Annotated in this window: 53 protein-coding genes, 1 tRNA gene and 1 pseudogene (1 of these 55 cut by a window edge); 39 read left to right on the top strand and 16 right to left on the bottom strand. The window is 75.3% G+C overall.

Annotated elements, in window-relative coordinates; all coding sequences use genetic code 11:
- The 7 genes in view from BMZ33_RS03445 to BMZ33_RS03415 are tightly spaced (at most 32 nt apart) and all read left to right on the top strand, a layout consistent with a single transcriptional unit that may run on beyond the window.
- Nucleotides 1-320 carry the 3' end of a copper transporter gene (locus BMZ33_RS03445; protein WP_091107720.1) on the top strand. 634 nt of this gene lie to the left of the window's left edge, so 320 of the gene's 954 nt are visible here — the last part of the coding sequence; its start codon lies off the left edge, out of view; the stop codon is at nucleotides 318-320.
- Nucleotides 321-352: 32 nt separating this feature from the next.
- On the top strand, nucleotides 353-1,171 hold the full coding sequence (locus BMZ33_RS03440; protein WP_091107718.1) for a hypothetical protein: 819 nt from the start codon (nucleotides 353-355) through the stop codon (nucleotides 1,169-1,171).
- 32 nt (nucleotides 1,172-1,203) lie between these two features.
- A complete protein-coding gene (gene murJ / locus BMZ33_RS03435; RefSeq protein WP_169063834.1) occupies nucleotides 1,204-2,817 on the top strand; it encodes a murein biosynthesis integral membrane protein MurJ in 1,614 nt (537 codons plus the stop codon).
- On the top strand, nucleotides 2,810-3,967 hold the full coding sequence (locus BMZ33_RS03430) for a glycosyltransferase family 4 protein (RefSeq protein ID WP_091107715.1): 1,158 nt from the start codon (nucleotides 2,810-2,812) through the stop codon (nucleotides 3,965-3,967). Before murJ ends, BMZ33_RS03430 begins: the two co-directional genes overlap by 8 nt.
- Entirely contained in the window at nucleotides 3,964-6,354 is a 2,391-nt protein-coding gene (locus BMZ33_RS03425) for a hypothetical protein (protein WP_091107713.1), read from the top strand. The genes BMZ33_RS03430 and BMZ33_RS03425 overlap by 4 nt, the downstream gene beginning before the upstream one ends.
- Nucleotides 6,332-8,065 carry a CTP synthase gene (locus tag BMZ33_RS03420; protein WP_091107711.1) on the top strand — a complete coding sequence of 578 codons (1,734 nt, stop codon included), beginning with the start codon at nucleotides 6,332-6,334 and terminating at the stop codon, nucleotides 8,063-8,065. The genes BMZ33_RS03425 and BMZ33_RS03420 overlap by 23 nt, the downstream gene beginning before the upstream one ends.
- Before the next feature lies 1 nt (nucleotide 8,066).
- Complete coding sequence (locus tag BMZ33_RS03415) at nucleotides 8,067-8,666, top strand: NUDIX domain-containing protein (protein ID WP_091107708.1); 600 nt, start codon at nucleotides 8,067-8,069, stop codon at nucleotides 8,664-8,666.
- A 97-nt stretch (nucleotides 8,667-8,763) separates the two neighbouring features.
- Here BMZ33_RS03415 and BMZ33_RS03410 read toward each other — a convergent pair whose 3' ends face one another.
- The gene (locus BMZ33_RS03410) at nucleotides 8,764-9,456 is read right to left on the bottom strand and encodes a fibronectin type III domain-containing protein (RefSeq protein WP_136697184.1); all 693 of its coding nucleotides are present in this window, start codon (nucleotides 9,454-9,456) and stop codon (nucleotides 8,764-8,766) included.
- 48 nt (nucleotides 9,457-9,504) lie between these two features.
- Complete coding sequence (locus tag BMZ33_RS03405; RefSeq protein ID WP_091107704.1) at nucleotides 9,505-10,146, bottom strand: hypothetical protein; 642 nt, start codon at nucleotides 10,144-10,146, stop codon at nucleotides 9,505-9,507.
- 88 nt (nucleotides 10,147-10,234) lie between these two features.
- On the opposite strand from BMZ33_RS03405, the gene ald reads away from it, so the two are divergent.
- The 7 genes from ald to BMZ33_RS03370 all read left to right on the top strand — a co-directional run bounded on the left by ald (nucleotide 10,235) and on the right by BMZ33_RS03370 (nucleotide 16,760).
- A complete protein-coding gene (gene ald, locus BMZ33_RS03400; RefSeq protein WP_169063833.1) occupies nucleotides 10,235-11,431 on the top strand; it encodes an alanine dehydrogenase in 1,197 nt (398 codons plus the stop codon).
- Complete coding sequence (locus BMZ33_RS03395; RefSeq protein ID WP_169063832.1) at nucleotides 11,410-12,393, top strand: site-specific tyrosine recombinase XerD; 984 nt, start codon at nucleotides 11,410-11,412, stop codon at nucleotides 12,391-12,393. Before ald ends, BMZ33_RS03395 begins: the two co-directional genes overlap by 22 nt.
- 199 nt (nucleotides 12,394-12,592) lie before the next feature.
- A complete protein-coding gene (locus BMZ33_RS03390) occupies nucleotides 12,593-13,501 on the top strand; it encodes a ParA family protein (RefSeq protein WP_091107702.1) in 909 nt (302 codons plus the stop codon).
- 73 nt (nucleotides 13,502-13,574) lie between these two features.
- Nucleotides 13,575-14,087: a hypothetical protein gene (locus BMZ33_RS03385; RefSeq protein WP_091107700.1), complete on the top strand. Its 513-nt coding sequence runs from the start codon at nucleotides 13,575-13,577 to the stop codon at nucleotides 14,085-14,087.
- Nucleotides 14,088-14,170: 83 nt separating this feature from the next.
- Entirely contained in the window at nucleotides 14,171-15,037 is an 867-nt protein-coding gene (locus BMZ33_RS03380; RefSeq protein WP_091107698.1) for a segregation and condensation protein A, read from the top strand.
- A complete protein-coding gene (gene scpB, locus BMZ33_RS03375) occupies nucleotides 15,034-15,855 on the top strand; it encodes an SMC-Scp complex subunit ScpB (protein ID WP_091107696.1) in 822 nt (273 codons plus the stop codon). The genes BMZ33_RS03380 and scpB overlap by 4 nt, the downstream gene beginning before the upstream one ends.
- Nucleotides 15,856-15,911: 56 nt before the next feature.
- Entirely contained in the window at nucleotides 15,912-16,760 is an 849-nt protein-coding gene (locus tag BMZ33_RS03370) for a pseudouridine synthase (protein WP_091107694.1), read from the top strand.
- A gap of 18 nt (nucleotides 16,761-16,778) precedes the next feature.
- On the opposite strand, the gene BMZ33_RS03365 is transcribed toward BMZ33_RS03370, so the two are convergent.
- The 4 genes from BMZ33_RS03365 to BMZ33_RS03350 form a co-directional block, all read right to left on the bottom strand.
- On the bottom strand, nucleotides 16,779-17,885 hold the full coding sequence (locus BMZ33_RS03365) for a LacI family DNA-binding transcriptional regulator (protein ID WP_169063831.1): 1,107 nt from the start codon (nucleotides 17,883-17,885) through the stop codon (nucleotides 16,779-16,781).
- A gap of 97 nt (nucleotides 17,886-17,982) precedes the next feature.
- Nucleotides 17,983-18,819 carry a carbohydrate ABC transporter permease gene (locus BMZ33_RS03360; protein ID WP_091107691.1) on the bottom strand — a complete coding sequence of 279 codons (837 nt, stop codon included), beginning with the start codon at nucleotides 18,817-18,819 and terminating at the stop codon, nucleotides 17,983-17,985.
- Between the two features lie 37 nt (nucleotides 18,820-18,856).
- A complete protein-coding gene (locus BMZ33_RS03355) occupies nucleotides 18,857-19,705 on the bottom strand; it encodes a carbohydrate ABC transporter permease (RefSeq protein ID WP_169063830.1) in 849 nt (282 codons plus the stop codon).
- 157 nt (nucleotides 19,706-19,862) lie between these two features.
- Complete coding sequence (locus tag BMZ33_RS03350; protein ID WP_169063829.1) at nucleotides 19,863-21,125, bottom strand: extracellular solute-binding protein; 1,263 nt, start codon at nucleotides 21,123-21,125, stop codon at nucleotides 19,863-19,865.
- Nucleotides 21,126-21,260: 135 nt separating this feature from the next.
- On the opposite strand from BMZ33_RS03350, the gene BMZ33_RS03345 reads away from it, so the two are divergent.
- From BMZ33_RS03345 to der, 10 genes are all read left to right on the top strand, one after another.
- On the top strand, nucleotides 21,261-22,532 hold the full coding sequence (locus BMZ33_RS03345; RefSeq protein ID WP_091107679.1) for an endo-1,4-beta-xylanase: 1,272 nt from the start codon (nucleotides 21,261-21,263) through the stop codon (nucleotides 22,530-22,532).
- 106 nt (nucleotides 22,533-22,638) lie between these two features.
- On the top strand, nucleotides 22,639-24,990 hold the full coding sequence (locus BMZ33_RS03340; protein WP_091107677.1) for a beta-xylosidase/alpha-l-arabinosidase: 2,352 nt from the start codon (nucleotides 22,639-22,641) through the stop codon (nucleotides 24,988-24,990).
- Nucleotides 24,990-25,976 (top strand): acetylxylan esterase, encoded by a 987-nt coding sequence (locus BMZ33_RS03335; RefSeq protein WP_091107675.1) that lies wholly within the window; start codon nucleotides 24,990-24,992, stop codon nucleotides 25,974-25,976. The genes BMZ33_RS03340 and BMZ33_RS03335 overlap by 1 nt, the downstream gene beginning before the upstream one ends.
- Nucleotides 25,976-27,478 (top strand): arabinosylfuranosidase ArfA, encoded by a 1,503-nt coding sequence (arfA, locus tag BMZ33_RS03330; protein WP_091107673.1) that lies wholly within the window; start codon nucleotides 25,976-25,978, stop codon nucleotides 27,476-27,478. The genes BMZ33_RS03335 and arfA overlap by 1 nt, the downstream gene beginning before the upstream one ends.
- 50 nt (nucleotides 27,479-27,528) lie before the next feature.
- Complete coding sequence (gene xylA, locus BMZ33_RS03325; protein WP_091107671.1) at nucleotides 27,529-28,719, top strand: xylose isomerase; 1,191 nt, start codon at nucleotides 27,529-27,531, stop codon at nucleotides 28,717-28,719.
- Between the two features lie 19 nt (nucleotides 28,720-28,738).
- On the top strand, nucleotides 28,739-30,163 hold the full coding sequence (gene xylB / locus BMZ33_RS03320; protein ID WP_091107669.1) for a xylulokinase: 1,425 nt from the start codon (nucleotides 28,739-28,741) through the stop codon (nucleotides 30,161-30,163).
- The gene (locus BMZ33_RS03315; RefSeq protein ID WP_091107666.1) at nucleotides 30,160-31,074 is read left to right on the top strand and encodes an aldose 1-epimerase family protein; all 915 of its coding nucleotides are present in this window, start codon (nucleotides 30,160-30,162) and stop codon (nucleotides 31,072-31,074) included. The genes xylB and BMZ33_RS03315 overlap by 4 nt, the downstream gene beginning before the upstream one ends.
- 136 nt (nucleotides 31,075-31,210) lie before the next feature.
- A complete protein-coding gene (gene aroH / locus BMZ33_RS03310; protein ID WP_091107664.1) occupies nucleotides 31,211-31,573 on the top strand; it encodes a chorismate mutase in 363 nt (120 codons plus the stop codon).
- A 44-nt stretch (nucleotides 31,574-31,617) separates the two neighbouring features.
- Nucleotides 31,618-32,310, top strand: coding sequence for a (d)CMP kinase (cmk, locus tag BMZ33_RS03305; protein WP_091107662.1), 693 nt, complete (start codon nucleotides 31,618-31,620; stop codon nucleotides 32,308-32,310).
- On the top strand, nucleotides 32,307-33,650 hold the full coding sequence (der, locus tag BMZ33_RS03300) for a ribosome biogenesis GTPase Der (protein ID WP_091107659.1): 1,344 nt from the start codon (nucleotides 32,307-32,309) through the stop codon (nucleotides 33,648-33,650). The genes cmk and der overlap by 4 nt, the downstream gene beginning before the upstream one ends.
- A gap of 19 nt (nucleotides 33,651-33,669) precedes the next feature.
- Here the strand turns inward: der and BMZ33_RS23035 are convergent, their stop codons facing one another.
- Nucleotides 33,670-33,846: a hypothetical protein gene (locus tag BMZ33_RS23035; protein WP_169063827.1), complete on the bottom strand. Its 177-nt coding sequence runs from the start codon at nucleotides 33,844-33,846 to the stop codon at nucleotides 33,670-33,672.
- A gap of 164 nt (nucleotides 33,847-34,010) precedes the next feature.
- Between BMZ33_RS23035 and BMZ33_RS03295 the strand changes: the two genes are divergently transcribed.
- From BMZ33_RS03295 to BMZ33_RS03260, 8 genes are all read left to right on the top strand, one after another.
- On the top strand, nucleotides 34,011-35,435 hold the full coding sequence (locus BMZ33_RS03295) for a cytochrome ubiquinol oxidase subunit I (protein WP_091107657.1): 1,425 nt from the start codon (nucleotides 34,011-34,013) through the stop codon (nucleotides 35,433-35,435).
- Nucleotides 35,436-35,437: 2 nt separating this feature from the next.
- Nucleotides 35,438-36,472, top strand: a complete 1,035-nt coding sequence (gene cydB, locus BMZ33_RS03290; protein WP_091107655.1) for a cytochrome d ubiquinol oxidase subunit II — start codon at nucleotides 35,438-35,440, stop codon at nucleotides 36,470-36,472.
- Nucleotides 36,472-38,127: a thiol reductant ABC exporter subunit CydD gene (cydD, locus tag BMZ33_RS03285; protein ID WP_091107653.1), complete on the top strand. Its 1,656-nt coding sequence runs from the start codon at nucleotides 36,472-36,474 to the stop codon at nucleotides 38,125-38,127. Before cydB ends, cydD begins: the two co-directional genes overlap by 1 nt.
- Nucleotides 38,124-39,773, top strand: coding sequence for a thiol reductant ABC exporter subunit CydC (cydC, locus tag BMZ33_RS03280; RefSeq protein ID WP_091107651.1), 1,650 nt, complete (start codon nucleotides 38,124-38,126; stop codon nucleotides 39,771-39,773). The genes cydD and cydC overlap by 4 nt, the downstream gene beginning before the upstream one ends.
- Nucleotides 39,770-40,654 (top strand): alpha/beta fold hydrolase, encoded by an 885-nt coding sequence (locus tag BMZ33_RS03275; RefSeq protein WP_091107649.1) that lies wholly within the window; start codon nucleotides 39,770-39,772, stop codon nucleotides 40,652-40,654. Before cydC ends, BMZ33_RS03275 begins: the two co-directional genes overlap by 4 nt.
- A 75-nt stretch (nucleotides 40,655-40,729) precedes the next feature.
- Nucleotides 40,730-40,803 (top strand) — tRNA-Pro (locus BMZ33_RS03270).
- Nucleotides 40,804-40,994: 191 nt separating this feature from the next.
- Nucleotides 40,995-41,942, top strand: coding sequence for an SDR family NAD(P)-dependent oxidoreductase (locus BMZ33_RS03265; protein WP_169063826.1), 948 nt, complete (start codon nucleotides 40,995-40,997; stop codon nucleotides 41,940-41,942).
- 519 nt (nucleotides 41,943-42,461) lie between these two features.
- A complete protein-coding gene (locus tag BMZ33_RS03260) occupies nucleotides 42,462-42,983 on the top strand; it encodes a hypothetical protein (RefSeq protein WP_091107646.1) in 522 nt (173 codons plus the stop codon).
- Nucleotides 42,984-43,272: 289 nt separating this feature from the next.
- Here the strand turns inward: BMZ33_RS03260 and BMZ33_RS03250 are convergent, their stop codons facing one another.
- Complete coding sequence (locus tag BMZ33_RS03250; RefSeq protein WP_091107642.1) at nucleotides 43,273-44,745, bottom strand: amino acid permease; 1,473 nt, start codon at nucleotides 44,743-44,745, stop codon at nucleotides 43,273-43,275.
- A gap of 626 nt (nucleotides 44,746-45,371) precedes the next feature.
- On the opposite strand from BMZ33_RS03250, the gene BMZ33_RS03245 reads away from it, so the two are divergent.
- Nucleotides 45,372-45,887 (top strand): anthrone oxygenase family protein, encoded by a 516-nt coding sequence (locus BMZ33_RS03245; RefSeq protein WP_136697182.1) that lies wholly within the window; start codon nucleotides 45,372-45,374, stop codon nucleotides 45,885-45,887.
- Entirely contained in the window at nucleotides 45,884-46,420 is a 537-nt protein-coding gene (locus BMZ33_RS23030) for a GNAT family N-acetyltransferase (RefSeq protein ID WP_169063825.1), read from the top strand. Before BMZ33_RS03245 ends, BMZ33_RS23030 begins: the two co-directional genes overlap by 4 nt.
- Nucleotides 46,421-46,578: 158 nt before the next feature.
- Here the strand turns inward: BMZ33_RS23030 and BMZ33_RS24625 are convergent.
- The 4 genes and pseudogenes from BMZ33_RS24625 to BMZ33_RS23025 all read right to left on the bottom strand — a co-directional run.
- Nucleotides 46,579-47,034: pseudogene (locus tag BMZ33_RS24625) on the bottom strand (alpha/beta fold hydrolase); the annotation flags it as partial.
- 59 nt (nucleotides 47,035-47,093) lie between these two features.
- A complete protein-coding gene (locus BMZ33_RS03230; RefSeq protein ID WP_091107638.1) occupies nucleotides 47,094-47,546 on the bottom strand; it encodes a DUF3291 domain-containing protein in 453 nt (150 codons plus the stop codon).
- A 520-nt stretch (nucleotides 47,547-48,066) separates the two neighbouring features.
- Nucleotides 48,067-48,567: a cupin domain-containing protein gene (locus BMZ33_RS03225; RefSeq protein ID WP_091107636.1), complete on the bottom strand. Its 501-nt coding sequence runs from the start codon at nucleotides 48,565-48,567 to the stop codon at nucleotides 48,067-48,069.
- Between the two features lie 157 nt (nucleotides 48,568-48,724).
- A complete protein-coding gene (locus tag BMZ33_RS23025) occupies nucleotides 48,725-49,177 on the bottom strand; it encodes an ROK family protein (RefSeq protein ID WP_169063824.1) in 453 nt (150 codons plus the stop codon).
- A 343-nt stretch (nucleotides 49,178-49,520) separates the two neighbouring features.
- Between BMZ33_RS23025 and BMZ33_RS03215 the strand changes: the two genes are divergently transcribed.
- From BMZ33_RS03215 to BMZ33_RS03205, 3 genes are all read left to right on the top strand, one after another.
- Entirely contained in the window at nucleotides 49,521-50,885 is a 1,365-nt protein-coding gene (locus tag BMZ33_RS03215; protein ID WP_169063823.1) for an MFS transporter, read from the top strand.
- Between the two features lie 13 nt (nucleotides 50,886-50,898).
- Entirely contained in the window at nucleotides 50,899-52,800 is a 1,902-nt protein-coding gene (locus tag BMZ33_RS03210; RefSeq protein ID WP_091107955.1) for an acyl CoA:acetate/3-ketoacid CoA transferase, read from the top strand.
- 184 nt (nucleotides 52,801-52,984) lie between these two features.
- Nucleotides 52,985-53,551 carry a dihydrofolate reductase family protein gene (locus BMZ33_RS03205; protein WP_091107634.1) on the top strand — a complete coding sequence of 189 codons (567 nt, stop codon included), beginning with the start codon at nucleotides 52,985-52,987 and terminating at the stop codon, nucleotides 53,549-53,551.
- Nucleotides 53,552-53,615: 64 nt separating this feature from the next.
- Here the strand turns inward: BMZ33_RS03205 and BMZ33_RS03200 are convergent, their stop codons facing one another.
- Nucleotides 53,616-54,548, bottom strand: a complete 933-nt coding sequence (locus tag BMZ33_RS03200; RefSeq protein ID WP_091107632.1) for a quinone oxidoreductase family protein — start codon at nucleotides 54,546-54,548, stop codon at nucleotides 53,616-53,618.
- A 103-nt stretch (nucleotides 54,549-54,651) separates the two neighbouring features.
- Entirely contained in the window at nucleotides 54,652-54,915 is a 264-nt protein-coding gene (locus BMZ33_RS03195; RefSeq protein ID WP_091107630.1) for a hypothetical protein, read from the bottom strand.
- A 505-nt stretch (nucleotides 54,916-55,420) separates the two neighbouring features.
- On the opposite strand from BMZ33_RS03195, the gene BMZ33_RS03190 reads away from it, so the two are divergent.
- On the top strand, nucleotides 55,421-55,735 hold the full coding sequence (locus tag BMZ33_RS03190) for an ATP-binding protein (protein WP_169063822.1): 315 nt from the start codon (nucleotides 55,421-55,423) through the stop codon (nucleotides 55,733-55,735).
- A gap of 43 nt (nucleotides 55,736-55,778) precedes the next feature.
- Here BMZ33_RS03190 and BMZ33_RS03185 read toward each other — a convergent pair whose 3' ends face one another.
- Nucleotides 55,779-55,997, bottom strand: a complete 219-nt coding sequence (locus tag BMZ33_RS03185) for a hypothetical protein (RefSeq protein WP_169063821.1) — start codon at nucleotides 55,995-55,997, stop codon at nucleotides 55,779-55,781.
- Between the two features lie 171 nt (nucleotides 55,998-56,168).
- Here BMZ33_RS03185 and BMZ33_RS03180 point away from each other — a divergent pair, with 171 nt between their 5' ends.
- Entirely contained in the window at nucleotides 56,169-56,942 is a 774-nt protein-coding gene (locus BMZ33_RS03180; protein WP_091107624.1) for an enoyl-CoA hydratase/isomerase family protein, read from the top strand.
- Between the two features lie 52 nt (nucleotides 56,943-56,994).
- Here BMZ33_RS03180 and BMZ33_RS03175 read toward each other — a convergent pair whose 3' ends face one another.
- Nucleotides 56,995-57,300: a hypothetical protein gene (locus tag BMZ33_RS03175; RefSeq protein WP_091107622.1), complete on the bottom strand. Its 306-nt coding sequence runs from the start codon at nucleotides 57,298-57,300 to the stop codon at nucleotides 56,995-56,997.
- Between the last annotated feature and the right edge of the window lie 85 nt (nucleotides 57,301-57,385).

The raw sequence follows: 57,385 nt of genomic DNA, 5'->3' as shown, positions 1-57,385 counted from the left end.
CCGCGGGCGCGCTGGACGGCGAGGACGCCGCCGACCGCAACGACACCCTGCTCGACCTGGTCACCGCCCTCGACGCCGCCGGCTCCGGCGCGGTCGTCGCCGGCGACGCCGCGTCGGCCGGCGAGAACGGCCTCGTCGGCGCCATCCGCGCCGACCCCGAGGTGTCGGCGGCGGTCTCCACCGTGGACAACGTGGGCAGCCCGGCCGGCCAGATCAGCACCGTGCTGGCCCTGGGCCGCGAGGGCGAGGGCACCTCCGGCAAGTACGGCTCCGGGGAGGACACCCAGCCGGTGCCGCCGGTGCCCGCCGCCACCCCGTGACGGCGCACCCCGCGAGCGGGCGCCCCGTTCCCGTGCACTCGGCGCTGCTCGCGCTGGCCGGGGCGGCTGCCGCCCGCGCCGGCCTGGCCGCGGCGGCCGCGCTCGACGCCCGCCCGGCCGGCGCGCCGTGGCGGCGGACCAACTACGCCGGCCGGCCGGTCACCCTGCTCGGCGGTCCCGCGCTGGCCGTCGCCGCCACGGCCGCCTCCGCGCTCGGCGCCCCCGCCGGCACCCGGGCCGCGGCCGCGGTCGCCGGGACGGTGTCGGGGCTGGTCGGCGGCTACGACGACCTCGTCGGCGCCCGGCCCGAGCAGGCCCGCGACAAGGGCCTGGCCGGGCACCTGGCGGCCCTGCGCGCCGGGCGGGTCTCGGCCGGGGCGGTCAAGGTCGCCGGCATCGGGGCCGCCGCCGCGGTCGCCGCCCTCCTCACCCGGCGGGATCGGGGGCTCGCCGACGCCGTGCTCACCACCGGGCTGGTCGCCGGCACCGCCAACCTGGTCAACCTGGTCGACCTGCGCCCCGGCCGCGCCGCCAAGGCCGGTGCGCTGGCCGCCGCGCTCACCGCGCGGGGCCCCGCCGGCGGCCTGGTCGCCGGGCCGCTGGGCGCCGCGCTGGCGGTCCTGCCCGACGACCTGGGCGAGCGGGTCATGCTCGGCGACGCCGGCGCCAACGCCCTCGGTGCGCTGCTGGGGCTGCGGCTGGCCGCCGTCCCCTCGCGCCCGGCCCGGACGGGGCTGCTGGCGGCGGTCACCGCGCTCACCCTGGCCAGCGAGCGGGTCAGCTTCACCCGCGTCATCGAGGCCACCCCGGGCCTGCGCGAGCTCGACCGGCTCGGCCGCCGCCCGGCGTGACCTCCGCGGGGCCGACCGTGTCGGGACGCCGGGTGGCCCAGGGGGTGGCCGGCGCCGCGGCGCTGATCGCCGTGCTCACCGTGCTGGCCCGCCTCGCCGGGTTCGGCCGCACCCTGGTGTTCACCAACGCCGTCGGCGCCGACAGCACCGGCGACACCTACACCGCGGCCAACACGGTGCCCAACATCGTCTTCGAGGTGGTAGCCGGCGGGGCGCTGGCCTCGCTGGTGGTGCCGATGCTGGCCGGGGGCATCGCGGCCGGTGACCGCGAGCAGGTGCGCCGGACGGCGTCGGCGCTGCTGGGCTGGACGCTGCTGCTGCTGGTGCCGCTCGCGGCGCTGGTCGCCGTCCTCGCCGGACCGATCGCGCGGCTGCTGCTGGGCGGCGGCCGCGAGGCCGAGGTCGAGCTCGCCGCCCGCTTCCTGGTCGTCTTCGCGCCGCAGGTGGTGCTCTACGGGGTCGGCATCGTGCTCACCGGCATCCTGCAGGCGCACCGCCGCTTCGCCGGGCCCGCGATCGCGCCGCTGCTGTCCAGCCTCGTCGTGGCCGGGGCCTACGCGGCCTTCGCACTCCTCGGCGGCGCCCGCTCGGCGGAGGACCTCTCGACGCCGGCCGAGCTGGTCCTCGGGGTGGGGACGACGCTCGGGGTGGCGGCGCTGAGCCTGTCGCTGCTGGTGCCGCTGCGCCGGCTGCGGCTGGGCCTGCGCCCTTCGCTGCGCTTCCCGGTGGGCGCCGCTCCGCGGGTGCGCCGCCTCGCGCTCGCCGGGGTGCTCACCCTGGCCGGGCAGCAGCTGGTGGCCGCCGTGGCGATCCGGCTGGCCAACTCCGGCGGCGCGCCCGACGGCACCCAGGTCGTCTACACCGCCGCGCTGACGCTGTTCCTCGTGCCGTGGGCCGCGCTCGCCGTGCCGCTGGCCACCTCGGCCTACCCGCTGCTCACCGAGCGCGCGGCCACCGGCGACGAGGCCGGCTACCGGCGGGCGCTGGCGCCGGTCACCGTGCTCGTCGTCGTCGCGAGCCTCGGGGCGGCCGCGGTGCTGGCCGCCGTCGCCGGGCCGATGGCGCGGGTGTTCCTGCTCGACGGCAGCGCGGTCGACGTCGCGGCGCTGCGCGACACGATCCTCGCCTTCGCGCCCGGGCTGGCCGGCTACGGGCTGGTCGCCGTCCTCACCCGGGCGCTGTACGCGCGCGGGCTGTGGCGGGCGCCGACGGCGTGCGTGCTCGGCGGCTGGCTGCTCGCCGTCGCCGCCGACGTCGTCCTGGCGGCGCTGGCGCCCCCCGCCGACCGGGCGCTCGCGCTGGCCGCCGGGCACAGCCTCGGGGTGACCGTCGCGGGCCTGGCGCTGGTGGCGGTGACCGCCCGGGTGGCCGGCGCCGGCGGGCTGGCCGGGCTGGTGCGCTGTGGGCTGCCCGCGGTGCTCGCCGCGGTGCTCGGCGCGGCCGCCGGCCTGCTCGTGGCCCGTGCCCTCGACGCCGACCCGGTGCCCACCGGGTCGCTGCCCGTGACCGTGGGCAGCGGCCTGCTCGCCGCGGCGGCCGTGACCGCCGTGGCGGCGGCCGTCATGATGGGGACGGCGCGCCGGCCCCTGGCCGCGGCGGTGCGCGCCCTGCGCGCACCCGGCCGGACGGAGGTGGAGCGTGGCTGAGCCCCCCGCCGGGCCCGCGCCCCTAGCCGGCCGCCGGGTCGCGGAGGTGCTCGCCACCAGCACCGGCGGCGTCGGCACCCACCTGCGCTCGGTGCTGCCCGCCCTCACCGGGGCCGGCGCCGCGGTGACCGTCTGCGGCCCCGACGCCACCGACGCGCTGTTCGGGTTCTCCGCGGCCGCCGCCTTCCGCCCCGTCGAGATCTCCGCCGGTCTCGACCCGGTCGCCGACGCCCGCGCCGTGCCGGCCCTGCGCCGGGCCGCCGCCGGCGCCGACCTCGTGCACGCCCACGGCCTGCGGGCCGGCCTGGTCGCCGCCCTCGCGGTGCGCGCCACCGCCCGCCGGGCACCCCGCCGGCCGCTGGTGGTCACGCTGCACAACGCGCTGCCCGAGCGCTCCGGGCCGCTGCGCCGGCTGCTCGCCCGGGCCGAGCGGGCCACCGTCCGCGCCGCCGACGTCGTGCTGGCCGCCTCCGGCGACCTCGCCGACAACGCCCGCCGCCTCGGTGCCGGCGACGTGCGGGTGGCTCCGGTGTCGGCCCCCGCCCTGCCGCCCGCGCGGCGCGGCCGCGACGAGGTGCGCACCGGGCTCGGGCTCGCCGACGGGCGACCGCTGGTGCTGGCCGTCGGCCGGCTGCACCCGCAGAAGGGCTACGACGTGCTGCTCGACGCCGCGGCGACCTGGGCCGCCGGGCCGCGGCCGCCCCTGGTCGCCATCGCCGGTGACGGCCCGCTGGCGGCCGAGCTGGCCGCCCGCGTGCGCGACCAGCGGCTGCCGGTCACCCTCCTCGGCCGCCGCACCGACGTCGCCGACCTGCTCGCCGCCGCCGACCTCGCCGTCCTGCCCTCGCGCTGGGAGGCCCGCTCGCTCACCGCGCAGGAGGCGCTGCGCGCCGGCACGCCGCTGGTGGCCACCCGCACCGGCGGGCTGCCCGAGCTGCTCGGTGACGCCGCCGAGCTGGTGCCGCCCGGCGACGCCGCGGCGCTGGCACGGGCGGTCGACGCGCTGCTGGGCGACCCCGCCCGAGCCGTCGCCCTGGCCGCCGCCGGACGCGAGCGCGCGGCGGCCTGGCCCGACGAGGCGGCCACCGCCCGCGCGCTCGTGGCCCTCTACCGCGAGCTGCTCGGCCCGCCGGGGACCCCGGCGCCATGAGGCGGGCCGTCCTGCTGCTGGTCGCCGTCCTGGCGCTGCTGGTGACCGGCCTGCCCGGCGCCGCGGCCGCCGACGACGCGGCGGGGGAGTGGCGGGCCGACCGGGTGCTGGTCGTCGGCGTGCCGGGCCTGCTGTGGAGCGACCTCGAGCCCGGGCGCACCCCGTCGCTGTGGGACCTGGCCGAGACCTCCCCGATGGGTGCGGTGTCGGTGCGCGCCGCCCGCTCCACCACCTGCCTGCTCGACGGCTGGGCCACCCTCGGCGCGGGCAACCGCGCCCGCTTCCCGTCGCCGGACGAGGCGCTGCCGCAGGTGCCGGTGCCCACCGTCCCGCTGCCCGGCGAGGTGCCCGGCGAGGCCGAGGGGACCCCCACCCCACAAGCGGTCCCGGCCGGGCCGCCGGCCAGCCCCGAGCTGTCCTTCTGCGGGCTGCAGGAGCGGCTGGCCGAGGCCGGGCTGGCCGACCCGCTCACCGCGGTGCGCGCCGTCGCCGAGGACCGCGCCACCGCCCGCTTCGGCGCCGAGCCGGCCGTGCTCGGCGAGGCCGTCGGGTGCGCCACCGTCGTCGGCCGGGCCCCGGTGGTCGCCGTGGCCGCACCGGGCGTGGGCCTGAACCGGCAGGAGCAGCTGCCGGCCGACCCGGCCGCGGTCGCCGAGCTGCTCGAGCCGTGCCCGCTGACGCTGGTCTCCCTGGACGGCCTGGTGGACGCCGGCGTGCCCGCCGACGGCAGCGAGACCGGCACCGAGCCGCAGTCGCGGGAGGCCGCCCTCGCCGACGTCGACGCCGCGGTGGGCGCGCTGCGCGCCGCGGTCGCCGCGCTGCCCGGCGACACGCTGCTGCTCCTCCAGGGCGTCTCCGAGGTCAACGACGGCCGTCCCCAGCTGCACGTGGGCCTGGCCTCCGGTCCGGGCTTCACCGGGCCGGGCTGGCTGACGTCGGCCAGCACCGGCCGGGCGCCCTACACCCAGCTCATCGACGTCGCGCCCACCGCGCTGCGGGCGCTGGGCCTCCCGCGGCCGGCCTCGGTCAACGGCCAGCCGCTGACGGTCACCGGCGAGCACCCCGGCACCGCCGAGGCCGTGGCCACCCTCGTGCGCGCCAACACCGCCGCGGTCACCCACCACCGCAGCACCGGGACGTTCTACGCCGCGCTGGTGGCCGTCGACGCCGCCGTCGTCGCGTTCGGCCTGCTGGTCCTCGGCTCCCGCCGCGGGGCACCGGTGCGGCCCTCCCGCGGCCGGCTGCGGCCGGTGCTGCACCTCGCCGCGCTCGCCGCCGCCGCGCTGCCGGTGGCCACCTACCTGGCCGGGCTGGTGCCGTGGGAGCGCGCCGGGTCGCCCCGGTGGGCGCTGGCCGGGGCGGTGCTGCTGGCCGACGCAGCGGTGCTCGCCGTCGCGCTGCTGGGGCCCTGGCGCCGCGGCACGTCCGAGCGGCGCCGACGGCTCGGTCCGCTGCTCGCCGTCCTCGGGGTCACCGTGGCCACCCTCGCCGGCGACGTGCTCACCGGCTCCCGGCTGGAGCTCGACGGCCTGCTGGGCTACGACCCGATCGTCGCCGGCCGGTTCACCGGGTACGGCAACCTCACCGCGGGCCTGCTGGCCGGCGCCGCGCTGCCGGCCACCGCCGCGCTGGCCACCGCCGCCGGGCGGCGCGCCGGGCGGGGGAGGGACGACGGCGGACGGCGGCAGCGGCGGGTCACCGGGGCCGTCGTCCTGGCCGCGGGCGCGGTCACCGTCGTGCTGGTCGGCACGCCGGGCCTGGGCCGCGACTTCGGCGGGGTGCTCGCGCTGCTGCCCGGGTTCCTGCTGCTGGCCATGCTGCTCACCGGCGTGCGGGTGACCGTGGTGCGGATGGGCGCGGTGCTGGCGGCCGGGGTGCTCGCCGTCGGCACGCTCGCCGTCCTCGACTGGCTGCGCCCCGCCGACGAGCGCAGCCACCTGGGCCGCTTCGTCGAGCAGGTCCTCACCGGTGAGGCGTGGACGGTGGTCAGCCGCAAGGCGCAGGCCAACCTCGACATCCTGCTGGGCAGCTCGCTGTCGTGGGTGCTGCCGGTGGCCCTGGTGGCGGCCGTGTGGCTGGTCCGCCGGACGGGCCCGCGCGGCGCCGGACCCGGGCTGCTGCGCGCCGGCGGCTCGGGCCTGCGCCCCGCGGACGCCGCGGTGCTGCGCGCCGGGCTGCTGGCCGCGGCGCTGAGCCTGGCCCTGGGCGCGGCGGTCAACGACTCCGGCGTGGCGCTACCGGCGACGGCGGCCGCGCTGCTGGTGCCGCTGCTGGTGGCCCTCGCGGCCCGGGCGCCGCGGCGGGACGCCGACGTCGCCGCACGGGGTCCGGGGGAAGGGGACGACCGTGTTACGGTGGGTTCCCGTGGGTCGACCTGGAACATATGACCGCGGGCTCCTCCACAACCCCCAGCCGACGAAGTTCGTCTTCGTCACCGGTGGGGTTGTCTCCTCCCTCGGCAAGGGCCTGACGGCCAGCTCCCTCGGGGCCTTGCTGTCCAGCCGTGGCCTGCGGGTCACCATGCAGAAGCTGGACCCCTACCTCAACGTCGACCCCGGGACGATGAACCCGTTCCAGCACGGCGAGGTCTTCGTCACCGAGGACGGCGCCGAGACCGACCTCGACATCGGCCACTACGAGCGGTTCCTCGACACCGACCTGTCGGGCCGGTCGAACGTGACCACCGGCCAGGTCTACTCCGACGTGATCGCCAAGGAGCGGCGCGGGGAGTACCTCGGCGACACCGTGCAGGTCATCCCGCACATCACCAACGAGATCAAGGCCCGCATCCTGGCCGCCGCCCAGGCCGGCACGGCCGACGACGAGCCGGTCGACGTCGTCATCACCGAGATCGGCGGCACCGTCGGCGACATCGAGTCGCTGCCCTTCCTCGAGGCCGCCCGGCAGGTGCGCCACGAGATCGGCCGCGACAACGTCTTCTTCCTGCACATCTCGCTGGTGCCCTACATCGCGCCGTCGGGGGAGCTGAAGACCAAGCCGACCCAGCACTCGGTCGCCGCGCTGCGCAACATCGGCATCCAGCCCGACGCACTGGTCTGCCGCGCCGACCGCGAGATCGGCACCTCGCTCAAGCGCAAGATCAGCCTTATGTGCGACGTCGACGCCGAGGGCGTCATCTCCTGCCCCGACGCGCCGTCGATCTACGACATCCCCAAGGTGCTGCACCGCGAGGGCCTCGACGCCTACGTCGTCCGCCGGCTGGGCCTGCCCTTCCGCGACGTCGACTGGACCGTGTGGGGCGACCTGCTCGACCGCGTGCACCGCCCGAGGCAGACGGTGACCATCGCGCTGGTCGGCAAGTACGTCGACCTGCCCGACGCCTACCTGTCGGTCAGCGAGGCCCTGCGCGCCGGCGGGTTCGCCCACCGCAGCCGGGTGCAGATCCGCTGGGTGCCCTCCGACGACTGCCAGACCCCCGAGGGCGCGGCCGCCGCGCTCGGCGACGTCGACGCCGTGTGCATCCCCGGCGGGTTCGGGGTGCGCGGCATCGAGGGCAAGCTCGGCGCCATCCGCTACAGCCGCACCAACGGCATCCCGACGCTGGGCCTGTGCCTGGGCCTGCAGTGCATGGTCATCGAGTACGCGCGCAACGTCGCCGGCCTCGACGGCGCCAACTCCGCGGAGTTCGACCCCGACACCGCCGACCCGGTGATCGCCACGATGGCCACCCAGGTCGACGTCATCGCCGGCGAGCGCGGGCTGGGCGGCACCATGCGGCTGGGCAGCTACCCGGCGGCGCTGCAGAAGGGCTCGCAGGCCGCGGCGGCCTACGGCTCGACGGACGTCACCGAGCGGCACCGGCACCGCTACGAGGTGGCCAACGCCTACCGCGAGCGGCTCGGCGAGGCCGGCCTGGTGTTCAGCGGCACCTCGCCCGACGGCCTGCTGGTCGAGTTCGCCGAGCTGCCCCGTGAGGTCCACCCGTTCTTCGTGGGCACCCAGGCGCACCCGGAGCTCAAGAGCCGCCCCACCCGGCCGCACCCGTTGTTCGCCGCGTTCGTGCAGGCGGCCATCGAGCGGCAGGAGTCCGCCCGGCTGCCGGTGCCGGTCGAGGAAGCCGAGAAGGTCGGGATCTGACGTGAGCGAGCCGGCCGCCGCGGGCGACTACCGGGTGCTGGGCACCGAGACGGTCTACGACGGCCGGGTCATCACCCTGGTCCGCGACACCGTGGCCATGCCCGGCGGTGGGGACAGCGTGCGCGAGGTGGTCCGCCACCCGGGCGCGGTCGCCGTCGTGGCGGTCGACGACGACGGGAAGGTCGTCCTGCTCCAGCAGTACCGGCACCCGGTGGGCGGCTACCTGTGGGAGCTGCCCGCGGGCCTGCGCGACGCCGACGGCGAGCCGCCGCTGGAGACGGCGAAGCGGGAGCTGGCCGAGGAGGTGCGCATGGCCGCCGAGCGCTGGTCGCTGCTCACCACGACGTTCTCCACGCCCGGCTTCTGCGACGAGCTGGTGCTGGTCTACCTCGCCGAGGGCCTGTCCGACGTCGACCGGCCCGAGGGCTTCACCGTCGAGCACGAGGAGCTCGACATGACCGTGGAGCTGGTGCCGCTGGCCGACGCGGTGCAGCGGGTGTTCGACGGCGCGATCCGCAACGCCGCCGCCGTCATCGGGTTGCTCGCCGCCGCCCAGCACCGCGCCGCCGGCACCCGGCTGCGCCCCGTCGACGCGACCTGACGGACCGCCGTCCCCGCGCGGGAGGCGACCTCATCTCGGCCCTCTCGCAGGGGCCCGCCGCGAGCTCGCGAGCGGTGGGGGGCGAGAGGGTCCTTTCTCAGCCGATGACGACGGGGCTGGACCAGCCGACCTGCTCGTACTCGGTGACGCCGGTGTCGGCGTCGAGGACGAGCTCCTCGAGCCAGAAGACGTAGGGGACGCCGCCGGTCAGCCCGCCCAGGGTCGCGGTCACCTCACCGCAGTCGCCGCGCTGGCCGACGGTCACCTCCGGCGGAGGCGGCTGCGGCCCCGACACCAGCTGCTGGCTGACCGCCGTCACCCGGTAGCCCTGCACGTCCCCCCGGCCGTCGGCCTGCCAGCTCACCGTGGCCGACCCCGGTCCGGGCACCACGCCCGGGGGGACCTGCCGGAGGCCGCCGTACCCGCCGCACTGCGCCGGCGGTGGCGTGGTCTCCAGCGGCTGCCCGCGGGGCACCAGCGGCGTGGGCAGCTCGACGTCGAGCCGGCGCGGCGCGGGGAGGGCGAGCACCGGGGTGTCGACCACCGGGTCGGGCACGCCGGTGGACGCTCGCGGCGACCCGACCACCGGCGCCGGCCTCGGGCCGTCGGCGGTGCCCGCGTTGCGGAACGGCACCCAGGAGGCGGTGACCTGCGCGGCGACCTCGGTGGCCGGCCCGGAGAGCACCACCAGCCCGACCGCCGTCGCCACCAGCGCCCGCCCGGCCACGCCGCTGGCCGCCGGCCCGCGCCGGACCGGTCGCCGCGCCGTGCCGCGTCTCGTCCGTCCCATCCCCACCTCCCGCCGCGCAGCAGGACATCGGCACGGACGGCGCCCGGCTCAACCCGAGCGCGACGGCGCCGTGGCGCCCGGGCCCGGCTCGGGCAGCCGCAACCCCAGCCGGCCGGCCTCCAGCGCGGCCAGCGCGCGCACCGCCGCGGGGTCACCGGCCCGCCAGGCCGCGCCGGTGCCCGGCGGCAGCGCGGCCAGCCGCGGGAGGGGGGCGGTGGCGACGGCGCGCGCGGCCAGCAGCTCGAGGTCCGACGGGCCGCCCGACATCCGCGACACCGCCGAGGCCTCCCGCACCCAGCGCAGCCGCCACGGCAGCCACCGCGACAGCAGCCACCCGACCGGCAGCACCACCAGCACGACCGCGAGCACCGTGGCCAGCGTGCCGACGGCGTCCTGCGCGGCCTGCCCGGCGCCGCTGACCGACCCGGCGGCGTCGCCGAGGGCGTCGAACGGCGTGGACAGCTCGTCACCGACCACCGGCACGTCCTCCGCGGCCGACGCCGCCGAGCCCATGCTGTCGGCGACGGAGGTGCCCAGGTCCTCCACCGCCCGCCCCGGCTCGGCGAGCACCAGCACCGCCCCGTGCACCACCCGGGCCACCGCCACCCACAGCACGAGCCACGCCAGCGCGCCGACGTCGGCGAGGACCTGACCGAGGCGCCGGTCGGGACGGGCGGCGTACAGGCGCATGAGGTGCTTCCTCCTCCTGGGGGACGACCCGGCCATCGTCGGCGCTCCGCCGGGGTGCGGCAGCGCGGGAGCTGGCTAGGGTCCCGGTGTGGGCTCCCTCACCCGGGAGCCGGACGACCGGTGCGGCGCCGACGACCTCGGCCCGGCCGCGGAGACGGGAGCGGGATCGATGCACGTCGGGGTGCCCCGAGAGGTCAAGAACAGGGAGTACCGGGTGGCGCTGACCCCGGCCGGGGTCACGGAGCTGACCCGGGCCGGGCACACGGTGCTCGTCGAGCGGGACGCGGGGGAGGGCAGCTCCATCCCCGACGGCGACTACGTGGCCGCCGGCGCGCGGATCGTCGGGTCCGCCGACGACGTGTGGGCCGACGCCGACCTGCTGCTCAAGGTCAAGGAGCCGGTCGAGGAGGAGTACGGGCGGCTGCGCTCCGGGCAGACGCTGTTCACCTACCTGCACCTGGCCGCCTCACGGCCCTGCACCGAGGCACTGGTCGCCTCGGGCACCACCGCCATCGCCTACGAGACCGTGCAGACGGCCGGCGGGGCGCTGCCGCTGCTGGCGCCGATGAGCGAGGTCGCCGGGCGGATGGCGCCCCAGGTCGGCGCGCACAGCCTGGAGCGGGCGCACGGCGGCCGGGGGGTGCTGCTGGGCGGCGTGTCGGGCGTCTACGCGGCCAAGGTCGTCGTCATCGGCGCCGGGGTGTCGGGGATGAACGCCGCGGCCATCGCGCTGGGCATGCAGGCCGAGGTCGTCGTCCTCGACCGGGACATCGACAAGCTGCGCGCCGCCGACCGCATCTACCAGGGGCACCTGCAGACGGTGGCCTCCAACGCCTACGAGCTCGAGCGGGCGGTGCTCGATGCCGACCTGGTGATCGGCGCGGTGCTGGTGCCCGGCGCCAAGGCCCCCACGCTGGTGAGCAACGACCTGGTCAAGCGGATGAAGCCCGGCTCGGTGCTGGTGGACATCGCCGTCGACCAGGGCGGCTGCTTCGAGGACACCCGGCCCACGACACACGACGAGCCGACCTTCCGCGTGCACGAGTCGGTGTTCTACTGCGTGGCGAACATGCCCGGCGCCGTCCCGAACACCTCCACGCACGCCCTGACCAACGTGACGCTGCCCTACGTCATGGCCCTGGCCAACCAGGGGACGCGGGCCGCGGTCGCCGCCGACCCGGCCCTGGCCCACGGGGTCAACGTCGTCGGCGGGCACGTGGTGCTGCCCGAGGTGGCGGAGGCGCACGGGATGGACGCCGTGCCGTGGGAGGAGCTGCTGTCCTGACCGCCACCCTGTCCTCCGGTCCCGGGACGACCGTCGAGCGGGTCGTGACCGGCTACCTCGACCACCTCGCCGTCGAGCGCGGCCTGGCCGCCAACACCATCACCTCCTACCGCCGCGACCTGCGCCGCTACACGCGGTTCCTCGCCGACGCCGGCGTCCGGGGGCTGGCGGAGGTGGCCGAGAGCGACGTCTCGGGGTTCCTGGCCGCGCTGCGCGCCGGGGACGACGAGCACCCGCCGCTGTCGGCTCCCTCGGCGGCGCGGGCGGTGGTCGCCGTCCGCGGGCTGCACCGGTTCGCGCTGCTCGACGGGCTGGTGCCCGACGACGTCGCCGCCGAGGTCCGCCCGCCGGCGCCGGCGCGGCGGCTGCCCAAGGCGATCCCGGTCGAGCAGGTGGTCGCGCTCATCGAGGCCGCGGGGTCGCTCGAGGGCCCGCGGGGACTGCGCGACCGGGCGCTGCTGGAGGTCCTCTACGGCACCGGCGCGCGCATCTCCGAGGCCGTGGGCCTGGCCGTCGACGACCTCGACCGCGGCCAGGCGGTGGTGCGGCTGGCCGGCAAGGGCGGCAAGCAGCGGATCGTGCCGGTGGGCAGCTACGCGCTGCGCGCCGTCGAGGAGTACCTGGTGCGCGCCCGCCCCGCCCTCGCCGCGGCCGGGAGGGGCGGTGTCCGCGGCGGGCGGCTGTTCCTCAACGCCCGCGGCGGGCCGCTGTCGCGGCAGAGCGCCTGGGCGATCCTGCGGACGGCGGCGGAGCGGGCGGGTGGGGAGCCGGCAGGTGCGGTCTCCCCGCACACCCTGCGGCACTCCTTCGCCACCCACCTGCTCGACGGCGGCGCCGACGTCCGCGTGGTCCAGGAGCTGCTCGGCCACGCGTCGGTGACCACCACGCAGGTGTACACGCTGGTGACCGTGGACAAGCTGCGCGAGGTCTACGCCAGCAGCCACCCGCGCGCCCTCAGCTGACGACGGGACGCCCGTCGGACTGGCAGCTGTTGCCCATACTTACGGCGCGACCGGCCCGTCCCACGGGCAACACTCGCCAGCACCGGCGTGTCCTCCCGGCCTATCCGTCACGGTCTCCCTACCGTCGGTGCCGACCCGAGCGGACAGGACGCTGCTCGCGCCGGCACCGCCGGCAGGGGCACCGGAGGAAGGGCGACTCATGGCGATCCGAGGGGACGCGGCCGGCCAGGCCCTCGCGCTCCCGGCCGAGAGCGGCACCGAGATGGGGGCCGCCGCCTCGAAGCTGGACCCGGCCCGTGCGCGGCAGCGCCGGCTCCCGGAGCCCCCGCCCCTCGAGCGGCACGGCCCGGCGCGGGTCATCGCGATGTGCAACCAGAAGGGCGGCGTCGGCAAGACGACGTCGACGATCAACCTGGGCGCCTCGCTGGTGGAGTACGGCCGCCGCGTGCTGCTGGTCGACCTCGACCCGCAGGGAGCGCTGTCGGTCGGTCTGGGCGTCCCGGCCCAGCAGCTCGACCGCACCATCTACAACGCGCTCATGGAGCGGCGGACGACGCTGGCCGACGTCCGCGTGGGCACCGACGTGCCCGGCCTGGACCTGGTGCCCAGCAACATCGACCTGTCCGCCGCCGAGGTGCAGCTGGTGAGCGAGGTCGCCCGCGAGCAGACGCTGCTGCGCGCGCTCGCCGACGTCCGCGACGAGTACGACTACGTCCTCATCGACTGCCAGCCCTCGCTGGGCCTGCTCACCGTCAACGCGCTCACCGCGGCCGACGGCGTGGTCATCCCGCTGGAGTGCGAGTTCTTCTCGCTGCGCGGGGTGGCGCTGCTCGTCGACACGATCGACAAGGTCAAGGAGCGGCTCAACCCGTCGCTGGAGATCGACGGCATCCTCGCCACGATGTACGACTCCCGGACCGTGCACTGCCGGGAGGTGTTCAGCCGCGTGGTCGAGGCCTTCGGCGACACCGTCTTCCGGACCGTCATCCAGCGCACCGTGCGCTTCCCGGAGACCACCGTCGCCGGCCAGCCCATCACCACCTGGGCGCCGACCTCCTCGGGCGCGGCCGCCTACCGCGACCTGGCCAAGGAGGTCATGTCGCTGTGAGCGAGCTCGCGAGCTCACCGACGACGGGCGGACGCTGCGGAGCGCGTGCGACGAGTACCAGCGAGGAGGTCGCGTGACGCGCCGTCCCGTGCTCCCGGGCGCCGCCGAGCTGTTCCGGCGCACCGACGCGCCCGCCGGTGCCGAGGTCACCGAGCTGCCCGACCTGGCCGCGGCCAGCCGGTCGCCGGCGCTGCGCGGTGCGGCCCGCCGTCCGGCCGAGCCCGAGCCGGCGGAGGAGCCGCCGACCGGCACCGGCCTGACGCTGGTGCCCGGCGGCGCGTCGGCCGACCCGCTGGCGGCCTTCCGGGCGCCCGCCGTCCCCGCGCCGTCGGCCCCCGGTGCGCGCACCCGCGGCAAGGCGGCCCGTCCGGCCGGTGGTGCGCGGCAGCGGCACGACGAGAAGATCACCGTCTACGTCTCCGCCGAGGAGCTGCTCGCGCTGGAGAGCGCGCGGCTGTCGCTGCGCGCCGAACACGGCGTGGCCGCCGACCGCGGCCGCATCGTGCGCGAGGCGGTCGCCGTCCTGCTCGCCGACCTGGCCGACCACGGCGAGTCCTCGGTGCTGGTCCGCCGCCTCCGCGGCTAGGGCCCGCCGCCTCCGCGGCTAGGGCCCGCCGTCCGCGCGCGGATGCCGGGATCTGTCGGGGGTCGGACGTAGCCTTGCGGTCCGTGAGCGGTGACGGACGGGCGGTGGCGACGGCGGAGCGTGTCGCCGACGGCGCGCCGTCGGCCCGCTTCACCGTCCGGCTCACCAACTTCGAGGGCCCGTTCGACCTGCTGCTGCAGCTCATCGGCCGCCACCAGCTCGACGTCACCGAGATCGCGCTGTCAGTGGTCACCGACGAGTTCATCGCCCACCTGCGGGCGCTCGGCGACGAGCTCGACCTCGACCAGGCCAGCGAGTTCCTCGTCGTCGCCTCCACGCTGCTCGACCTCAAGGCCGCCCGGCTGCTGCCGGCCGCCGAGGTCGAGGACGAGGAGGACCTCGAGCTGCTCGAGGCCCGCGACCTGCTCTTCGCCCGGCTGCTGCAGTACCGCGCCTACAAGCAGGCCGCGGCGGTCCTGCGCGAGCGGGAGACGGTCGCCGCCGGTCGCCACCCGCGGGAGGCGCCGCTGGAGCCGCGCTTCGCCGGGCTGCTGCCCGAGGTGCTGCTGGGCGTGACGCCCGAGCGCTTCGCCGCGCTGGCGGCGCGGGCACTGGCGCCCAAGGAGCCGCCGACGGTCGGCGTCCGGCACCTGCACGCGCCGCCGGTCAGCGTCGCCGAGCAGCTGCTGACGCTGCGCGGGGCCCTCTTCGGCGCCGGCACGCTCACCTTCCGGGCGCTGACCGGCGACTGCTCCTCGACGCTGGAGGTCGTCGCCCGCTTCCTCGCGCTCCTCGAGCTCTACCGGCAGCAGCGGGTCACCTTCACCCAGGAGACGCCGCTGGGGGAGCTGCACGTGCGGTGGACCGGCCCGGCCACCGTCGCCGCCGTCGGCGACCTCGGCGGGGCGGGCACCCGGGACGGCGCCCCCGGACAGCGGGCCGCGTCGTGACCGGCTCGCAGGAGCCCGCGCCCGAGCGGGCGCCGATCAGCTGGGAGGCGCTGGCCGCCGAGCTGGCGGCCACGCGGGAGGAGTCCGCCGGCCGTGCCGACGCCGACCCGGCCGTCTGGGACGCCGTCGCCGCCGAGCTCGCCGCGCGGGTGGCCGAGCGCCCGGCCGCGGTCGAGGCCGAGCCGCCGCCGCTGCCCGACGAGCCGCCGCCCGACGAGCCGCAAGCCGCGCTCTTCCCGCTGCCCGAGCCCGAGCCGGAGGCCGACCTCGACCCGGTCGAGCTGCGCGGCGGGCTGGAGGCGCTGCTGTTCGTCGCCGACGGGCCGGTGGACGAGGCGACGCTGGCCGGCGCGCTGCGCGTGGCGCCGTCCCGGGTGCGCGCCGCGCTGGCCGACCTCGCCGCCGAGCACGACGCCCGCCGGTCGGGCGTGACGCTGCGCCGGGTGGGGGAGGGCTGGCGGCTCTACACCCGCGAGGAGTTCGCGCCGGTCGTCGAGCGGCACCTGGCCGAGGGGCAGCGCAGCCGGCTGACGCAGGCGGCGCTGGAGACCCTGGCCGTCATCGCCTACCGGCAGCCGGTGACCCGCGCGCGGGTGTCGGCGATCCGCGGGGTCGGCGTCGACGGCGTCATGCGGACCCTGCTGGCGCGCGGCCTGGTGGCCGAGGTGGGCACCGACCCCGACAGCGGCGGCGGCCTCTACGGCACCACGACGCTGTTCCTCGAGCGGCTGGGGCTGGAGAGCCTCGACGAGCTGCCCCCGCTCGCGCCGCTGCTGCCCGATGCCGCCGCCGTCGCGCGCGAGACCGCGGAGGGCTGAGCGCCCCGCCGTCGGCGCCGTCCGGTGGCCGACCGCCGGGTGGGAGACTGGAGGGGATGGACACCGCAGCGCACCCCGACGAGCTCCCCGGCACCCCCGGCGGTGAGGGCTGGTCGGAGGACATGGAGCTCGCGCCGGCCCACCCGGGCGACCGCGAGCCCACCGCCGACCCCGAGGACCGCCAGGGGGAGCGGCTGCAGAAGGTGCTCGCCCGCGCCGGCGTCGGCTCCCGCCGCGTCTGCGAGGACATGATCGACCGCGGCCGGATCAGCGTGAACGGGCGGACCGTCACGGTGCAGGGCATGCGGGTCGACCCGGCGACGGACAAGATCGCCGTCGACGGGGCACGGATCGAGCTGCGCGACGACCGCGTCACCTACGCGCTCAACAAGCCCCCGGGTGTGCTCACCGCGATGAGCGACGACCGCGACCGGCCCACGATCGGCGACATGGTCGGCGACCTCGCGCCCGGGCTGGTGCACGTGGGCCGCCTCGACCAGGACACCGAGGGCCTGCTGCTGGTCACCAACGACGGCGAGCTCGCCCACCGGCTGGCCCACCCGTCCTACGGGGTGAAGAAGACCTACCTCGCGCAGGTGTCGGGCTCGGTGTCGCGCGAGGTGCACCGGAGGCTGCGCGGGGGCATCGAGCTCGAGGACGGCCCGGTGAAGGTCGACTCGTTCCGGGTGGTCGACACCCACGCCGGGCAGTCGGTGGTCGAGGTCGTGCTGCACGAGGGCCGCAAGCACATCGTGCGCCGGCTGCTGGCCGCCGTCGGCCTGCCGGTGTCCCGGCTGACCCGCACCGCGGTCGGCCCGGTCTCCCTCCAGCGGATGCGCAGCGGCTCGATCCGGCGGCTGACCCGCCAGGAGGTCGGGGCGCTCGAGGAGCTCGTCGGGCTCTGAGGGGCGACCCCGGACCGGTCAGGACGCCTGCCCCGGAGGGGCGGTGGACGCCCGCGGGCGGAAGGAGGTCGTCAGCGTGCGGTGCCGGTGGGGGAGTTCCTCGCCGGAGATGAGGGCCAGGAGCATCTGCGCGGCCTCCCTGCCCATCTGCCGGATCGGCTGCTGCACCGTGGTCAGCGGGGGATCGGCGAGCGCGGACTCCGGGATGTCGTCGAAGCCCACGACCGAGAGCTGACGCGGCACGTCCAGGCCGAGCTCGGTCGCGACCTCCAGCGTCGCCAGCGCCGAGAGGTCGTTCGCCGCGAAGACCGCCGTCGGCGGGGACGGGTGCGAGAGCAGCTCGCGGGCCGCCTCTCGCGCGATCTCCGGGTCGAAGCCGCCGGACCGCACCAGGGCCCCGTCCACGGGCAGCCCCGCGGCGACGAGCGCCTCGCAGTAGCCCTGGTGCCGCTGCTGCGCGGACAGCAGGTCCGAGCGTCCCGTGATCATGCCGATGCGGGTGTGCCCCAGCCCGATGAGGTGCTCGACGCCGAGCCGGGCGCCCTGCAGGTTGTCGGCGGCGACCGAGGGCAGTCCCGCGGGACCGGTGTGCGGATCGACCGCGACCACCGGTCCGTCGGCCTGCACGTCGGTCACGGTCGGGGTGACGAGCACGGCGCCGTCGACCAGGCTCCCCATCAACCGGCTCAGCGAGCGGCGCTCCCAGCCCACCCGGGCCTCGACGTGCCCGCCGGCGGAGTAGGCGATCAGCTCGTAGCCGGAGCCGTGGATCCCGTCGGACACCCCCTTGAGGACCTCGGTGCTGAAGGGCTCGAAGTCCATGACGAGCACGCCGACGACGTTGGTGCGGCGGTTGCGCAGGCTCCGCGCGACGAGGCTCGCCTCGTAGCCGAGCCGCTCGATGACCCGGGTCACGTGGTCGACGGTCGCGGTGGACACGCCGTACCGCGCGTTGAGGACCTTCGACACGGTGGAGATCGAGACGCCGGCCTCCGCGGCCACCTGCTGCATCGTCACCCGGCCGCGGGGGGACGGCAGCGGGAGGTGCCCGTCGGGGGTCCCGTCGTCCGTTCCCACGACGGGGCCCGGGCCGACGACGTGGTCCCTCAGGGGATCGGGTTCCATGGGTCCTCTTCTCGGTCGGGCCCCCGGTGGTCACCCTGCCAGAGGAGGGGGCTGCGCTGTCCAGGACGCCGGCGGCTCCGGGGAGGGTGGGCCCGGTTCAGCCCTTCACCGCCCCCTGGAGCCCGCCGACGATGCGCCGCTGCATGGCGAGGAACAGCACGAGCGCCGGGATCATCGCGATGGTGGTGAACGCCAGCACCCCCGCGGTGTCGGCCGAGTGCTCGGTCGAGTAGTCGGCCACGCCCAGCGGGAGGGTGCGCATGTCCCCCTGGAGCAGCAGCAGCGGGAGCAGGTAGGCGTTCCAGGACGCGACGAAGGCGAGGACGCCGACCGTGACCAACCCGGGCATCGACAGGGGGAGCGCCATCCGCCAGAAGATGCCGATCCGGGAGGCGCCGTCGATCATGGCCGCCTCCTCGACCTCCTTCGGCAGCGCCATCAGGAAGGGCCGCAGGATCACCACCGTCGTCGGCAGCGCGAACGCCGCCTGCGGCAGGGCGATCCCCCACCAGGTGTTGCCGAGCTGCAGGTCGCGGGTCACGAGGATGAACAGCGGCACGATCGCCACGGCCGCCGGGAAGAGCAGCCCCAGGACGAACACCAGGAACAGCGGCTCCCGGAACCGGAACTGGTAGCGCGCCAGGGGGTAGGCGGCCATCACGCCCGCGAGCACCGCCACGACCGTGGTGATGAGGGCGACCACCGTCGAGTTCAGCGCGTAGCGCCAGAACTCCGGGTTGCCGAGGACGCCCCCGTAGTTCCGCAGCAGCCACGGGTCGGGGAGCCCGGCGGGGTCGCGCGCCAGCTGCTCGTTGCTGCGGAAGCCGCCGACCGCGCCGTAGAGCACCGGCCCGAGCGTGAGCGCCACCACCGCGAGCGCCACCAGGTAGACCAGCGGGCCGCCCCGCCCGTACGTCGTCGCCCGTCGCGCCATCAGCGGGCCCTCCTCTCGGGTGTCTTCTCCACCGGGTTCACGCGTCCGCCTTCGTGTCGCGCCGCAGCACCAGGAACTGGTACGCGACGGCCATGGCGAAGCCGATCAGGAACAGCACGACCGACGCGGCGCCGGCGATCCCGAAGTTGCTCCGCTGCGTGCCCTGGCTGACGAGGTAGGTCGCCATCGTGGTCGTCGCGTTCGCCGGCCCGCCGCCGGTCAGGATCCAGACCATGTCGAACAGCTGCAGCGAGCCGATCATGGACAGGAAGCACCAGGTCCGGATGGTGGGCGCGAGCAGCGGGACCGCGATGCGGCGCTGGACCTGCCACCACGATGCGCCGTCGAGCTGCGCGGCCTCGTGCAGCTCGTCGGGGACCCCCTGCAGCCCGGCGAGGAAGAGCAGCACGGCCAGGCCGAGGTACTTCCAGGTGAGCACCACGAAGACCGTGGCCAGGGCCAGGTCGGGGGTGCCGAGGAAGCCCTGCTCGGGGACCGGGAACCCCACCGACGTCAGCATGGTCTCGAGGAGGCCGGACCGGGGCTGGAGCAGCTGGAACCACACGACGCCGGCGATCACCTCGGCGAGGACGTACGGGACGAAGATGATCGTCCGCAGCAGCCCCCGCCCCCTGATGCGGCGGTTGAGCAGCAGGGCAAGCGCAAGCCCCAGCGGCAGCTGCACGAGGATCGAGGCGAAGACGATGACGAAGTTGTGCACCACGGCATCGGTGAAGACGTCGTCGGCCAGCACGCGGACGTAGTTCTGCAGGCCGACGAAGTCCACCATGGGGCCGAAGCCCTTCCAGCGGTAGAACGACATCCGGGCTGCGGAGAAGACCGGGTAGACGACGAAGAGGGCCATCAGCGTCAGGGCCGGCGCCACGAAGAAGAGGATCTCCAGGCGCTGCCGGGTCCTGTCACGACCGGGGCGGCCCGTCCCGCGAGCGGAACGGCCGGTCACCCGGCGCGCGTCCGCGCGCCGGGTGACCGCTGCCCCCGGGTCCGCCGCCGTCACGGCACCCTGGGAGGTCATCGTCGGATCACTGCTCCTGGTCGGCGGCCTGCTGGGTCTGGTCCACGATGTCCTGCGGTGTCGCCTCGCCCGCGAACTGCAGCGCGATCGCGTCGTTCATCGCACCACCGACGGACGCCCCGAACGCGGTGTCGAAGTACAGCTGGACGTACGGCGCCGCGTCGCGGACCTCGAGCAGCTGGGCGAGCGCCGGGTCGGAGACCGCGCCCGCGGCGGCGGGGTTCGTCGGCAGACCCATGTCGTTCTCGGCGAAGCCCGTCTGCACCTCGTCGGAGAGCAGGTACTTCACCAGGTCGACCGCCGCGTCGGGGGCCTCCTGCGCGACGGCCCACGCGTCGCCGCCACCGAGCTGGGCCTGGGGGTCACCCTCGCCGCCCTCGACCGCCGGGAACGGGAACCAGCCGGTCTTGGCGCCGAGACCCTGGCCGTCCTCGGTGAGGCCCTGCATGACGCCGGGCTCCCAGTGGCCGGTCAGCTCCATGGCGACCTGCCCGGTCGCCAGCAGGCCGGAGGCCGACGTGGCGCCCTCCTGCGCCGGCGTCGTCAGGAAGCCGGGGTTGAAGGGCTCGGTGTCGATCACCGTCTGGACCTCCTCACCCGCCTGGACGAAGCACGGGTCGGTGAAGTCGAGGCTGGTGACCGCGTCGGTCAGCACGTCCTCGGAGCAGGCGCGCACCGCCGCGTAGTACCAGTAGTGCGCGGCGGGCCACTTGTCGCCCGCACCCAGCGAGATCGGCGTGATGCCGGCGCCCTTCAGCGTCTCGATGGCGGCGGTCAGCTCCTCCATCGTGGCCGGCGGTGCGGTGATGCCCGCCTGCTGGAAGAGCTCGGTGTTGTACCAGAAGCCGACGACGCCGACGGAGAACGGCAGCGCGTAGGTCTGGTCCTCGACCTGCCAGCCGGCCACCGAGCCGCCGATCTTGTCGATCTCCTCCGACGCGTCCTCGGACAGGTCGCGGACGAGGCCGGCCTCCACGTGGTCGGCGAGCTCACCGCCGCCGCGCTCCATGTAGACGTCCGGCACGTCGCCGCTCTGGAAGGCGGCCTCGAGCTTGTCGACCATGTCCTCGTGCGCCATGGCGACGACCTCGACGGTCACGCCCGGGTTGGCGGCCTCGAAGTCCGCCGCCACCTGCTCGTAGTAGCCCTTGCCCGGCTCGTTGTTCGAGTTGTGCCACCAGGTGATCGTGTTGTCGTCGCCTCCCGAGGCGCTGCTGCCACCACCGCCACAGGCAGTGGCCGTCAGCAGCACCGCGCTGCTGCACAGCACCGAGAGAGCTGCTCGCCCCGTACGCCGCATGTCTGACCCCTTCGTCCTTCCGCACGCCGCGGTGGCGTGGAACACATTTGAAGAAGGTGGCAGCAAGGACTTGCGCTGTCAATCGTTGTCGATAACGATTTCGGAGTGACCTGCTCCACATCGCCCGACGCCGCCCGCCGCCTCGACGGCACGCTGACCGTGCGCTCCGCCGACGGCTCGCCCTGCGCCGACACGGACGTGCTGGTCCGGCAGGTGCGCCACGACGTCGCCTTCGGCAACATCGGCTTCGACTTCGTGGGGCTGGCCAACGGGGAGCAGGGCGGGTCCCGCGAGAACGTCTTCGGCGGCGCCGACCCCGAGGCCGCCGAGCGGCTCGAGCACCTGTGGCTCGACCTGTTCAACACCGCCACCCTCCCGTTCTACTGGGCCGGCTTCGAGCCGGTGCAGGGGCAGCCCGACACCCGGCGCCTGCAGGCCGCGGCCGCGTGGTTCCGCGACCGGGGCGTGTCCGTCAAGGGCCACCCGCTGGTCTGGCACACGCTCGCCCCCGACTGGCTGCGGGAGCACCCCGACCCCGAGGTCGAGGAGATCGTGCGGGCCCGGGTCCGGCGGGAGGTCACGTCCTTCGCGGGGCTCGTCGACACCTGGGACGCGATCAACGAGGTCGTCATCATGCCGGTCTTCGCCAACGAGGACCGGCAGAACGCGATCACCCGGCTGTGCCGCCGCACCGGTCGCATCCCGACCGTCCGCCTGGCCTTCGAGGAGGCGCGCGCGGCCGACCCCACGACGACCCTGGTCCTCAACGACTTCAACCTGTCGACGGCGTACGAGTGCCTGATCGAGGGCGTCCTCGAGGCCGGCGTGCAGGTGGACGCGATCGGCCTGCAGAGCCACATGCACCAGGGCTACTGGGGCGAGGAGCGGACGCAGGAGGTCCTGGAGCGGTTCGCCCGCTACGGCCTGCCGCTGCACTGGACCGAGACGACGCTGGTGTCCGGGGACCTGATGCCCCCGGAGATCGTGGACCTCAACGACCACCGGGTCGACGAGTGGCCCTCCACGCCGGAGGGCGAGGAGCGGCAGGCCGACGAGATCGTCCGCCACTACCGGACGCTGATGTCCCACCCCGCGGTCCAGGCGGTGACCTACTGGGGGATCACCGACCGGGGCGCCTGGCTGGGCGCTCCCGCCGGGCTGGTGCGCGCCGACGGCACGCCCAAGCCGGCCTACGACGCCCTCCGGGGCCTGGTCAAGGGCGAGTGGTGGCTGGCGCCGACGAGGCTGCGGACCGACGGCGAGGGCCGGGTCCCCGTGCGCGGGTGGGCCGGCGACTACGCGGTGTCGGCCGGGGACCGCTCCGGGTCCTGGACGCTGCGGCCCGACGCGCCGCTGCCGGAGGTCACCCTGGCCTGACCGCCGCGCCGACGGCGCGGCACCGCACCCCCACGACGGACCACGACGGACCACGACAGACCCCCACCACAGACCCCACGACGAGATCGGACGGACCCCCGAGGGCATGGGCACCAACGACGAGACCGGCACGGCCAGCGCGCCGGCCCCCTGGCGCGACCCCGCCGTCCCCGCCGAGGACAGGGTGGCGGACCTCATCCCCCGCATGTCGCTGGAGGAGAAGGTCGCCCAGCTGTACGGCGTCTGGGTCGGCATCGACGAGACCGAGGGCGAGGTGGCGCCGCACCAGCACGACATGGCCGCGGCGCCCGTGGACTGGGACGGGCTCGTCCGCAGCGGGCTGGGGCAGCTGACCCGGCCGTTCGGGACCGCGCCCGTCGACCCGCTGGTGGGGGCCAAGGGCCTGGCGGAGAGCCAGCGGCAGATCGTGGCGGCCGGCCGCTTCGGGATCCCCGCGCTGGTGCACGAGGAGTGCCTCACCGGTCTCGCCGCGTGGACGGCGACCGTCTTCCCGTCGCCGCTGTGCTGGGCGGCCAGCTTCGACCCGGACCTCGTGGAGCGGATGGGCGCGCTCATCGGGGCGAGCATGCGCCGGCTCGGCGTCCACCAGGGGCTCGCCCCGGTCCTCGACGTCGCCCGCGACCTGCGCTGGGGACGGGTCGAGGAGACCATGGGCGAGGACCCGCACCTGGTGGGCACCATCGGCAGCGCCTACGTCCGCGGCCTGGAGTCCAGCGGCGTCGTCGCCACGCTCAAGCACTTCGTCGGCTACTCCGCCTCCCGCGCCGGGCGCAACCTCGCGCCGGTCTCCGCCGGCCCCCGGGAGATCGCCGACGTCTTCCTCCCGCCGTTCGAGATGGCGCTGCGGGCAGGTGCCCGGTCGGTGATGAACTCCTACACCGACATCGACGGCGTGCCGTCGGCGGCCGACCCGGCGCTGCTCACCTCCCTGCTGCGGGAGACCTACGGCTTCACCGGCACGGTGGTCGCCGACTACTTCTCGATCGCCTTCCTCCAGACCCTGCACGGCGTGGCCGCCTCACCGGCGGAGGCGGCCGCGCGGGCCCTGGAGGCGGGCATCGACGTGGAACTGCCCACCGTGAACTGCTACGGCGCGCCGCTGGTCGAGGCGGTGCGCAGCGGAGCCGTGGACGAGGGCCTGGTGGACCGGGCGCTGCGCCGGGTGCTGCTGCAGAAGTGCGAGCTCGGCCTGCTCGACCCCGACTGGTCGCCGGACGCGCCGGCGGTCCTCGACGGCGAGGTCACCCTCGACCCCGCGGAGTCCCGTGCCGTCGCCGGGGACCTCGCCCGCCGCTCGGTCGTCCTGCTCGCCAACGACGGGACGCTGCCCCTGCGGCCCGGCCTGCGCCTGGCGGTGGTCGGGCCCCGCGCCGACACCGCGCAGGCGGTGCTCGGCTGCTACTCCTTCCCGATGCACGTCGGCGTGCACCACCCCGAGGTGCCCGTGGGCGTCGACATCCCCACGCTCGCCGACGCGCTGCGGGCGGACCCCGCCGCGTTCGACGTCGTCGTCGCCGAGGGCTGCCCGGTGCTGGGCGGCGACGACGAGGGCATCGAGGCGGCCGTGCGAGCCGCGGCCGACGCCGACGTGTGCGTCGCCGTCCTCGGCGACCAGGCGGGCCTGTTCGGCAACGGCACGTCGGGGGAGGGCTGCGACGCCGTGGACCTCCGGCTCCCCGGCCGCCAGGAGGAGCTGCTGGAGGCCCTCCTGGCGACGGGCACCCCCGTCGTGCTCGTGCTGCTCGTGGGCCGGCCCTACGAGCTGTCCCGCCAGGTCGACCGGCTCGCCGCGGTGGTGTGCGGGTTCTTCCCCGGCGAGGAGGGGGGGCCCGCGGTCGCCGACGTCCTCAGCGGGCGGGTGTCCCCGTTGGGCCGGCTGCCGGTGAGCTTCCCGCGCGCGGACAGCAGCCAGCCGGGGACCTACCTCGCGGCGGCCCTGGGCCGGCGCACCGACGTCAGCATGGTGGACCCGACCCCGCTGTTCCCCTTCGGGCACGGGCTGGGGTACGGCTCGGCGACCTGGGCTGGGGTCCGCGCGGTCGGCGGACCGGAGTGGGACACCGACGGCACCGCCGAGGTGGAGGTCGAGCTGCGCAACGACACCCACCACGAGGTCAGCGAGGTCGTCCAGGTCTACCTGCACGACCCCGCCGCCGAGGTGGTCCGGCCCGTGCAGGCCCTGGTCGCCGCCCGGCGGGTCGACCTCGCGCCCGGGTCTGCCGCCACCGTGCGGTTCACCCTGCACGCCGACCTCACCTCCTACACCGGACGGGACGGCGCGCGGATCGTCGAGCCGGGGGAGGTGGAGCTCCGGGTGGGCGCCTCGAGCGCCGACGTGCGGGAGGTGCTGCCGTTCACGCTCAGCGGGAGCCGCCGCGCGGTCGGGTCCGAGCGCCGGCTGCACCCGGAGAGCGCCGTCCAGCGGAGCGGGGACTGATGCCGCAGGCCGACCTCCCGCTGGAGGACCTCCGGCGCTACCACCCGGACCTCCCCGCTCCGGACGACCTCTGGGACTTCTGGGCGGCGACCCTGGCCGAGGCGGGCGAGCGGCCGCTGGACGTGTCGTGCACGCCGGTCGACAGCGGGCTGGTGACCGTCGAGACCCAGGACGTGTCCTTCGCCGGCTTCGGCGGGGACCCGGTCCGCGCCTGGTTGCACCTGCCCGCCCGCGCCGTGCGCGGGGACGGCCCACTGCCCGGGGTCGTCCAGTTCCAGGGCTACAACGGCGGACGGGGACTGCCCCACGAGCACGTCCTCTGGGCGTCGGCGGGCTTCGCGCAGCTCGTCGTCGACACGCGCGGGCAGGGCAGCGGCTGGACCGTGGGGGACACCGGCGACCCGGTGGGCTCCGCCGCCGCGCAGCCGGGGTTCCTGACCCGGGGCGTGCTGTCGCCGCAGGACTACTACTACCGGCGGGTCTACACCGACGCGACGAGGGCCCTCGAGGTGCTGCGCAGCCACCCCGGGGTCGACGGCGACCGGGTCGCGGTGACCGGGGCCAGCCAGGGCGGCGGCATCGCGCTGGCCGTCTCGGCGCTCGCTCCCGGCGTGCGGGCGGTCATGCCCGACGTGCCGTTCCTCTGCGACTTCCCGCGGGCCACGCGCACCGCTCCCGGCGACCCGTACGGCGAGGTCGTGCGGTACCTGAGGGCCCACCGCGACCAGGTGGACCGCGTCTTCCGGACGCTCGCCTACTTCGACGGCGCGGTCCTCGGTCGCAGGTCGTCGGCCCCGGCGCTGTTCTCCGTCGCCCTCATGGACGAGACCTGCCCGCCGTCGACGGTCTTCGCGGCCTACCACGCCTACGGCGGCCCCAAGGAGATCGAGGTCTACCCGTTCGACGACCACGAGGGCGGGGAGGCGCACCACCAGCGTGCGCAGCTCGCCTGGCTCCGCGGCCGGCTCGGGGAGCGGGACGTCTGATGGTGCGCGCCCGCCTGACCATCGACCCGGCGCGACCGGTGGGCCCGGTGTCCCGCCGGCTGTTCGGCGCCTTCGTCGAGCACATGGGACGCGGCGTGTACGGCGGCATCCACGAGCCGGGCCACCCGGAGGCGGACCGGGACGGCTTCCGCCGGGACGTCGTCGACCTCGTCAAGGAGATGGGGGTGACGACGGTCCGCTACCCCGGCGGCAACTTCGTATCCGGGTTCCGGTGGGAGGACAGCGTCGGGCCGCGCGACCAGCGCCCCGTGCGGCTCAACCTCGCGTGGCACAGCACGGAGACCAACGAGGTCGGGCTGCACGAGTTCGCCTCGTGGCTGGAGCAGGTCGGCGCCGAGCTCATGCTGGCCGTCAACCTCGGTACCCGCGGCACCCTCGAGGCGCTGGACCTGCTCGAGTACGCGAACGTGCCCTCCGGCACGACCCTCGCCGAGCAGCGGATCCGCAACGGGCGCCGGCAGCCGTTCGACGTGCGGATGTGGTGCCTCGGCAACGAGATGGACGGTCCGTGGCAGCTCGGCCAGATGTCCGCGGAGGACTACGGCCGGCTCGCCGCCCGGACGGCGAAGGCCATGCGCCAGGTCGACCCGGGTCTCGAGCTGGTCGCCTGCGGGTCGTCGGGGGCGGCCATGCCGACCTTCGGCGAGTGGGAGCGGACCGTCCTCACCCACGCCTACGACGACGTGGACTACCTCTCCTGCCACGCGTACTACGAGGAGAAGGACGGCGACCTCGGCTCCTTCCTCGCCTCCGCGACGGACATGGACCGCTTCATCGAGACGGTCGTCGCCACCGCCGACCACGTGAAGGCCGTGCGCAGGAGCCCCAGGACGATCAACGTCTCCTTCGACGAGTGGAACGTCTGGTACCTGTCCCGGGTGCCGGCCGGCCTGGCGAGGCGCATCGACGACTGGCCGCTGGCGCCGGCCATCAGCGAGGACCCCTACACCGTGGCCGACGGCGTCGTCGTCGGGAACCTGCTCATGTCGCTGATCCGCCACGCGGACCGGGTGACCAGCGCCTCGATCGCCCAGCTGGTCAACGTGATCGCCCCGATCGCGGCCGAGCCGCGAGGCCCGGCGTGGCGCCGGTCGACGTTCTTCCCGTTCGCCGCCACCTCCCGCCTGGCGCGCGGCGTCGCCCTCCGGGTGGGCGTCGACTGCCCGGGCTACGACACCGCCGAGCACGGCGAGGTGCCCGTCGTCGACGCCGCTGCCACGGCCGACGACGGCGTGGCCGCGCTCTTCCTCGTGAACCGCTCGCAGACGGAGGAGGCGGAGGTCACCGTCGACCTCGCACCGCTGGGCGTGCGCACGATCGAGGAGGTCCTGACGCTCTCCGACCCGGACCCGCACGCGGCGAACACCAGCGACCGCCAGGACCGGGTCCGGCTGCGGCCGAACCCCCGAGCGGCTTTGATCGGGGGCAGGCTCAGCGTCAGCCTGCCCCCGGTCTCCTGGACGGCCGTCTCCCTCCACTGACCGCACAGCCCCGCTCCACCCCGCACCGCACCGCCCGAGAGAGGAACCCCATGTCCACACCCCAGCCCACCCGCGAGGACAAGTTCACGTTCGGCCTGTGGACGGTCGGCTGGCCGGGCCGCGACCCGTTCGGCGAGGCCACCCGGTCGGCCGTCGACGTCGTCGAGTCGGTGCACCGGCTCGCCGAGATGGGCGCCTACGGCGTCACCTTCCACGACGACGACGTGATCCCCTTCGGCAGCGAGACCACCGCGCGGGACGAGCACATCAAGCGCTTCCGCGCCGCGCTGGACGAGACCGGCCTGGTCGTGCCGATGGTCACCACCAACCTGTTCACCCACCCGGTCTTCAAGGAGGGCGGCCTCACCGCCAACGACCGCGAGGTCCGCCGCTACGCGATGCGCAAGGTCATGCGCAACATGGACCTCGCCGCCGAGCTGGGCGCGCAGACCTACGTGCTGTGGGGCGGACGCGAGGGCACCGAGGTCGACACCGCCAAGGACCTCCTCGCCGCGCTGGACCGCTACGCCGAGGCGATCGACACCCTGGCTGCCTACTCCGAGGCCCGCGGCTACGGCCTGCGCTTCGCGCTGGAGCCCAAGCCCAACGAGCCGCGCGGCGACATCTTCCTGCCCACCGTCGGGCACGCCATCGCCTTCATCTCCAAGCTCGACCACGCCCACCTCGTCGGCATCAACCCCGAGGTCGGCCACGAGCAGATGTCGAACCTGAACTTCACCCACGGCATCGCCGAGGCGATCTGGCTGGGCAAGCTCTTCCACATCGACCTCAACGGCCAGCACGGGCCCAAGTTCGACCAGGACCTGGTGTTCGGCCACGGCGACCTGCTGCAGGCCTTCAGCACCGTCGACCTGCTGGAGAACGGCGGCCCGCAGGGCGGCCCGTCCTACGACGGCCCGCGGCACTTCGACTACAAGCCGCTGCGCACCGAGGACATGGACGGCGTCTGGCGCTCGGCGGCGGCCAACATGCGCACCTACCTGCTGCTCAAGGAGCGGGCCGCGGCCTTCCGCGCCGACCCCGAGGTGCAGGAGGCGCTCGCCGCCGCCCGCGTCCCGGAGCTCCGGCAGCCGACCCTGGCCGAGGGCGAGACCTTCGAGGACCTGCTGACCGACCGCTCGGCGTTCGAGGACTTCGACGCGGACACCGTCGCCCAGCGCGGGGCCGGGGTCGTGCGTGTCGACCAGCTGGCTCTCGAGCACCTGCTCGGCGCCCGCTGAGCCAGCCGGACGCCCGACGATGACACTGGTGGCCGGGGTCGACTCGTCGACCCAGTCGTGCAAGGTCGTGGTGCGGGACGCCGGCAGCGGCGCCCTGGTCCGAGAGGGCCGGGCGCCGCACCCGGAGGGCACCGAGGTCGACCCGGCCGCCTGGGAGGCGGCGCTGCGGACGGCGCTCGCCGAGGCCGGTGGCCTCGACGACGTCGCCGCGGTCGCCGTCGGCGGGCAGCAGCACGGGATGGTCTGCCTCGACTCCGACGGCCGGGTCGTGCGCGACGCGCTGCTGTGGAACGACACCCGCTCCGCGCAGGCGGCGACCGACCTCACCGCCGAGCTCGGCGGCCCGCAGGCATGGGCCGACGCCGTCGGCCTGGTGCCGGTGGCCTCCTTCACCGTCACCAAGCTGCGCTGGCTGGCCGAGGCCGAGCCGGCCAACGCGGCGCGGACGGCGGCGGTGTGCCTGCCGCACGACTGGCTCACCTGGCAGCTGGCCGGCGCGCCGGGCCTCGACGCCCTCGTCACCGACCGCGGCGACGCCAGCGGCACCGGCTACTGGTCGCCGGCTCAGGAGTCCTACCGGCCCGACCTGCTCGAGCGGGCCTTCGGCCGCACGCCGGTGTTGCCGCGGGTGCTCGCTCCGGCGGAGCGGGCCGGCACGGTCGCCGGCGGCGGCGCGGTGCTCGGCCCAGGCACCGGCGACAACGCCGCCGCGGCGCTGGGCATCAGCGCCGAGCCCGGCGACGTGGTCCTGTCCATCGGCACCTCCGGCGTGGTCTCCACCGTGTCCACCACGCCGAGCGCCGACCCGTCGGGCACGGTGGCCGGGTTCGCCGACGCCACCGGCAACTTCCTGCCGCTGGTCGTCACCCTCAACGCCGCGCGGGTGCTCGACGCCACCGCGCGGCTGCTCGGCGTCGACCACGCGGAGCTGTCCCGGCTGGCGCTCTCCGCGCCGGCCGGTGCCGGCGGCCTGGTGCTGGTGCCCTACCTGGAGGGCGAGCGGACCCCGGACCGGCCGCGCTCCACCGGGGCGGTGCACGGCCTGACCCTGGCCACCGCCACCCCGGCGCACCTCGCCCGCGCCGCCGTCGAGGGGCTGCTGTGCGGCCTCGCCGACGGGCTGGAGGCCATCGCCGCCCAGGGCAACCCGGTGCGCCGGGTGCTCCTGGTCGGCGGCGGCGCCCGCTCGGAGGCCGTCCGCCGGCTCGCGCCCGCCGTCCTCGGGGTGCCGGTCCTGGTGCCGCCGCCGGGGGAGTACGTCGCCGACGGCGCCGCCCGGCAGGCCGCCTGGGTGCTCGCCGGCGGCGACACCCCGCCGGTGTGGCCGGCCACCAGCACCGAGACCTACGAGGCCGATCCGGTCCCCGCCGTCCGCGAGCGCTACGCCGAGGTCCGCGACCTCACCGCCGACCGCGCTGCTGCAGACGGTGAGCGCCCCGGGTGAGCGTGCTGCCCACCGGCGAGCAGCACGTCCTGCGCGCCGGTGACGCCGAGGCCGTCGTCGTCGAGGTGGGCGGCGGCCTGCGCACCTACTCCGCGGGCGGCCGCGCGGTGCTCGACGGCTACGCCGCCGGCGAGATGGCGCCCGACGTCCGCGGGCACGTGCTCGCGCCCTGGCCCAACCGGCTCGGGAACGGCGTCTGGTCCTGGGACGGGCAGGAGCTCCGCACGCCGGTGACCGAGCCGGAGCGGGGGACGGCGATCCACGGCCTCGTCCGCTTCGTCGCCTGGCGGCTGCTGGCCCGCAGCGACGACTCGGTGGTGCTCGAGCACCTGCTGCACCCGCAGCCGGGCTACCCGTTCGCCCTGCGGCTGCGGGTCGGCTACGAGCTCTCCGCGGAGGGGCTGCGCGTGACCACCACCGCGACCAACGAGGGCGACCGCGCGCTGCCCTACGGCGAGGGCCACCACCCCTACCTCGCGGCGGGGGAGGGGCTGCTCGACGACTGCGCGCTCACCGTGCCGGCCGCCACCCGCGTCACCCCCGACGACCGGCTGCTGCCCGTGGGCACCGAGCCGGTCGAGGGGACGCCCCACGACCTCCGGGCGGGCCGCCGGATCGGCGACCTGCGCCTGGACGACTGCCTCACCGACCTCGCGCGGGACGCCGACGGCACCGCCGAGGTGCGGCTGGTCGACGCGAGCGGCCGTGGCGCCGTCCTCTGGCTGGACGCCTCCTACGGCTGGCTGCAGGTCTTCACCGGCGACGTCGTCGAACCGGCGTCCCGGCGTCGCCGCGGACTGGCCGTGGAGCCGATGACCTGCCCGCCCGACGCGTTCCGCACCGGAGTGGGCGTCCGCCGGCTGGCTCCCGGCGAGTCGACGACGTCGACCTGGGGCATCCGCCCGCTCTGAGCGGCACCCGTTGTCCCCAACTCCTCGGCCACTCCGCACGGCGGGCGATCCGGGCGGGGGAGGCGGCTGGCACGGGGTACCTAGACTCGACCGGGCACCCCAGGGACGGGAGCCGGGACCGACCGAGGAGGGTGCAGTGGCCGTACGGGCCATCCGGGGCGCGACACAGGTGGACGCCGACGACCGCGACCAGGTGCTCGAGGCCACCCGCGAGCTCGTGAGCACGGTGGTCGAGCGCAACGGCCTCGACCACGACGACATCATCAGCATCCTGTTCACCGCGACCCCCGACCTGGTCTCGGAGTTCCCCGCGCTGGCCGCCCGCGAGCTCGGCATGGGCGACGTCCCGCTGATGTGCGCCACGGAGATCGGCGTCCCGCACGCGCTGCCGCGGGTGCTGCGGCTGATGGCGCACGTGGAGACCGACCGGCCGCGCACCGAGATCCACCACGTGTACCTGCGGGGTGCCGTGGCGCTGCGACGGGACATCGCGCAGTGAGCGAGCGCCGGCGAGCGGAGACCACTGCGCGCAGTGATCGCGCAGTGAGCGAGCGGGAGTTCCACGGGCAGGTGACCCTCGACGGCCCGTCGGGGACGGGCAAGTCCAGCGTCGCGCGGGCGGTCGCCGCCCGGCTGGGCGCGGCCTACCTCGACACCGGTGCGATGTACCGCGCCGCCACCGTCGCCGTCCTCGACGCCGGGGTCGACCCCGAGGACGCCGAGGCGGTGGCCCGGGTGGTGGCCGGCGCGCGCATCGAGGTGGGGACGCACGCCGACACCGAGCGGGTGGAGGTCGACGGCACCGACGTCGCGGTGCGCATCCGCGGCGCCGAGGTGACCCGCGCCGTCTCGGCGGTCTCGGCGGTGCCCGCGGTGCGGCGGCAGCTGGTCGACCAGCAGCGCTCGCTGGTGGCCGCGGCCGACGCCGTCGTCGTCGAGGGGCGCGACATCGGCACCGTGGTGCTGCCCGACGCGACCGTGAAGGTCTACCTGACCGCCGCGCCGGAGGCGCGCGCCCAGCGGCGCGCCGCCCAGCTGGGGCTCACCACGGCCGACGAGGTCGCCGAGCTCGCCGCCGACCTCCGCCGCCGGGACGAGTACGACAGCAGCAGGGCGGACAGCCCTTTGCGGCCGGCCGCCGACGCGGTGGTCGTCGACAGCACCGACCTCGGTCGGGAACAGGTGGTGGACCGCGTGGTAGAGCTGGCCCGCTCGGCAGTGGAGGTGCGGTCGTGACCGAGGAGGGCACCGGCGGCCCGCTGCCGGTGGTGGCGGTCGTGGGCCGGCCCAACGTGGGCAAGTCGACGCTGGTCAACCGGATCCTGGGCCGCCGCGCGGCGGTGGTGCAGGACGTCCCGGGCGTGACCCGCGACCGCATCTCCTACGAGGCGCTGTGGAACGGCCGGCGGTTCACCGTCACCGACACCGGCGGCTGGGACCCCCGGGCCGAGGGGCTGGGCGCGTCGATCAGCCGGCAGGCCGAGCACGCGATGCGCACCGCCGACGTCATCGTGCTCGTCGTCGACAGCACCGTCGGGGCGACCGACACCGACCTGGCCGCCGCGCGGATCCTGCGGCGCAGCGAGCAGCCGGTCATCGTCGTGGCGAACAAGGTCGACGACGAGCGCAGCGAGGCCAACGCCGCCGAGCTGTGGTCGCTGGGCCTCGGCGAGCCGCAGCCGGTGAGCGCGCTGCACGGCCGCGGCTCGGGCGACCTGCTCGACCTGGTGCTCGACGCGCTGCCCGAGGCGCCGCGGGGCGAGCCGGAGGAGGGCGGCCCCCGGCGGGTGGCGCTGGTCGGCCGGCCCAACGTGGGCAAGTCCAGCCTGCTCAACCGGCTGGCCAAGGAGGAGCGCTCCGTCGTCGACTCCGTCGCCGGCACCACCGTGGACCCGGTCGACTCGATCATCACGCTGGGCGGGGAGGAGTGGCGCTTCGTCGACACCGCCGGCCTGCGCCGCAAGGTCACCACCGCCAGCGGGACCGAGTACTACGCCAGCCTGCGCACCGAGGCCGCGATCCAGGCCGCCGAGGTGGCCGTCGTGCTGCTCGCCGCCGACGAGGTGATCAGCGAGCAGGACCAGCGGGTGATCACCCAGGTCGTCGAGGCCGGCCGCGCGCTGGTCATCGCCGTCAACAAGTGGGACACCCTCGACGAGGACCGGCACGCCCAGCTGGAGAGGGAGGTCGAGCGCGACCTCGCCCGCGTCCGGTGGGCCAGCCGGGTGAACATCTCGGCGGCCAGCGGCCGCGGCGTCGGCAGGCTCGCCGACCACCTGCGCGCCGCCATCGCCTCCTGGGAGACCCGGGTGCCGACGGCGGAGCTCAACGCCTACGTCCGCCAGCTGGTGCAGGAGACGCCGCCCCCGGCCCGCGGCGGCCGCGCCCCGAAGATCAAGTACGTGACGCAGGCCGACGTCCGGCCGCCCCGGTTCGTCGTCTTCTCCACCGGCTTCCTCGAGGCCGGCTACCGGCGCTTCCTCGAGCGCAAGCTGCGCGAGCGCTTCGGCTTCGCCGGGACGCCCATCGACATCTCGGTCAAGGTCCGGGAGGGTCGCGAGCGCCCCCGCGGCTGAGTCCGGCCGCCGCCGCGGGTCAGGTCCGCGGCGGCGGCACCGGCTCCTCGATGCGGTCCCAGCTGTGGTGGCTGTAGAGGGTCTTGTTGCCCCGGGTGTCGTAGACGACGAGGTGCCCGGTGGCGGTGAAGCTGAAGCGGGCGCCGTCCTCGTAGCGGATCACCTCGCCGTCGGCACGGTGCAGGTCGAAGGCCATCCCGGGAGCCTGGCACGTCGGCGGCCCGGCAGCCCGTCGCACCCCCGCGGCGCCCCGTCCGGCTCGCGGTGCACCTCAGCTAGTTGCGTGCAACCCTGAGGGCGCCCGGCCCGCGCCAGACCCGCGCGCGCCCCTGCCTGGCTCCCGGACGAGGTGGTGCGCACGTGGACGTGGTCGAGCTCAGCAGGTTCCAGTTCGCCTCGACCAGCATCTTCCACTTCTTCTTCGTCTCGCTGACGGTGGGCCTGGCGTTCCTCATCGCGGTGATGGAGACGATCGCCTACGTCCGCGAGGACCGGCGGCACGTCTACGAGAAGATGACCAACTTCTTCGGTCACCTCTTCCTCATCAACTTCGCCGTCGGCGTGGTGACCGGGATCGTGCAGGAGTTCCAGTTCGGGATGAACTGGAGCGAGTACTCCGACTTCGTCGGCAACATCTTCGGCGTCCCGCTGGCGCTCGAGGTGCTCATGGCGTTCTTCCTCGAGAGCACCTTCATCGGGCTGTGGTGGTTCGGCAAGGACCGGCTCAAGCCCTGGATGCGGCTGGGCAGCATCTGGCTGGTCGCCATCGGCACGCAGATCAGCGCGTTCTGGATCGTGCTGGCCAACGCCTGGATGCACCACCCCGTCGGCTACGAGGTCGTCGAGGGCCAGGCCCGGCTCACCGACTTCGGCGCCGTCGTCTTCAACTACAAGGCCTGGCTGTACTTCGCCCACGTGCAGGGCAGCGCCTGGGTGGTCGCCGCCTTCTTCGTCCTCGGCATCAGCGCCTACCACCTGCTGCGCCGGCAGGACACCGACGTCTACTCCGCCTCGCTGCGCATCGGGCTGGTCTTCGCCGCCATCGGCACCGTGTTCTCCGTCGTCAGCGGGCACACCGAGGCCCAGGTGGCACGCGAGGACCAGCCGATGAAGTTCGCGGCGATGGAGGCCCAGTGGGAGACGTCGGACTCCCCGGCGCCGTGGTCGCTGGTCGCGTTCATCGACGAGGAGGCGCAGGAGAACTCGTTCAACGTCGAGATCCCCATCGTCGGGTCCGTGCTGGCCTACAACAGCTTCGAGGGCCGCTACGAGGGGCTGATCCCGCTCAACGAGGAGTACCAGGAGCTCTACGGCGAGGGCGACTACATCCCGCCCGTGGCCTGGGTGTACTGGTCGTTCCGGATCATGGTCGCCATCGGCTCGCTGCTGCTCGCCACGGCGTTCCTCGGGCTGTTCCTCTGGTGGCGGCGCAAGCGGGGCCTGGAGGAGACCCGCTGGTTCCTGCGGGCGCTGGTGCTGTTCATCCCGCTGCCCTGGATCGCCAACTTCACCGGCTGGATCGTCACCGAGATGGGCCGCCAGCCGTTCATGGTCTACGGCCTGCTCACCGTGGAGGAGGGCGTCAGCCCCAACACCTTCGGTGAGGTGCTCGCCGGGCTGGTCGGGCTGTGGGTGGTGTACCTGGCCCTCATCGGCCTGGACATCTACCTGCTCAGCGTCACCGCCCGCGCCGGCATCCACCGCAAGCCCGAGGCGCAGCTGGTCGCGGCGCCCGCGCCGGACTACGAGGGCGTGGGCTTGCAGGGGTACGAGAGGAGGAACTGACGGTGGACCTGGTCACCCTGTGGTTCTGGCTGATCGCGCTCACCTTCACCCTCTACTTCTTCCTCGAGGGCTTCGACTTCGGCGTCGACATCCTGCGGCCCACGCTCGCCCGCACCGAGCCCGAGGAGCGGGCGCTGACCGGCACCATCGGGCCGTTCTGGGACGGCAACGAGGTCTGGGTGATCGCCGCCGCCGGGCTGATGTTCTCCACCTTCCCGGTCTGGTACGGCGCGGTGTTCAGCGGCATGTACCCGCTGTTCGTCGCCATCCTGCTGGCGCTGCTGCTGCGCGGGGTGTCCTTCGAGTACCGCAACCAGGTCGACAGCGAGCGCTGGCGGGCCTTCTGGGACTGGATGTCCTTCGCCGGCAGCGTCGTCCCCTCGTTCCTGTGGGGCGTGATCATGGCCAAGCTCATCGAGGGCATGCCGGTCAACCGCGAGGGGCGGGTGCAGGGCGGCCTGCTGGAGATGTTCACGCCCTTCTCGCTGCTCGGCGGGGCCACCACGCTGCTGCTGTTCATGCTGCACGGCGCCAACTTCCTGCTGCTGCGCCTGCACACCGACACCGTGCTCTACGACCGCGCCCGCCGGGCCGCGCTGCGCTGGGGCGCGCTTGCCACGGTGGCGGTCGTCGGGTTCGTCGTCATGGGTTACGTGACCGAGGGCCTGTTCGAGAGCTTCGGCGTGCTGCCCTGGTTCTTCCCGGTCGCGGCGTTCCTGACCCTGGCCAGCATCTGGCTGGCGCTGTCCCGCCGCCGCGACACCCTCGCCTTCACGATGAGCGGCCTGACCATCCTCTTCGCCACCGTGACGGTGTTCATCGCGCTGTTCACCCGGGGCGAGGTGCTGCCCTCCACGCTCGACCCCGACTTCGGCCTGACGCTGGAGGAGACGGCCAGCCAGCAGTACACGCTGGTGCTGATGACCTGGGTGGGCGGGATCTTCCTGCCGCTGATCATCGGCTACCAGATCTGGAACTACTACGTCTTCCGTGAGCGCGTCCGTCCCGACGAGGGCTCGCTCAAGCACGGCTACTGATGCCCCGGGGTCCGGCCGGGCGGCTGCTCACGGTGCCCGGCGTCCGCCGCTCGGTGGCCCTGTGCGCGGGCGCCGGCGTGCTCACCTGGGCGCTGCTGGTCGTGCAGTGGGCGCTGGTCGCCGCCTTCGTCGCCGCGGTCGTCGACGGCGCTGATCCCGCCGGGCTCGCCGGCACCCTCGGCGGGGTGGTGGCGGCGTGGCTGGCGCGGGCCGGGGTGCTCGCCGTCCGCGACCGGGCGGTGGCCCGCACCTCGGCGCGGGTCCGCCGCCGGCTGCGCGGGGCGCTGCTGCGCAAGCTGGTCGCCCTCGGCCCGGCGCACGCCGGCGCGCAGCAGGACGGCGAGCTGGTCACCACGGTCACCGAGGGGGTCGGCCGGCTCGACGGCGTCGTCGGCCGGCTGCTGCCCGGGGCGACGACGGCCGCCGTCGTCCCACCGCTGGTGGCGGCGACGGTGCTGGTGCTCGACCCCGCGTCCGCGCTCATCCTGCTGCTCACCGGCCCGCTGGTGCTGCTGTTCCTGTGGCTCACCGGCACGCTCGCCGCCCGCGCCGCGCGCGCCCAGTGGGAGACGCTGGCCCGGCTGGGGGCGTCGCTGGCCGACACGCTGCGGGTGCTGTCCACGCTGGTGGCCTACGGGCGGGCGCGGTCGAGCGCGCGGTGGCTCACCGACGTCAGCGAGGCCCACCGGGGGAGCACCATGCGGGTGCTGCGGACGGCGTTCCTGTCGGGCTTCGTGCTCGAGTTCGGCGCGGTGCTGTGCACGGCGCTGGTCGCGGTCACCGTGGGCGTGCGGCTGTTCGAGGGCCACCTGAGCCTGCAGCGGGCGCTGCTGGTGCTGCTGCTGACACCGGAGTTCTTCGCGCCGCTGCGCGCCCTGGGTGCCGACCGGCACGCCAGCCTGGAGGGGCAGCCGGCCGCCGAGCGGGTGTTCGCGCTGCTCGACGCCCCCGAGCCGGCCTCCGGCAGCCGCCCGGTGCCCGCGGGCGTGCCGCACGTGGCCCTGCGCGGCGTCACCCTGCGCCACGGCGGGCGGGCGGCCCTCGACGGCGTCGACCTCGACCTGCCCCCGCTGTCGCGCACCGCGCTGGTGGGCCCGAGCGGTGCGGGCAAGACCACCCTGGTGCGGCTGCTGCTCGGCTTCGCCGTCCCCGACGAGGGCGCCGTCCTCGTCGACGGCGTGCCGCTGACCGAGCTCGACCCCGCCGCGTGGCGCGCCCGGGTGGCGCACGTGCCCGAGCGGCCGTTCCTGCTGCCGGGCAGCGTCGCCGACAACGTGCGCCTGGGCCGGCCGGGTGCCACCGACGCCGAGGTGGAGCGGGCCCTGGCGCGGGCTGGGCTGCTCGACGTGGTGCACCGGCTGCCGCAGGGGACCGCCACGCCGCTGGGCGAGGACGCCGCCCGGCTCTCCGGTGGCGAGCGCGTGCGGCTGGCGCTGGCCCGCGCGCTGGTCAAGGACGCCGCCCTGCTGGTGCTCGACGAGCCCACCGGCCAGCTCGACGAGGCCACCGAGCAGGCGGTGCTGGCCGCGCTCGACGAGGCCGCGGCCGGGCGCACCGTCGTCACCGTCACCCACCGGACCGCTCCGCTGGCGCTGCACGACCGGGTCGTGGCCCTGGCCGACGGCGCCCTGGCGCTGCCGGCGGTGCCCCGGTGAGCGAGCTGCTCGCGCTGGTGCGCGGCCCGCGGACGGCGCTGGCGGTCGTCCTGGGCGCGCTCACCGTGCTGTGCGGTGCGGGCCTGCTGGCGACGTCCGGCGCGCTGATCACCGGCGCGTCGCAGCGGCCCTCGACGCTGCTGGTGCTCATGCCGCTGATCACCGGGGTGCGGTTCTTCGGCGTCGCCCGCGCCACGCTGCGCTACACCGAGCGGCTGGTCACCCACGACGTCACCCTGCGGCTGGTGGCCCGGGTGCGCGGGCGGCTGCTCGAGCGGCTGACCCCGCTGGCGCCGGCCGCGCTGAGCGGCGTGCGCGGCGGGGAGCTGCTGTCGCGGGTGCGCACCGACGTCGACGAGCTGCAGGGCGTGGTCGCCCGGCTGGTCGTGCCCACGGGGGTGGCCGTCGTCGCCGGCGCGGTCGCGGTCGGGTTCACGGCGCTGGTCTCGCCGGCCACCGCGCTGGTCCTGGCCGGGCTGCTGCTGGTGCTGGGCGTCGCCGTCCCGGCGGGCGCGGCCCGGGCCGGACGGCGCGCCGCGGTGGCCGCGGCCCGGGCCGACGCCGCCGTCGCCGCCGACACCCTCGACCTGGTGCGCGGCCTGGCCGACCACCTCGGCGGGGACGGCGGGGCGACGGCGCTGCGCGCGCTGGAGGGCCACCTCGACCGGCAGGAGGAGGCCGAGCGGGCCGCCGCCCGGCTGGCCGCGGCCACGACGCTGTGCCGGGAGGGCGTGCCCGGGCTGGGCCTGGTCGCCGCGCTCTGGCTGGTCGGGACCGACGTCGCCGCGGGGACCACCGACGTGCTGCTGCTCGCGGCGTGCGCGCTCGGGGTGCTGGGGGCGTTCGAGGCCGTGGGCGGGCTGGGCGTCGCGTGGAGCGTCGCCGGCGGCATCCGCGCGGCCGCCGGCCGGGTGCGGGCGCTGGGGGAGCAGCGGCCCGCGGTGACCGACCCGGAGGAGCCGGCGCCGCTGCCGCCGGGGTCGGCGCTGCGCCTGGAGGGCGTCACGCTGCGCTACCCCGGCAGCGGGGAGCCGGCCGTTGCCGGCCTCGACCTCGCCGTCGCCGACGGCGCCAAGGTGGCGCTGACCGGGGCCAGCGGCGCGGGCAAGAGCACCGTGCTCGACCTGGCGCTGCGGGCGCGTGACCCCGACGCCGGCCGGGTCACCCTCGGCGGCACCGACCTGCGCGACCTGCCGCTGGACGGCGTCCGGTCGCGGCTGGCCTGGGCCGCGCAGGCGCCGCAGCTGCTCGGCGGCACGCTGGCCGGCAACCTGCGCCTGGGCCGGCACGACGCCACCGACGCCGAGCTGCTCGCCGCGCTCGACGACGTCGGGCTCGGGCACCTGGCCGCCGCACCGGGGCTGGACGGCTGGGTGGGGGAGGCCGGCGAGCGCCTGTCGGCGGGCGAGCGGGCGCGGGTCGGGCTGGCGCGCGCCCTGCTCAGCCCGGCCGACGTGCTGCTGCTCGACGAGCCGACCGCGCACCTGGACCCCGCGCTGTCGGCCCGCGTGGTCGACCTGCTCGCCCGCGACCCGCGCGCCGTCCTGCTGGTGACCCACGACGCCGCGGCGCTCGACGGGCGGTGGCGGGTGGTCGACCTCGACACCGATGAGTCCCGCCCGCGCGCGGCGTCTACCCGTGCATGACCGCACCGCAGACGCACACCCTCGAGACGGCCGGCGCCGTCGTCACCTACGACGTCCGGCCCGGCACCGGCGACGGGCCGCCGCTGCTGCTCGTCGGCTCGCCGATGGGCGCCTCCGGCTTCGCCTCGCTCGCGTCGCACTTCCCCGACCGGACGGTGGTCACCTACGACCCGCGCGGCGCCGAGCGCAGCCGGCGCACCGACGGCGCGGCCACCTCCACGCCCGAGGAGCACGCCGACGACCTGTCGCGGGTGGCCGAGGCGGTCGGCGGCGGGCCGGTGGACGTGCTGGCGAGCAGCGGGGGAGCGGTCAACGCGCTGGTGTGGGTGGCCCGGCACCCCGGGCAGGTGCGCACCCTCGTCGCGCACGAGCCGCCCGCGTCGCGGCTGCTGCCCGACCGGGAGGCCGCGCTGGCCGCCTGCCGGCACGTGCACGACACCTACCGGCGCAGCGGCGCCGGCGCCGGGATGGCCGAGTTCATCCGGCTCGTGGTGCACCAGGGGCCGCTCACCGAGGACTTCGGCCGGCAGCCGGCCGCCGACCCCGCCGCCTTCGGCCTGCCCGCCGAGGACGACGGCTCGCGCGACGACGTGCTGCTCGCCCAGAACCTCATGACGTGCAACGCGCACGAACACGACGTCCCGGCACTGCGTGCCGCGCCGACCCGGATCGTGCCCGCGGTCGGGGAGGGCTCGGCCGGCCAGCTCGCCCACCGCGGCGGCCTCGCCGTGGCCGCGGCACTGGGCGTCGAGCCGGTCGTGTTCCCGGGCGACCACGGCAGCTTCCTCGACTCGCCCTACGGCCCGCCGGCCGACGTCGCGGCGTTCGCGGCCCGGCTGCGCGAGGTGCTGGCCGCCGACCGGGACACCGTGCCGGCCTGACCACCGCGCGGTCGGGGCGAGCGGGTGCGGTAGCCTCCTGGAGCAGCGATCGGGCGGTGCGAGCCGCCCGGCGCTCGGGCTGTAGCGCAGCTTGGTAGCGCACTTGACTGGGGGTCAAGGGGTCGCAGGTTCAAATCCTGTCAGCCCGACAGCGGGAAACCGCAGCTCAGGGGCCGTGTCCGGAGAGATCCGGAACGGCCCCTGACCGCTTCTCGAGGGAGTTCGACCGCCGTCAGCCGATCCTGAGTCGGCTGCGGACGGCAGCAACGGGTCCGGTCAGTGTGCGGCGACCGGCCGACCGTTCCTCGCCTCGGTCCGCCTGCGTGACCGCGGTGGGCTGGTGAGCCGGCCCGACAGTACGGTCGTCCGACGGACCGGACCAGCGTCGGTTGCAGGAGGACATCGTGCCCACCGGCCATCGGATCACCCGTTGATGAGCACCGCGAGCCGTGCTGCCCTGGTCACCGGCGGCGCCAGTGGCATCGGCCGCGCGACGGCGGCGAGGCTGCTCGCCGAGGAGTGGCAGGTGGTCTTGGCCGATCTCCACAGTGGGAACGGCGCGCAGGTGGCAGAGGAGTTGCGGGAGGAGTTCGGCGGGCGGGTCAGCTTCGTCCGCGCCGACGTGTCGGAGGAAGCTGACGTCGCCGGAGCCGTGGCGGCCTGTGTGACGGAGTTCGGCCGGATCGACTGCGTCGTGAACAACGCCGGAGTCGGCGGCGCCTTCGGCGCCCTGACCGACATCGCGGTCGAGGACTGGGACTACACCTTCGCTGTTCTCGTGCGCAGTGTGTTCCTCGGGATCAAGCACGGTGCCCGTGAGATGCGGGCAGCCGGACGCGGCGGGTCCATCGTCAACACGGCTTCGGTGGCCGCGTTCAGCGCAGGAGCCGGACCTCAGGCGTACTCGGCGGCCAAGGCCGCGGTGGTCAACCTCGGCCGGGTGGCCGCGGCGGAGCTGGCCGGCGACCGGATCCGGGTGAACACCGTCTGTCCGGGACTGATCGTCACGCCGCTCATCGGGTCCGACGTGGACACGGCCCGAGCGGTCATGCGCGAGGCGCAGCCCTGGCCGGACCTGGGCACTCCCGAGGACGTCGCCGAGGTCATCGCCTTCTTGGTCGGCGACGCGGCACGATTCGTCACCGGTGAGGAGGTCACGGTCGACGGTGGCCTGCGCGCCGCAGGCCCGCGGATCCACGCCGCCTACGGCGGGGAGCCGCGCACCCGCGGGCTGGTGGGGGTCAACCGGGGGAGCACCGGCGAACCTCCGGTGGTCCGGCGCGCCTGAGGCCCGGCCCTCGGCCCGGGAGGTCCGTGCGCCCGGACGGATTCTCACCGACCGGGAGCTGTGGACACCCCAGGGCTGGATCGCCGACCGGCTCGCGGCACCGAGGGGCAGGTGCGGAGGTCGACGACGACGAGATGAGTCGGCCGGTGCACCGCCGTCCGCGGCCGAGCTCGACCATGACTCCCCCCGGCAACCGCAGCTCAGGGACCGTCTCGGGACAGATCCGGAACGGCCCCTGACCGTCTTGAGGGTGGCTCGACCACCATCGGCCGACCGCCGGCCACCCCGGCGCGGACGTGGACGATGGACCGCGCCGCGCAGGTGGCCGGGGTCCCGGCGACCGACCGCGTCCGCCCGGTGGCCCGGCGGCTCCTCGACCGCGCTTGCAGCACCTGCGGGTCCTGGGCACCTGTGGACGGCGAGGTCGGCGATCCCGACCCGCCTGGAGGCAGTCCGTCTCGCCCTCGGTCTCGTCGCGGCGTCGCGCAGGACTTCCTCGAGCAGGACCCGGCGACGACGGTGCTCACCGCCGCCGACGGCGACGCCGGCGGCATCCAGGCCCACGCCTACGTCGTCGACGAGGAGACGCCGGCGGCCGTGGGGACGATCGACGTCAACCCCGGTGCGGAGGTCGTCGGGGTCGAGGACCCGGAGGTGCCGCAGAACGCCCTCGACGGCCGCTACGGGCGAGGCACCGCCCCGTTCACCGCCGCACCCGACCAGTTCGGCCAGGAACTCGCCTTCGGCGTCGCCTGGACGGGCACGGCCGACCTGACCGGCGGGGTCGTCGCCCGGTCGGCCGGGCTGGCCGCCGACGTCGTCGACGAGCGGCTCCCCGACCGGTTCGACGACGTCGACGTCTACCGGATCGCCTGTATGACGCTGTTCGGCGAGGCGCTGGCCCACCCCGACGGTGCGGTGGCCCCGACCCGCCCGGCTCCGCAGGGCACCCCACCCGGTGAGCCGGACGAGGACGCCGTGATCGACGAGATCCCGGTCGACGAGGGCGAGCGCGGGGACGGGAGCAGCCCGACTCCCTGAGCGAGCGCGGTCGTGCGGCCGGGACCCCACCGGGCCCCGGCCGCACGACCGCTGCTACGGCCGGCCGGGGGAGCAGGTCACCGTCGACGCCTCCCGGTCGCAGGCCGCCCGTTCGTCGATGACCGGCTTCGAGTGGGACGTCGAGGAGGACGGCGTCTTCGACCGGACGACCACCACGCTGCCGCGGCCGGCGGCGCCGACCGACCTGACCGTGCAGGGGATCGGCACGGCCGGGGACGCAGGCACCGTCCGGGCGTGCCTCGACGGCCGGCCGCCTACCGCGTTCGGGTCAGCGGCGTCCTGGTCCGTCAGGGGGTGAGGTCGGCTGGGGTCGGTGGTGCGGACTGTCGGGGTTCAGCAGCGAGTGCCTGCGGCCGTAGGCGAAGTAGATGGCGAACCCGATGAGGAGCCAGACGCCGAAGCGCGCCCAGGTCTCCCAGGGCAGTTGCCAGATCAGGAACAGCGACGACAGGACCCCGAACGCGGGGACGAAGGGCATGAGGGGCAGCCGGAAGGAGCGGGGGGTGTCGGGCTGGGTGTAGCGGAACAGGATGACCGCGGCGCACACGACGATGAACGCGGACAGGATGCCGATGTTGGTCAGGTCCGCCACCGCGCGGATCGGGAAGACTCCGGCGAGCAGGGCGGAGGCCACGCCGGCGATCCAGGTGACCCGCTGCGGGGTGCCGGTCCGGTCGACCTTGGCGAACCACGGGGGCAGCAGCCCGTCGCGGCTCATGGAGAACCACACCCGGGTGACGCCGAGCAGGAAGGTCAGCATCACGGTCAGGATCGACAGCACCGCGAAGACGGAGATGATCGTGGCGATGACCGGCAGCCCGACGCTGGTGAAGGCCGAGGCGAAGCCGGCGGTCGGGTCGATGTCCTGGTAGTTCTGCATGCCGGTGAGCACCAGGGTCGCGGCCACGTAGAGCGTCATCGCGATGACCAGCGACAGGATGATCGCCTTGGGCATGTGCTGCTTGCCGTCCTCGGCCTCCTCGGCGGCGGTGCTCATGGCGTCGTAGCCGAAGACCGCGAAGAAGACGGTGGCCGCGCCGGTGAGCACCGGGCCGAACCCGGCCGGCAGGAACGGGTCGTAGTTGGCGGTGTCGATGTAGAAGATGCCCAGCCCGATGATGAACAGGATGAGCACGATCTTGATGGCCACGGCGATCAGCTCGAACCGGCCGAAGGCCTTCGTGCCGCGGCTGAGGATGAAGGTGACCAGCAGGCAGATCACGATGGCCGGGACGTTGACGACACCGCCTTCCTCGGCGGACGCCGTGATCGACGTCGGCAGGGTGAGCCCGAACCCGTCGAGGAAGGCCTCGAGGTAGCCGGAGATGCCGATCGCCACGACCGCGACGATGGCGATGTACTCCAGCAGCAGGTCCCAGCCGATGAACCACCCGATGACCTCGCCGAGGGCCACGTACCCGTAGGTGTAGGCCGAGCCCGCTCGCGGGATCATGCCGGCGAACTCGGCGTAGGACAGCGCCGCAGCCGCCGACGCCAGACCGGCGATGAGGAAGGCGATCAGCACGGCCGGCCCGACGCCGGGGTTGTCCTCGTCGCCGTGCGCCACCAGCCCGGCGAGGGAGAAGATGCCGACGCCGATGATGCCGCCGACACCGATCGCGGTCAGCTGCCACAGCCCGAGGCTCTTGGCCAGCGCGCCGGCCCCGCTCTGCTGCTCGATCTCCTCCATCTGCTCGACCGGCATGCGCCGGAAGACGGACTGCCGTGCCTGACTCGTCATGGCTCTTCCCTCATGGCCTGACCCGCGGGCCGCGGGCCCCTCGAGGGGCGTTCGGCGCGGTGACGACCGGTGCTCGCTGATCCTCGTCGGGGATGCGGGGCGCTCGGGTCGGCTCTCCGGGGCTGAGAGAGCGGGGCGTGGAGCGGTGTGCCGGTGGGCATCATGGTCATGCCCGGCCCGGCCGTCAAACGCGGCGGAGGACGGCCCTCGGCGTCCGCCGCGCCACGGACGACACCGCGAGATCCGCGCGGCGGGCAGGGTGGAGTCCGGTGGGAGTCCGGCCAGGGCGGCGGACGGCGGGTGCACGACTCGCCGCCCACGCCGCCACGGCGGAACGGGCGTCCCGATCGGGTCGCGAGGGCGTCGACGTCCCCGTCGGTCGGCACGGACACGCAGGTCGCACGGGCGGCTCTCGACCACCATCCTGACCACCGTTCGCCCCTGGCGTGCCCGTGCGCCACCGTCCACCGTCGTTCCGGGACAGGTCCACAGCAGTTCCGGGACAGCGTGCACCGCTGTGGTCGGATCGGCCGGCCCGCACGGGCGGGCCGGCCGACGAGAGGGCGAGCGCCCCGGGGACCACCTCAGACACCGCCCCCGTCGTCACCCCGTGAGAGGAGCCTCCGATGGAGCACGAACACACCTCCCGCGTCGCCCGGTGGGCCCGGCCGCTCGGGCTGGCCTCGGCGACGTCCGCCGGCGTCCTGACGGGCGGCATGGTCTTCATCGAGGTGGTTCTCGTGCCGTCCTGGCGCGCGACGCCGCCGGCCGAGTTCCGCCGGTGGTTCACGGCGCACGCCGGGCGCATCCGGAGCCTGATGATCCCGCTGGGCGCCGGCGCGGGCGCCACCAGCCTCGCATCGGCGGTCACCCAGCTCGTCGGCCGCCGCAGGTCCGGCGCCGCCGTGGTCGCCGCGGTGGCCACCGGGGGCGTCGTCGCCGTCACCCTCGCCGTCAACGAGCCGGCCAACGACCGGTTCACGTCGGGTCGGCTCACGGACCCCGAGACCCGGGACCTGCTGCGGACGTGGGCTCGCTGGCACCACGTCCGCGTCGTCCTCGGCCTCGTGGCGACGGTGGCCGCGACCTGGGCAGCGCAGGAGGCGGGCGTGGCCAGGACCGCCGAGGCGGCCCGGCCGTGACCGACGTCCGCGCGCAGGGGCACCCGATGCGCACCGACCGCACGGAGGTCGTACCGGTCACCGTCGAGGTCGCGGAGGCCCTCCTGGAGTCGGACGCCGCCTTCCGCGAGCGCTTCGGCCCGGACGTGGCCACCGGCTACCTCGCCTTCCCGGAGGCGCTCCCGGCGACGCTCGACGCACTCCGGTGCGGGATGCCGCCGCAGTGGTTCAGCTACCTCGTCATCGACCCGGTGGAGGACCTCGTCGTGGGGATGGGCGGGTTCACCGGACCGCCCGTGGACGGGGCCGTCGAGATCGGCTACAGCGTCGCCCCCGCCCACCGCGGACGCGGGCACGCCACCGCGGCGGCGCGGCTGTGGCTCGACCTCGCAGCACGCGAGGGGGTCTCGCTGGTCCGGGCGCACACGCTGGCGGAGGAGGGCCCGTCGACGACCGTGCTGCGGAGGCTCGGGTTCGAACGGGTCGCCGAGATCGACGACGCGGAGGACGGTCCGGTGTGGCGCTGGGAGCGGGCGCCAGGACCGACGACCTGACCGACGGGGGACGTCCCGGCTCGCTCGCCGGGCCGGATCACCGTCCGTCGGCGCGGCGGGCGTTGTCCACGATCGCGCGGACGAGCCGCGGCCACGCCCCACGGGGCAGGTCGTGGCCCATCCCGGGGACGAGCTCGAGGCGGGCGCCGGGGGGTGGCCTCGGCCGTCGCCCGCCCGCCGGACGGATGGCACACCGGGTCCGCGGTGCCGTGGACCACCACGGTGGGCACCGTGAGCCGCCGCAGGGCGTCGGTCCGGTCGGGAGCGGCGCCCACCGCCCGGTGCTGGCGACGGCGGCCGTCGCGGGCGTCGGGATCACGTCGGAACGCGGGCCTGGTCACGCGCCGCAGCTCGTCGAGATCCTGCTCGAAGCCGGTGGACCCGATCGTCGAGAAGACCCGGACCCGGCGTTCGACCGCTGCCTCCTCGGGCCGCGGCGGTCGGCCGAGTGCACGACGCAGGACCCGGGGTGAGGTGCGCCCGACGCCCCGGCGACTCGTCGTCGACACCAGCGAGGCCAGCGACCGGACCCGGTGGGGGTGCCGGATGGCGATCGCCTGGCCGATCATCCCGCCGAGCGATGCGCCGACGACGTGGGCGGACTCGTGCCGCACTCCAGAGCCTGCGCTCCCGCCGGCACCTCCAGCTGCGCGACCCGGGATGACGGTTCCGCTCACCGCGGGCCTCGATCCGCACGCTCGCGGTCGGCGGTTCCCGCCGAGGGGTCCCGGGAGGAACCGCGTTCGGCGTCGAGGTGCTGCCGTGCGTCGTCCCAGCGCACCGGCAGCTGGACGGCGGGGACCTCCCAGAACGTGAAGGTGGACTCGGCCATCGCCGCCCGATGGCGGCGCATCGCGCCACGGTGCGGCTCGGCCCGGACCAGGGCGTCGAGGCTGCCCCGGTCCCGCCAGGCGCTGAGGGTGAGGAACTCCCGCCGCAGCGGACGGGCGATGAGGGAGATCCCCAGCGCCCCGTCCGCTGCCCGGACCTGACGGTGGATGCGCATCGAGTCGAGGAAGAAGCGCGGCACCTGCCGGAGTCGGCGGACGCGGAACCGGGAGGCCATCACGACCGCGGTCGTCCCGGGGACCGGAACAGGGCCGGAGAACCAGGGCAGGGTGGGCATCGGGGGTCCTCTCGTGTCGTGGTGTGGATCACGGGTGCGTGCTCTTCCCGTCGCTCCGCCGGTCAGGGGTGCTCGCCCGGGTGCGGGCGTCCTCCCGGCCGCCGGACCGCCGTGGCGGCGGGGCCTGCGCAGGGGACTGCGGTCCACAGCCTCCTCCGCGTCGCAGCCGGGCGGGAGGGAGCGACGCCTGGGTCACGAGCACCGCCGGACCGCACGTCGTCACCCAGGACCGGACCGTTTGACCTGCACAGGTGGAGCCGGACGGACGTCCGCGGCGCCCCGGCCGACGGCTCGGGCAGGGAGTCGCAGGTCCGGTCCCGTCGGCCCGGTCGTGGGACCACGGGGATGGTCCCAGGCCGCGCCCGTCATCCACCCCCTGCCTCGCGGGCCGGTGACCCGTCGGCCGGATCGGCGCGCCGGTGTCGCACGGCGCCCGCAGCAGGGGCGCGGTCGGCGTCGGCCGCACAGCCGCACCGTGGTGGTGCGAGCCGGCCCTCCGTCCCGACGTGGCCTGGACGGCTCACGGCCGGACGCCGTGGCGATCGACGAGATCCGCGACGCGGTCCCAGTGGAAGGTCACGCCGTAGCGAGCGTGGTGCGCGTCCAGGGCCTCCCGTCGCTCCTGCGGGGTCATCGCGGAGTCGGTGAGGAGCACGCCGGCCTCGTCGTAGTAGTGGGCGAAGGTCGCCGGTACGTGCAGCTCCATCACCCGCGCGGGCTCGCTGCCGGGGTTCCAGAAGGCGTGCGGCACGCCGCGCGGCTTGATCACGTAGCTGCCGGCCTCGGCTGTGAAGGTGTCCTCGTCCACCTGGAACACGACCTCGCCGGAGATGACGTAGGAGCACTCGTCCTCACGGGTGTGGGTGTGCGGCGGGACGAGCGCACCCGGGGCGATCCGACCCTCCACGACCAGCAGACGACCGCCGAACCGGTCGGCGTCCACCTTGTGGGTCATGTCCAGCGCGGGCACTCGTGTGCCTTCGCCGGGCCGGATGATCCGGCTGTCGGGGTCCTGGCTCATCGTTCCTCCTGTCCCGAGCTCTCTCGCCGCCGACGGAGTGCTCGTGGTCGTCGGTCCGACCGACCCGTCGATGACCGCGCACGGTGCCACTCGACCGGTGTCCGGACGCCGCGGACGCCGGCGCGGTGGGCGCCACGAGCCCGTCGACTGCACCCCGTCAGGGTCTGGGCACCCTGCCGTGGCCGATGGGCTGTGCGGCGCAGGGGCAGATCCGCGCGCCCCGCGGCTGCGGCGACTCGGCGGGCTCGCTGCGGTGGACGGTCCCGGGGTGTTCGTCCGACCCACGCCGATGACCGGTCGCCAGGGTGTCGGACCCCTGCGAGCCAGGGCGGACGTGCCGGGGGAGTGCGGCCGCGCGGTCGGAGACGGCCTGCAGCACGGCCGGGTGGGTGCCCCAGGCGCCGCAGACGACGACGGCACCGCCGAGCCCCTCGCCCAGGTACGGGTACACGAAGTCGTCGAGGCCCTCGGGACCCGCGGCTGCCCGCTCGGGGCGGGCGGCCCAGTCGACGTCGTCGTCCACGGTCACCGGACCGGTGACCAGCGGGGCGAGGACCTCGACCGGGGAGAGCTCCCCGACCAGGAAGGGCGCGCCGGGCAGGTGGACCACGCTCGTGACGGCCGACGCGGGTCACCGGATCGAGATCGCCCATAACTCGCCGATGCGCCGCAACCCGGCGATGCTGTCGCCGGAGCTCGGCCAGCGAGGGGGTGAGCGTGGATCTGCACCGTCGTCCGTGGGCCCTGCCCGGTCCCGTGCGGCGCCGAGCCGGGTACCGCCGGCGGCCACCTGCACGGCGGTCCTCCCGGGGACCGCGCGGCCGCCGCGCCCATCCCGAACGCTGAGCCGGCCGCCCGCTCGCGGGCGGCTCCCACATCGCCGGCGTCTCCCGCCCCTCGGCCGGAGACACCCGCAACCTCCACAGATCCGGCACACGAACAGGGGAGGAACCTTGTCCAGGTCCCACCAGGACGCCGCCGTCCCGCCGGCGTCGCGCACGTCCATCGTCAAGGTCGTCGGCGCCAGCCTCGTCGGCACGACCGTGGAGTGGTACGACTTCTTCCTCTACGGCTCCGCCGCCGCGCTGGTCTTCAACACGCTGTTCTTCCCCGACTTCGACCCGCTGGTCGGCACGCTGCTCGCGTTCGCCACGTACGCCGTGGGCTTCGCGGCCCGCCCCATCGGTGGGGTGGTCTTCGGGCACTTCGGCGACAAGGTCGGCCGCAAGCAGATGCTGGTCATCACGCTGATGCTGATGGGCGGCGCGACCTTCCTGATCGGCCTGCTGCCGACCTACGCCCAGATCGGCATCTGGGCGCCGGTCCTCCTGATCCTCCTCCGGCTGGTGCAGGGCTTCGCCCTCGGTGGCGAGTGGGGCGGCGCGGTGCTGATGGCCGCGGAGTACGGCACGCCGGAGCGGCGCGGGTACTGGGCCTCCTGGCCGCAGGCCGGCGCGCCGGCGGGCAACCTCCTCGCCGTCGCCGTCCTCGCGATCGTCTCGGCGTTCACCACCGACCAGCAGTTCGAGTCCTGGGGCTGGCGCATCCCCTTCCTGCTCAGCGCCGTGCTGGTGGGCGTCGGTCTGTGGATCCGGGTCTCGATCGAGGAGTCGCCGGTCTTCCGGGCCGCCCGCGAGCAGTCCGCCAAGGCCGAGGAGGCTCCCAAGCTGCCCGTGGTCCAGGTGCTCAAGGACTACCCCCGGGAGATCGTCCTGGCCATCGGCGCCCGCCTGGCGGAGAACATCGGCTACTACATCTTCACCGCGTTCGCGCTGGCCTACGCCACCGGTGAGGCAGGTGTCTCGCGCGGCACGGCGCTGAACGCGGCCCTCATCGCCTCCGCGATCCACTTCGTGGCGATCCCGGCCATGGGCGCGGCGTCGGACCGGTTCGGCCGCCGGCCGGTCTACCTGGTGGGAGCCGTGGGCGTCGGCGTGTGGGGCTTCGTGTTCTTCGCCCTGTACGACTCGCAGTCGTTCCTGCTGCTGGCGCTCGCCGGCACGGTCGGCCTGGTCCTCCACGGAGCGATGTACGGGCCGCAGGCGTCCTTCTTCTCGGAGCTGTTCTCCACCCAGGTGCGCTACAGCGGCCTCTCGGTGGCCGGGCAGGTGTCCTCGATCGTGGCGGGCAGCCTGGCGCCGATCATCGCCACGGCGCTGCTGATCGAGTACGGCAGCTCGGTGCCGATCTCGCTGTACCTCGCCGGTGCCGCGGTGCTCACGGTGATCGCCGTCGTGCTCAGCCGGGAGACCGCGCGCAGCGACCTGACGCGGGACCTTGTCGCCGACCGGGCGTCGGTCGGCGCCGGCCGGCGCTGAGCCCCGCCGTCCGGTGCAGCGCAACAAGGTCATCTCGGCCGACGCCGCGGCGCAGATCGTCCTCGACGGCGACACCGTCGCCACCGGCGGGTTCGTCGGTGTGGGGTTCGCCGAGGAGTTGGCGCTCGCGCTGGAACGGCGGTTCGAGGCCACCGGCTCGCCGCGGGACCTCACCCTGGTCTACGCGGCGGGCCAGGGCGACGGCGGCGCGCGCGGACTGAACCACTTCGGTGCCGACGGCATGGTGCGCCGGGTCATCGGCGGGCACTGGGGGCTCGTGCCGAGCCTCGGCGTGCTCGCGCTCGACGACCGCATCGAGGCCTACTGCTGGCCGCAGGGCGTGATCAGCCACCTGTTCCGGGAGATCGCCGGCGGGCGCCCGGGCGTGGTGACCAAGGTCGGGCTCGGCACGTTCGTCGATCCGCGCCACGGGGGCGGCCGGATGAACGAGTGCACCACCGAGGAGCTGGTCGAACTGGTGACGCTGCGCGGGGAGGAGCACCTGTTCTTCCCCGCGCAGCCGGTGCACGTGGCCCTCCTGCGCGGGACGACGGCCGACCCGGAGGGCAACATCACCATGGAGCGGGAGGCGCTCACCCTCGAGGTGCTGTCGATGGCGCAGGCGGCCAAGAACTCCGGCGGCGTGGTCATCGTGCAGGTCGAGCGGGTCACCGAGCACCGGACGCTGAGCCCGCGCGAGGTGAGGGTCCCCGGCATCCTGGTGGACGCGGTCGTCGTCGCGCAGCCCGCCAACCACGGTCAGACCTTCGCCGTCGCCTACGACCCCTCCTACACGGGGGAGATCACCGCACCCAGCACCGGGCTGACGCCGATGCCCCTCGACGCCCGCAAGGTGATCGCCCGTCGCGCCGCGATGTCCCTGTCGACGAACGCGGTGGTGAACCTCGGGATCGGCATCCCCGAGGGGGTGGCGGCCGTGGCTGCCGAGGAGCGGATCCTCGACCTGATCACGCTGACCGTCGAGCCCGGAGGGGTCGGTGGCATCCCGGCCGGCGGGCTGAGCTTCGGCGCCGTCGCGAACCCGCAGGCGATCATCGACCAGCCCTACCAGTTCGACTTCTACGACGGCGGCGGGCTGGACCAGGCGTTCCTGGGCATGGCCGAGGCCGACGCGGAGGGGAACGTCAACGTCAGCCGGTTCGGTCGCCGGGTCGCCGGGGCGGGCGGCTTCATCAACATCAGCCAGAACGCCAAGGCGGTCTTCTTCCTCGGCACCTTCACCGCCCGCTCGCGGGTGGCGGTGCGCGACGGCGCGCTGGTCGTCGACGACACCGGCGCGGTCGCGAAGTTCCGCGAGCGGGTCGGGCAGGTGACCTTCAACGGGCGGCTGGCCGTGGAGCGCGGGCAGTGCGTCTACTACGTCACCGAGCGGTGCGTCCTGCGGCTCACCGACCGGGGCCTCGAGCTGGTCGAGGTCGCCCCGGGCGTGGACGTGGAGCGGGACGTCCTGGCCCACATGGACGTCGCTCCCGTCATCGGGGACGACCTCCGCGCGATGGACGCGGCGATCTTCCGCGACCAGCCGATGGGGCTGCGCGACCGACCTCCCGTCGACATGGACGAGCGGTTCAGGTTCGACTCGGCCACCGACACCGTCTACGTCAACTTCGAGGGGCTGCGGCTGGCAACGGCGCAGGACGCCGACGACCTGGCACGGGAGCTCGACCGCCGGTTCTCCGCCCTCGACCGGCGGGTGCACGTCGTCGTCAACTACGACCACTTCGACCTCGGGTCTGATGCGGCGGATCCGTTCTTCGCCATGGTCAGGAGCAACGAGGAGCGCTTCTTCCTCTCCTCCACCCGCTACTCGACCAACGCGTTCTTCCGCCGCCAGTTGGGCCGGGAGTTCACCGAGCACGACCTCTACGCCAACTTCAGCGAGCGCCCTCGCTGAGTGCGTTCCTCCGCCACCGTGGTCTCGCCCGGAGGGCCGCTGACGGACGGCGTCGGTCAGGCACCACCACCGCCTCGGGGGCCGGCTGACTCCGCCCAGCTCGGACGGTGTCTGCCGGACCGATGAGAGCGCCGCCGTCCGCCGGTCCGAGCTCCCGGACCGGGTCGCGAGCTCAGGAGGACACGTGCGGAAGATCGTCGTGCACATGATGCTGTCGCTGGACGGCTGCTTCGAGGGGCCGGACCACGACCTCAGCTGGCACCGCGTCGACGAGGAGCTGCACGCGCACTTCAACGAGCAGCTCGCGACCATGAGCGCCTTCGTGGAGGGCCGGGTCACCTACGAGCTCATGGAGGCGTTCTGGCCGACCGCCGACCAGGACCCTGACGCCCCGCCGGTCATGCGCGAGTTCGCCGGCATCTGGCGGGCCGTGCCGAAGATCGTCTTCTCCCGCACGCTGCAGGAGGTCGGCCCCAACGCCTCGCTGCGGGCAGTGGTGGACCCCGACGAGGTCCGCGCACTGAAGCAGCGGCCCGGCGGGGACATGACGCTCGGCGGGGTCGACCTGGCCGAGACCTTCCGCCGGCTGGACCTCGTCGACGAGTACCGGCTCTACGTCAACCCGGTCGTCGTCGGCCGCGGCCGACGGCTCTTCGAGGCCGCCGACGAGCCGACCGACCTGGAGCTGGTGGAGAACCGGCGGTTCGGCAACGGTGTCGTCCTGCTGCGCTACGCCGTCCGACGTCCCTAGGACCCGCCTCCGGGGTCGTCGAGGCCGGGGCACCGGTCCCCTCCGCCGCACGTGCTCAGCAGGGCTACGGCTCGAGGACGAGCTTCCCGCCCGGGTGCTGGCTCATCAGCAGCCCGGTGGCCTCTCGGGCGTCGGCGAGGGGGAAGGTCCGGGCGACGGGGACGACGAGCCGCCCCTCACCGGCCAAGCGCACCAGGTCCGCCCGCACGGAGTCGCGGTGGGCCTGGCTGGCCGGCATCGACCCGGCGATCGCGGGGAAGCCTGCGGCCTGCGCCCGCCCGGGCGCGGCGATGGTGACGATCCGGCCGCGGTCGGCCACCAGCGCGAGCGAGACGTCGACCGCCTCGTCGGTGCCCACGCAGTCGAGCGCGGCCACCACTCCTCCCGGCGCCGCCGCGCGCACCCGCTCCTCGAGCCCGTCGCCGTACGCGACCGGCACCCCGCCGAACCGGGTCACGACGTCGGACCTGCCCGCACTCGCCGTCCCGATCACCCGGGCCCCCAGCAGCGCAGCCTGCTGGAGCGCGCTGACCCCCACCGATCCCGAGGCGCCGTGCACCAGGACCGTGTCGCCTTCCCCGACGCCGGTCACGTGCAGCATCTCCGAGGCGGTGCACCCGGCGAGCAGCAGGCCGGCGGCCTCGCCGAACGACAGTGACGCAGGCTTGGCGAACACGTCCCGGGCCGCGACGGTCACGTCGGTCGCCCATCCGCCGCTGATCCGGAACGCGAGGACCTCGTCGCCCACGGCCACCGGCCCCGACCCGATCCCGGTGTCCGCGCCGACCGCGCTCACCACGCCGGCGACCTCGTAGCCGATCGCCCTCGGGAAGCCGGCCGGGTCGCCGCGGGCCACGTGCTTGGCGTCGGCGGGGTTCATGCCGGCCGCCCGGACCGAGACCGTGACCTCGCCCTGCTGCGGCGGGGGCACGTCGTACTCCTCGAACGAGAGGACGTCCAGGCCCCCGGGGCGGGTCGCGACCCAGTGCCGTGCCATGCCTCCACGCTAGCGATCCGGGGTCGCTCGACGCCGGGTGAGACCCGAGCGTCCGGCGCTCCGTCTCCGGTGCGCGCCCGGGTCGGGTGGCCGCGGCCGGCTGCTACCGGTCGGGTGCAGCGGGCCCGTGGAGCTCGTCGGCACGCGCCAGCTCGTGGTCGGCAGCGGTGGACAGACCGCGAGCCCGCTCCCGCGTCGCCTGGGCCTCCCCGCCGGGCTCGAGGACGTGGTCGGCGATGTCGAGCAGGTGGTCCTCGACCGCGTGCAGGTGCTCCCCGAGCCGTCGGTGTCCTCGAGCGAGGCGCTCCTCCACCGGGGCGTCGGCCGGGCGCGTGCGGACCTCCGGCGACTCCCCCTCGGATGCCACAGCGCGATCGTCCTCGCCGCCGACCCCGGCGGCGAGTCGGTCCGTGCCGCGAACCGGCCTGGGCCGAGCACCACCACGGCGACGACGGCGGGCGTCGACCGCGGAGGGGTGCCGGACCGCACCGTCCGTCCGGGCGAGGCGGGAGACACGGGGCGGGCCGACCGACGGCGTCGTCACGCGCGGAGACCGGGACACGTCCCGCGGTCACGCCGCACCGCCCCGACGCCGAACGGACCGGGCCACCGTGCGGATGGACCTACGCTTCGGATCCGGAACAGCAACGGTCGGAGAGAAGCCCCACGCCGTCCACCCGACCTCTCACCACCGGTGGCGGACGCACCGAGGTCGCCGGCCGTTGCGCACCGCCCGAGGAGAGTGGCCGATGGAGCAGGTGTGCTGGACCCGACGGCCGCTCCCCACCGTGTCCCCGGGACCGCTCGTGACCTGGGAGCAGGAACTGCGGACGCCCATCGACCTCACGGTGAGCCGCCACCACCTCCGGAGGATGGTCCACACGAGGTGGCTGCGGCACCGCGCCCCGGTGGACGTCGACGGACTGCTCCTCGTCTACGAGGAGCTGACCTCCAACGGCCTGCGACACGGACGGTCACCGGTGCACGTCCGCGTCACCGCGACCGGCGGGGGCTGGCTCGTCGACGTCATCGACGCCGCGGTCGAGCAGCCGCCCGCGACCGCCGGCGACCGGGATCCGGCCGACGGGGGTCTGGGCCTGCCCCTCGTGGCCCGGCTGTGCCGGGCGCACGGCTGGACGGTGGAGGACGGCCGCAAGCACGTCTGGGCGCGCGTGCAGGCGGCCTGAGCGACGCCGGCGTGCGCTCGGCCGGCCAGGCGGCCGGCCGGGGTCAGGGGCGCTGCTCCGCGCTGATGCGTGCCGCGGCCGCCGGGATCCACGGGTGCCCGTCGTCCATGCCCTCGGCCCTGGCGGCCGCGCGCAGGGTGGACACCGCCGTCTCGACCGGCTGCCCGGCCGCCCGGTCACTCGCCAGCTCGTACACGGCGATCGCCTTCAGGCGCTGCTCCAACGGCAGGTCCTCGAGCAGCGATCTCCAGTCGTCCTCCACCCTCCGGGCGTGCCCCGCCGACCGGCGGACCATGCGGGACGCCCGGGCCGATCACGCGAGCGCGTGCGGCGGTGGCACCGGGTGGCGCCGGAGTTCTCCACGGAGTGGCCGGCCGGCACACCTCGTCGTGCCGGGCCTCTAGGGTCGGTCGACGGTGCGAGGTGAGGACCGATGGCCGACTACCTGCGGGTCAGCGTGCACGACCGGGTGGGGTGGATCGAGTACGACCGCCCGCCGGTCAACGCCTTCTCCTGGGAGATGCTCCGGGAGGTCCCGGAGGCACTGGAGCGGCACCTGGGGGACCCCGCCGTCCGGGTGGTGGTGTTCGCCAGCGCCCTCGAGGCCCACTTCAGCGTGGGCGCCGACCTGCGGGTCTTCTCCGAGACGGACGACGAGGGCGTGCGCCGCTGGGTCGGCGTGTGCCACGACCTGGTGCGCAGGATGCGGGCGTCGCCCAAGCCGCTGCTGGCGGCGGTCCACGGCACCGCGGTCGGCGGCGGCCTGGAGATCGTCCTGCACTGCGACGTCCGCTTCGCCGCGAGCACCGCCCGACTCGGGCAGCCGGAGATCGGCATCGGGTTCATCCCGCCGGTCGGCGCGACGCAGGCGCTCGCCCGCCTGTTGGGCCGGCCGCGAGCACTGCGCCTGCTCTACGACGGCACGCTGCTCGGCGCCGGGGAGGCGCACGCCATCGGCCTCGTCGACGTCGTCGTGGCCCCCGAGCGGCTCCGCGAGGAGGTGCAGGGCTACGCCGAGGGACTGGCCCGCAAGCCGGCGCGGGCGCTGGCGGCGATCCGGCGCTGCGTCACCGAGGGCGTCGACCTGCCCTTCGACGAGGGCCTGGCCGTCGAGCGGGAGGAGGCGGTGGCCCTCGGCGCGACGGCGGACTTCCGTGAGGGGGTGCACGCCTTCCTCGACCGGCGGCCGCCGGTCTGGTCCGACTGACCAGGGGCCCGGTCCGCTCCGAGGGGGCTGGGCGCCGTGCCGGACCGCCCGCTCACCGCAGCCGCGCGAGCAGTACCCGGGCGAACGCCTCGGCCGCCGGGTCGACCGGCTCGTGCGCCGCCGCGGCGCGCAGCCAGCCCGCCAGCGGCGCGGCCAGCGCGGGGGAGAGGGCCGCGATCCACGCGCCGGTCCCGGCCCGCGCCTCGGCCACGTGCTCGGTGCTCCCGTCGGGGGAGTGCGCGACCACGTCGGGGCGGGTCGCCAGCAGTCCGGCGGTCCGCCAGTCGCCGGGGGTCGTCCGGATGGCCAGCGCGTCCAGCCGGTCGGCCGCCGTCCGCAGCAGCAGCTCGGGGTCCACGCCCGGATGGTGCCCGACCCGCGGCCGGGCGGAGGGGAGCGACTCCGGTCCACGGGGGACGGCCGGGCGGTGACACCGCGGTGAC

This window comes from Geodermatophilus dictyosporus, assembly GCF_900115505.1.
Taxonomy (GTDB): Bacteria; Actinomycetota; Actinomycetes; order Mycobacteriales; family Geodermatophilaceae; genus Geodermatophilus; species Geodermatophilus dictyosporus.
The sequence above is the reverse complement of the archived record's forward strand: the minus strand, read 5'-3'. Positions and strand labels throughout refer to the sequence as shown.

Bases quoted from the DNA above. Each gene is read 5' to 3' on its own strand.
- BMZ33_RS03425 (WP_091107713.1), top strand. From the start codon at position 3,964: ATGAGGCGGGCCGTCCTGCTGCTGGTCGCCGTCCTGGCGCTGCTGGTG.
- BMZ33_RS03410 (WP_136697184.1), bottom strand. From the start codon at position 9,456: ATGGGACGGACGAGACGCGGCACGGCGCGGCGACCGGTCCGGCGCGGG.
- BMZ33_RS03405 (WP_091107704.1), bottom strand. From the start codon at position 10,146: ATGCGCCTGTACGCCGCCCGTCCCGACCGGCGCCTCGGTCAGGTCCTC.
- BMZ33_RS03390 (WP_091107702.1), top strand. From the start codon at position 12,593: ATGGCGATCCGAGGGGACGCGGCCGGCCAGGCCCTCGCGCTCCCGGCC.
- BMZ33_RS03370 (WP_091107694.1), top strand. From the start codon at position 15,912: ATGGACACCGCAGCGCACCCCGACGAGCTCCCCGGCACCCCCGGCGGT.
- BMZ33_RS03365 (WP_169063831.1), bottom strand. From the start codon at position 17,885: ATGGAACCCGATCCCCTGAGGGACCACGTCGTCGGCCCGGGCCCCGTC.
- BMZ33_RS03360 (WP_091107691.1), bottom strand. From the start codon at position 18,819: ATGGCGCGACGGGCGACGACGTACGGGCGGGGCGGCCCGCTGGTCTAC.
- BMZ33_RS03340 (WP_091107677.1), top strand. From the start codon at position 22,639: ATGGGCACCAACGACGAGACCGGCACGGCCAGCGCGCCGGCCCCCTGG.
- BMZ33_RS03335 (WP_091107675.1), top strand. From the start codon at position 24,990: ATGCCGCAGGCCGACCTCCCGCTGGAGGACCTCCGGCGCTACCACCCG.
- arfA (WP_091107673.1), top strand. From the start codon at position 25,976: ATGGTGCGCGCCCGCCTGACCATCGACCCGGCGCGACCGGTGGGCCCG.
- xylA (WP_091107671.1), top strand. From the start codon at position 27,529: ATGTCCACACCCCAGCCCACCCGCGAGGACAAGTTCACGTTCGGCCTG.
- xylB (WP_091107669.1), top strand. From the start codon at position 28,739: ATGACACTGGTGGCCGGGGTCGACTCGTCGACCCAGTCGTGCAAGGTC.
- BMZ33_RS23035 (WP_169063827.1), bottom strand. From the start codon at position 33,846: ATGGCCTTCGACCTGCACCGTGCCGACGGCGAGGTGATCCGCTACGAG.
- cydD (WP_091107653.1), top strand. From the start codon at position 36,472: ATGCCCCGGGGTCCGGCCGGGCGGCTGCTCACGGTGCCCGGCGTCCGC.
- BMZ33_RS03275 (WP_091107649.1), top strand. From the start codon at position 39,770: ATGACCGCACCGCAGACGCACACCCTCGAGACGGCCGGCGCCGTCGTC.
- BMZ33_RS03250 (WP_091107642.1), bottom strand. From the start codon at position 44,745: ATGACGAGTCAGGCACGGCAGTCCGTCTTCCGGCGCATGCCGGTCGAG.
- BMZ33_RS03245 (WP_136697182.1), top strand. From the start codon at position 45,372: ATGGAGCACGAACACACCTCCCGCGTCGCCCGGTGGGCCCGGCCGCTC.
- BMZ33_RS03230 (WP_091107638.1), bottom strand. From the start codon at position 47,546: ATGCCCACCCTGCCCTGGTTCTCCGGCCCTGTTCCGGTCCCCGGGACG.
- BMZ33_RS03225 (WP_091107636.1), bottom strand. From the start codon at position 48,567: ATGAGCCAGGACCCCGACAGCCGGATCATCCGGCCCGGCGAAGGCACA.
- BMZ33_RS03200 (WP_091107632.1), bottom strand. From the start codon at position 54,548: ATGGCACGGCACTGGGTCGCGACCCGCCCCGGGGGCCTGGACGTCCTC.
- BMZ33_RS03190 (WP_169063822.1), top strand. From the start codon at position 55,421: ATGGTCCACACGAGGTGGCTGCGGCACCGCGCCCCGGTGGACGTCGAC.
- BMZ33_RS03180 (WP_091107624.1), top strand. From the start codon at position 56,169: ATGGCCGACTACCTGCGGGTCAGCGTGCACGACCGGGTGGGGTGGATC.